52 protein-coding genes and 1 pseudogene (1 of these 53 only partly in view) are annotated in these 56,862 nt (G+C 61.9%); 24 read left to right on the top strand and 29 right to left on the bottom strand.

Going from position 1 to position 56,862, the window contains the following annotated elements:
* From DW58_RS14560 to DW58_RS14540, 5 genes are all read right to left on the bottom strand, one after another.
* Nucleotides 1-448, bottom strand: the 5' portion of a protein-coding gene (locus DW58_RS14560) for a hypothetical protein (protein WP_024550869.1). Its footprint begins 143 nt before the window's first position; 448 of the gene's 591 nt are visible here — the first part of the coding sequence; it begins with the start codon at nt 446-448; its stop codon lies off the left edge, out of view.
* Nucleotides 449-454: 6 nt separating this feature from the next.
* Nucleotides 455-1,219, bottom strand: coding sequence for a type III secretion system inner membrane ring lipoprotein SctJ (gene sctJ, locus DW58_RS14555; protein WP_029697988.1), 765 nt, complete (start codon nt 1,217-1,219; stop codon nt 455-457).
* A 5-nt stretch (nt 1,220-1,224) separates the two neighbouring features.
* Nucleotides 1,225-1,599, bottom strand: coding sequence for an EscI/YscI/HrpB family type III secretion system inner rod protein (locus DW58_RS14550; RefSeq protein ID WP_024550867.1), 375 nt, complete (start codon nt 1,597-1,599; stop codon nt 1,225-1,227).
* A 63-nt stretch (nt 1,600-1,662) separates the two neighbouring features.
* A complete protein-coding gene (locus DW58_RS14545; RefSeq protein WP_024550866.1) occupies nt 1,663-1,902 on the bottom strand; it encodes a hypothetical protein in 240 nt (79 codons plus the stop codon).
* 162 nt (nt 1,903-2,064) lie between these two features.
* Nucleotides 2,065-3,060, bottom strand: a complete 996-nt coding sequence (locus DW58_RS14540; RefSeq protein WP_024550865.1) for a sigma 54-interacting transcriptional regulator — start codon at nt 3,058-3,060, stop codon at nt 2,065-2,067.
* A gap of 446 nt (nt 3,061-3,506) precedes the next feature.
* On the opposite strand from DW58_RS14540, the gene DW58_RS14535 reads away from it, so the two are divergent.
* Nucleotides 3,507-4,250, top strand: coding sequence for a hypothetical protein (locus DW58_RS14535; RefSeq protein WP_024562644.1), 744 nt, complete (start codon nt 3,507-3,509; stop codon nt 4,248-4,250).
* A gap of 18 nt (nt 4,251-4,268) precedes the next feature.
* A complete protein-coding gene (locus DW58_RS14530) occupies nt 4,269-5,339 on the top strand; it encodes a hypothetical protein (protein ID WP_081706728.1) in 1,071 nt (356 codons plus the stop codon).
* A gap of 85 nt (nt 5,340-5,424) precedes the next feature.
* Here DW58_RS14530 and DW58_RS14525 read toward each other — a convergent pair whose 3' ends face one another.
* From DW58_RS14525 to DW58_RS14510, 3 genes are all read right to left on the bottom strand, one after another.
* Nucleotides 5,425-6,420 carry a lytic transglycosylase domain-containing protein gene (locus tag DW58_RS14525; protein WP_024550414.1) on the bottom strand — a complete coding sequence of 332 codons (996 nt, stop codon included), beginning with the start codon at nt 6,418-6,420 and terminating at the stop codon, nt 5,425-5,427.
* A 159-nt stretch (nt 6,421-6,579) separates the two neighbouring features.
* Nucleotides 6,580-7,863, bottom strand: coding sequence for an amino acid permease (locus DW58_RS14515; RefSeq protein WP_029696681.1), 1,284 nt, complete (start codon nt 7,861-7,863; stop codon nt 6,580-6,582).
* A gap of 52 nt (nt 7,864-7,915) precedes the next feature.
* Complete coding sequence (locus tag DW58_RS14510) at nt 7,916-8,818, bottom strand: LysR substrate-binding domain-containing protein (protein ID WP_024550417.1); 903 nt, start codon at nt 8,816-8,818, stop codon at nt 7,916-7,918.
* A 96-nt stretch (nt 8,819-8,914) separates the two neighbouring features.
* Here DW58_RS14510 and DW58_RS14505 point away from each other — a divergent pair, with 96 nt between their 5' ends.
* On the top strand, nt 8,915-9,775 hold the full coding sequence (locus DW58_RS14505; protein ID WP_024550418.1) for an oxidoreductase: 861 nt from the start codon (nt 8,915-8,917) through the stop codon (nt 9,773-9,775).
* Between the two features lie 32 nt (nt 9,776-9,807).
* On the opposite strand, the gene DW58_RS14500 is transcribed toward DW58_RS14505, so the two are convergent.
* From DW58_RS14500 to DW58_RS14485, 4 genes are all read right to left on the bottom strand, one after another.
* The gene (locus tag DW58_RS14500) at nt 9,808-11,109 is read right to left on the bottom strand and encodes a glycoside hydrolase family 10 protein (protein WP_029696682.1); all 1,302 of its coding nucleotides are present in this window, start codon (nt 11,107-11,109) and stop codon (nt 9,808-9,810) included.
* 14 nt (nt 11,110-11,123) lie between these two features.
* Nucleotides 11,124-11,408, bottom strand: a complete 285-nt coding sequence (locus tag DW58_RS14495) for a VF530 family protein (protein WP_024550420.1) — start codon at nt 11,406-11,408, stop codon at nt 11,124-11,126.
* Between the two features lie 401 nt (nt 11,409-11,809).
* Nucleotides 11,810-12,523, bottom strand: coding sequence for a YnfC family lipoprotein (locus DW58_RS14490; RefSeq protein WP_024550421.1), 714 nt, complete (start codon nt 12,521-12,523; stop codon nt 11,810-11,812).
* A 39-nt stretch (nt 12,524-12,562) separates the two neighbouring features.
* On the bottom strand, nt 12,563-13,156 hold the full coding sequence (locus tag DW58_RS14485; RefSeq protein ID WP_024550422.1) for a TetR/AcrR family transcriptional regulator: 594 nt from the start codon (nt 13,154-13,156) through the stop codon (nt 12,563-12,565).
* A gap of 74 nt (nt 13,157-13,230) precedes the next feature.
* Between DW58_RS14485 and bdcA the strand changes: the two genes are divergently transcribed.
* Nucleotides 13,231-13,944, top strand: a complete 714-nt coding sequence (gene bdcA, locus DW58_RS14480) for an SDR family oxidoreductase (RefSeq protein ID WP_024550423.1) — start codon at nt 13,231-13,233, stop codon at nt 13,942-13,944.
* Between the two features lie 137 nt (nt 13,945-14,081).
* Complete coding sequence (locus tag DW58_RS14475; protein ID WP_024550424.1) at nt 14,082-14,987, top strand: LysR family transcriptional regulator; 906 nt, start codon at nt 14,082-14,084, stop codon at nt 14,985-14,987.
* Here the strand turns inward: DW58_RS14475 and DW58_RS14470 are convergent.
* A complete protein-coding gene (locus tag DW58_RS14470; protein ID WP_024550425.1) occupies nt 14,963-15,451 on the bottom strand; it encodes a (R)-mandelonitrile lyase in 489 nt (162 codons plus the stop codon). The two genes, DW58_RS14475 and DW58_RS14470, sit on opposite strands and share 25 nt — an antisense overlap.
* Before the next feature lie 210 nt (nt 15,452-15,661).
* Here DW58_RS14470 and DW58_RS14465 point away from each other — a divergent pair, with 210 nt between their 5' ends.
* A complete protein-coding gene (locus tag DW58_RS14465) occupies nt 15,662-16,237 on the top strand; it encodes a flavin reductase family protein (protein WP_029593045.1) in 576 nt (191 codons plus the stop codon).
* On the opposite strand, the gene DW58_RS14460 is transcribed toward DW58_RS14465, so the two are convergent.
* The 5 genes from DW58_RS14460 to ampC all read right to left on the bottom strand — a co-directional run bounded on the left by DW58_RS14460 (nt 16,238) and on the right by ampC (nt 19,840).
* On the bottom strand, nt 16,238-17,059 hold the full coding sequence (locus tag DW58_RS14460) for an arylamine N-acetyltransferase (RefSeq protein ID WP_024550427.1): 822 nt from the start codon (nt 17,057-17,059) through the stop codon (nt 16,238-16,240).
* A gap of 75 nt (nt 17,060-17,134) precedes the next feature.
* A complete protein-coding gene (gene pptA / locus DW58_RS14455) occupies nt 17,135-17,365 on the bottom strand; it encodes a tautomerase PptA (RefSeq protein WP_024550428.1) in 231 nt (76 codons plus the stop codon).
* Nucleotides 17,366-17,415: 50 nt separating this feature from the next.
* Nucleotides 17,416-18,033, bottom strand: coding sequence for a glutathione S-transferase family protein (locus DW58_RS14450; RefSeq protein ID WP_024550429.1), 618 nt, complete (start codon nt 18,031-18,033; stop codon nt 17,416-17,418).
* A gap of 16 nt (nt 18,034-18,049) precedes the next feature.
* Nucleotides 18,050-18,613, bottom strand: a complete 564-nt coding sequence (locus DW58_RS14445) for a P-loop NTPase family protein (RefSeq protein WP_024550430.1) — start codon at nt 18,611-18,613, stop codon at nt 18,050-18,052.
* Between the two features lie 93 nt (nt 18,614-18,706).
* Nucleotides 18,707-19,840, bottom strand: a complete 1,134-nt coding sequence (gene ampC / locus DW58_RS14440) for a class C beta-lactamase (protein ID WP_024550431.1) — start codon at nt 19,838-19,840, stop codon at nt 18,707-18,709.
* Between the two features lie 280 nt (nt 19,841-20,120).
* On the opposite strand from ampC, the gene ansP reads away from it, so the two are divergent.
* Nucleotides 20,121-21,614 (top strand): L-asparagine permease, encoded by a 1,494-nt coding sequence (gene ansP, locus DW58_RS14435; protein WP_024550432.1) that lies wholly within the window; start codon nt 20,121-20,123, stop codon nt 21,612-21,614.
* Between the two features lie 62 nt (nt 21,615-21,676).
* Here ansP and yncE read toward each other — a convergent pair whose 3' ends face one another.
* The gene (gene yncE / locus DW58_RS14430) at nt 21,677-22,738 is read right to left on the bottom strand and encodes a 7-bladed beta-propeller protein YncE (protein WP_024550433.1); all 1,062 of its coding nucleotides are present in this window, start codon (nt 22,736-22,738) and stop codon (nt 21,677-21,679) included.
* Nucleotides 22,739-23,011: 273 nt separating this feature from the next.
* On the opposite strand from yncE, the gene pqqU reads away from it, so the two are divergent.
* The 3 genes from pqqU (at nt 23,012) to DW58_RS14415 (ending at nt 27,666) form a co-directional block, all read left to right on the top strand.
* Entirely contained in the window at nt 23,012-25,150 is a 2,139-nt protein-coding gene (pqqU, locus tag DW58_RS14425; RefSeq protein WP_024550434.1) for a TonB-dependent receptor PqqU, read from the top strand.
* Nucleotides 25,151-25,355: 205 nt separating this feature from the next.
* The gene (locus DW58_RS14420; RefSeq protein ID WP_024550435.1) at nt 25,356-25,793 is read left to right on the top strand and encodes a hypothetical protein; all 438 of its coding nucleotides are present in this window, start codon (nt 25,356-25,358) and stop codon (nt 25,791-25,793) included.
* 268 nt (nt 25,794-26,061) lie between these two features.
* Nucleotides 26,062-27,666: an alpha-amylase family protein gene (locus DW58_RS14415; RefSeq protein WP_024550436.1), complete on the top strand. Its 1,605-nt coding sequence runs from the start codon at nt 26,062-26,064 to the stop codon at nt 27,664-27,666.
* On the opposite strand, the gene DW58_RS14410 is transcribed toward DW58_RS14415, so the two are convergent.
* Both DW58_RS14410 and DW58_RS14405 read right to left on the bottom strand, forming a co-directional pair.
* Nucleotides 27,642-28,646: an SDR family oxidoreductase gene (locus tag DW58_RS14410; RefSeq protein WP_024550437.1), complete on the bottom strand. Its 1,005-nt coding sequence runs from the start codon at nt 28,644-28,646 to the stop codon at nt 27,642-27,644. The two genes, DW58_RS14415 and DW58_RS14410, sit on opposite strands and share 25 nt — an antisense overlap.
* A 102-nt stretch (nt 28,647-28,748) precedes the next feature.
* Entirely contained in the window at nt 28,749-30,671 is a 1,923-nt protein-coding gene (locus tag DW58_RS14405; RefSeq protein ID WP_024562645.1) for a methyl-accepting chemotaxis protein, read from the bottom strand.
* A 650-nt stretch (nt 30,672-31,321) separates the two neighbouring features.
* Between DW58_RS14405 and DW58_RS14400 the strand changes: the two are divergent.
* The 7 genes and pseudogenes from DW58_RS14400 to DW58_RS14370 form a co-directional block, all read left to right on the top strand.
* Nucleotides 31,322-31,927 (top strand): annotated as a pseudogene (locus DW58_RS14400) (ABC transporter substrate-binding protein); the annotation flags it as partial.
* Nucleotides 31,924-32,772, top strand: coding sequence for an ABC transporter permease (locus DW58_RS14395; RefSeq protein ID WP_024550176.1), 849 nt, complete (start codon nt 31,924-31,926; stop codon nt 32,770-32,772). The pseudogene DW58_RS14400 and the gene DW58_RS14395, both read left to right, overlap by 4 nt.
* Nucleotide 32,773: 1 nt before the next feature.
* The gene (locus tag DW58_RS14390) at nt 32,774-33,688 is read left to right on the top strand and encodes an ABC transporter permease (RefSeq protein ID WP_024550175.1); all 915 of its coding nucleotides are present in this window, start codon (nt 32,774-32,776) and stop codon (nt 33,686-33,688) included.
* Nucleotides 33,685-35,034, top strand: a complete 1,350-nt coding sequence (locus DW58_RS14385; protein ID WP_024550174.1) for a M20/M25/M40 family metallo-hydrolase — start codon at nt 33,685-33,687, stop codon at nt 35,032-35,034. Before DW58_RS14390 ends, DW58_RS14385 begins: the two co-directional genes overlap by 4 nt.
* A gap of 61 nt (nt 35,035-35,095) precedes the next feature.
* On the top strand, nt 35,096-36,094 hold the full coding sequence (locus tag DW58_RS14380) for a 1-aminocyclopropane-1-carboxylate deaminase/D-cysteine desulfhydrase (protein ID WP_024550173.1): 999 nt from the start codon (nt 35,096-35,098) through the stop codon (nt 36,092-36,094).
* 10 nt (nt 36,095-36,104) lie between these two features.
* Nucleotides 36,105-37,112 carry an ornithine cyclodeaminase gene (locus tag DW58_RS14375; protein ID WP_024550172.1) on the top strand — a complete coding sequence of 336 codons (1,008 nt, stop codon included), beginning with the start codon at nt 36,105-36,107 and terminating at the stop codon, nt 37,110-37,112.
* Nucleotides 37,102-37,911, top strand: a complete 810-nt coding sequence (locus tag DW58_RS14370) for a sulfurtransferase (protein ID WP_024562740.1) — start codon at nt 37,102-37,104, stop codon at nt 37,909-37,911. The genes DW58_RS14375 and DW58_RS14370 overlap by 11 nt, the downstream gene beginning before the upstream one ends.
* Nucleotides 37,912-37,981: 70 nt before the next feature.
* Here the strand turns inward: DW58_RS14370 and DW58_RS14365 are convergent, their stop codons facing one another.
* Together DW58_RS14365 and DW58_RS14360 are read right to left on the bottom strand one after the other, a co-directional pair.
* Nucleotides 37,982-39,604, bottom strand: coding sequence for a dipeptide ABC transporter ATP-binding protein (locus tag DW58_RS14365; protein ID WP_024550650.1), 1,623 nt, complete (start codon nt 39,602-39,604; stop codon nt 37,982-37,984).
* Between the two features lie 130 nt (nt 39,605-39,734).
* Nucleotides 39,735-40,766, bottom strand: coding sequence for an NADP-dependent oxidoreductase (locus DW58_RS14360; RefSeq protein ID WP_024550651.1), 1,032 nt, complete (start codon nt 40,764-40,766; stop codon nt 39,735-39,737).
* A 191-nt stretch (nt 40,767-40,957) separates the two neighbouring features.
* Here DW58_RS14360 and DW58_RS14355 point away from each other — a divergent pair, with 191 nt between their 5' ends.
* Complete coding sequence (locus tag DW58_RS14355; RefSeq protein WP_024550652.1) at nt 40,958-41,476, top strand: GNAT family N-acetyltransferase; 519 nt, start codon at nt 40,958-40,960, stop codon at nt 41,474-41,476.
* Nucleotides 41,473-41,922: a DMT family transporter gene (locus tag DW58_RS14350; protein ID WP_024550653.1), complete on the top strand. Its 450-nt coding sequence runs from the start codon at nt 41,473-41,475 to the stop codon at nt 41,920-41,922. Before DW58_RS14355 ends, DW58_RS14350 begins: the two co-directional genes overlap by 4 nt.
* Before the next feature lie 2 nt (nt 41,923-41,924).
* Here DW58_RS14350 and DW58_RS14345 read toward each other — a convergent pair whose 3' ends face one another.
* Entirely contained in the window at nt 41,925-42,158 is a 234-nt protein-coding gene (locus DW58_RS14345) for a DUF2526 family protein (RefSeq protein WP_024550654.1), read from the bottom strand.
* A 48-nt stretch (nt 42,159-42,206) separates the two neighbouring features.
* A complete protein-coding gene (locus tag DW58_RS14340; RefSeq protein ID WP_024549529.1) occupies nt 42,207-43,805 on the bottom strand; it encodes an ABC transporter substrate-binding protein in 1,599 nt (532 codons plus the stop codon).
* 301 nt (nt 43,806-44,106) lie between these two features.
* On the opposite strand from DW58_RS14340, the gene DW58_RS14335 reads away from it, so the two are divergent.
* From DW58_RS14335 to DW58_RS14320, 4 genes are all read left to right on the top strand, one after another.
* Entirely contained in the window at nt 44,107-45,507 is a 1,401-nt protein-coding gene (locus DW58_RS14335) for an SrfA family protein (protein WP_024549530.1), read from the top strand.
* 4 nt (nt 45,508-45,511) lie between these two features.
* Nucleotides 45,512-48,496: a virulence factor SrfB gene (locus DW58_RS14330; protein WP_024549531.1), complete on the top strand. Its 2,985-nt coding sequence runs from the start codon at nt 45,512-45,514 to the stop codon at nt 48,494-48,496.
* Complete coding sequence (locus tag DW58_RS14325; RefSeq protein WP_051195583.1) at nt 48,493-50,655, top strand: virulence factor SrfC family protein; 2,163 nt, start codon at nt 48,493-48,495, stop codon at nt 50,653-50,655. Before DW58_RS14330 ends, DW58_RS14325 begins: the two co-directional genes overlap by 4 nt.
* A gap of 151 nt (nt 50,656-50,806) precedes the next feature.
* Nucleotides 50,807-51,331: an anti-virulence regulator CigR family protein gene (locus DW58_RS14320; RefSeq protein WP_024549532.1), complete on the top strand. Its 525-nt coding sequence runs from the start codon at nt 50,807-50,809 to the stop codon at nt 51,329-51,331.
* A gap of 70 nt (nt 51,332-51,401) precedes the next feature.
* Here DW58_RS14320 and DW58_RS14315 read toward each other — a convergent pair whose 3' ends face one another.
* Genes DW58_RS14315 through DW58_RS14300 form a run of 4 tightly spaced genes read right to left on the bottom strand, consistent with a single transcriptional unit; the run spans nt 51,402 to nt 55,924 of the window.
* The gene (locus DW58_RS14315; RefSeq protein ID WP_024549533.1) at nt 51,402-52,526 is read right to left on the bottom strand and encodes a Gfo/Idh/MocA family protein; all 1,125 of its coding nucleotides are present in this window, start codon (nt 52,524-52,526) and stop codon (nt 51,402-51,404) included.
* The gene (locus DW58_RS14310) at nt 52,523-53,587 is read right to left on the bottom strand and encodes a sugar phosphate isomerase/epimerase family protein (RefSeq protein WP_024549534.1); all 1,065 of its coding nucleotides are present in this window, start codon (nt 53,585-53,587) and stop codon (nt 52,523-52,525) included. The genes DW58_RS14315 and DW58_RS14310 overlap by 4 nt, the downstream gene beginning before the upstream one ends.
* Nucleotides 53,584-54,687, bottom strand: a complete 1,104-nt coding sequence (locus DW58_RS14305; RefSeq protein ID WP_024549535.1) for a Gfo/Idh/MocA family oxidoreductase — start codon at nt 54,685-54,687, stop codon at nt 53,584-53,586. The genes DW58_RS14310 and DW58_RS14305 overlap by 4 nt, the downstream gene beginning before the upstream one ends.
* A complete protein-coding gene (locus tag DW58_RS14300) occupies nt 54,680-55,924 on the bottom strand; it encodes an MFS transporter (RefSeq protein ID WP_024549536.1) in 1,245 nt (414 codons plus the stop codon). The genes DW58_RS14305 and DW58_RS14300 overlap by 8 nt, the downstream gene beginning before the upstream one ends.
* Nucleotides 55,925-56,102: 178 nt before the next feature.
* Here DW58_RS14300 and DW58_RS14295 point away from each other — a divergent pair.
* Nucleotides 56,103-56,862: LacI family DNA-binding transcriptional regulator (locus DW58_RS14295; RefSeq protein WP_235810700.1), on the top strand; the 760-nt coding region annotated here is incomplete at its 3' end.

Here is a 56,862-nt window from a genome sequence, read left to right as displayed (position 1 = left end):
GCAGCCGGGGCCACAGATCCGGGTAGAGCGCCTGCAGCAGCCGCAGGCTCCCGGTGACGCCGTCGGTCTGGTAAAGCCCCTCGGGGAGCCAGCTGCCGGGACGCAGTCCTTTGGACAGCCGCCGCGCCCAGATTTTCAGCCCGGCGGGCAGGTCGGTTTCCGCGCCGCAAATTTCCGCGACCAGCGCCAGCAGATCCTGGCGCTCGGCTGCGGAGAGCGCGGTTATCGCCAGCACCAGCGGCTGGGGCGGGCAGAGCGCGGCGGCGGGAATGGCCAGCGCGCGCTCGATAGTGCGGGCGTGTTGCCGCACCAGCGCTTGCTGCGCCGCGTGGGGCAATTCCACCGGCAGCAGCGGGTGCCAGCTCGCATCCGCCTGCTGCCAGTAGCCGGACTGCCACCAGGCAAGCCACGCCAGGGCTACATCGCGGTCGATCGCCTGCGTCTCCATAGCACCTTATTTACTCTGCTGGGCGGCCTGCCGGTTGCGGGCGGCCAGCGAGCGCAGGAAGGTAAACAGCGCCCCGAGTATCAGCAGCACGCCGAGGATCGCCGCGAGGGTTTTCACCAGCGAATACTGGTCCGGCGTCACCTTAAACGGCCCAAGCTGCACGATTTCAATCCGGTCCTGGTAGGTTTTCGCCGGGACAAAAACAATCGCCAGGTCGCGATCGTCCCGCCCGCCCAGCCCCGGAATACTGGTGGCCACCAGGCGGCGGATGCGCGGCTCGATGCCGTCCGGGTCGAGATTTTCATGATATTTGATAAACACCGAGGCAGAGGCGGGCTGGACCGGCTCCCCCGGCGCGATGCGCTCCGGCAGCACCACGTGGACGCGGGCCACCACCACGCCGTCAATCTGCGCGAGGGTCGATTCCACCTCCTGGGAGAGGGCATAGATGTAGCGCGCGCGCTCCTCCAGCGGGCTGGAGATGACGCCGCTTTTCTGGAATACCTCACCAAGGTTCGTGCGTGCTTTGCGCGGCAGCCCGGCGGCGTTGAGGATGTTAACCGCCCGCTCAATGTCCTTCCCGGCCACGCTGACGCTGAACCCCTCTTTCTCGGCCTGCTTGGCGGCCGGAATGCGGTAGCGATTGAGTTCCGCCACGATATCGTTGGCGTCGTTTTCCGACAGGCCGCTGTGCAGCAGGGCATCGTCGCCGCAGCCGCTAAGCAGCAGCGTGAGTAAAAGCGCACAGAGTAGTTTCAGAGTGGCGGTCATAGCGATCACTGCAGGTTGTTGAGTTTGTCGATGGACTGAACGCCTTTGCCGATGATTTTCGCGTTCATCAGGCTTTCGATGTAGTAGTTAGAGAGCTGGGCGTTAGCCGCCGAAAAGTCCTCTACGTTTGAGGATCGCGAGGCGACGCGCAGATCGCGAAAGGCGTCTTTCTGCGCCCGCTGGCTGCCGCTGATGGACTCAGCAATGCCGCCCAGCACGCCGGGAGAGAGGGCATCCGTCGACGGCGGCGCGGCGCTGGCCGGATTAAGCTGCGCAGCAAACCAGTGAATATCGTCCTGATTGCCCGATTCCGGGTAAATCTCTACCGAGGTTTCCGGTTCGGAGGTGAGCTGCGGTGCGGAGGACTGAGAGACTTTCATAGACGGGACTCCTGCATGAGCGAGGGCGGAAGGCGCGACGCGGACGCCTTCCGCCGGACGCAATTAATACTGGATCTTAACCTGAGCGGCGGCAGAACCGGCCTGCGCGGCGCTGTCGGCGATGCCGTTGATGCGCTGGTTTTCCGCATCAAGCGCCATCTTGTCGAGCTGGTTTTTCTGCATGGTGGCCTGAATTTCCTGCGCACCGGTCATAAAGTCAACGCCGCTTGCCGCACCTGACAGCTTGGTATAGGCGGAGCCAGTATTGGTCATCAAATTAGACAGCTGAGTAATCACGGACATAGCATTTTCCTTACTCTTGAGATGGAGTGTTTTATGGGTATTGCGTTTATTAAGTGGCGAGCCGCGTGAGGGGGTTCCAGAAAAACGAAAAATTTTTTTAACGCAGGGCAGGTGAGGGGGGTCAGGCCCATCCGTTGCAGGAGGATGGGCGTGCGGGAAGCATCAGGCGTGGAGCTTGAGCAGCTTAAGGCGGTGATAGAGCGTGCGGCGGGGGATGCCGAGCTCGTGTATCACGTCATCAATACGGTTGCCGTGGCGGTGCAGGCAGTCGGTAATCAGACTGCGCTCGATGCGCCGCAGTCGATCCTTGAGCAGGCAGCGCCCCTCCTCTTTTTTAACGTCGTTACACAGCGGCGGCAGACCCAGTACGAAGCGCTCGGCAACGGCCTTCAGCTCGCGGATATTGCCCGGCCAGCTGTGCAGCAGCAGCGCCTCCTCCAGCGGCCAGGAGCGGGGCGGCAGCGCCTGGTTCAGACGCATGGCGGCTTCCTGGGTGAAGCGGCGAAACATGGGGATGATCAGTTCCGGGTGATGGCGCAGAGCGGGCGTCGAGAGCTTGATGGTATCGAGGCGGAAGAACAGATCGCGACGAAAACGCCCCTGCGCAACCAGCTCCTCAAGCGGCGCCTGGGAGGCGGCCACCACGCGCAGGTTCAGCCGAATGCTTTTGGTGCTGCCAAGGCGCTCTACGGCGCGGTTCTCCAGCACGCGCAGCAGCTTGGCCTGCACGATAAGCGGCATGCTGTCGATCTCATCGAGGAACAGCAGGCCGTCGTTGGCGGTTTCAATGTAGCCGGCACGCGAGGCGCTGGCGCCGGTAAACGCCCCGGTCATCACCCCAAACAGTTCGCTTTCGGCGAGGGTTTCCGGGATGGCGGCGCAGTTCACCGGTACCATCGGGCCGCGACAGCCCGACAGCTGGTAAAGACGGCGGGCGAGAGTGTCTTTCCCGGTGCCGGTTTCCCCCTGAATCAGCACGTCAACCTGCAAGGGTGCAATGGTGTTGAGGATCTGATGCAGATGGGAGTGAATATCGATGTGTTGCCCAGGGCCGTGCTCCGTTTCAGGGCGTCCGGTATCGGCCAGACGCAACGCGCTATCCCTGGCGTCTTCGGGGGCAGCACTGCTTCGTAGTTGAGTCTCGACAAAGCCAACCATAATGTCTTGTCTCCAGTAGCTTAACGTAAACGCATAATGCGCAAAGCGCGGCGTTCGGAAATCCCGTAGGAAGCAACCGTGTGTAGTTATGTAAATGCTGACGCAATTCATTACAAATCGATACGGGCTGTACTCTCACCCAAGCCGCCCGGAGCGGCTATCAGTCCAGGATGATTGTTGTGTAGGCGCAGGACTTCATCCTGTAGGCAAATCCCTACAACGAAAAAATCGGCCCTTGTGAAACAACGGGTTGCCACGGTTTTTTTCTGGCGTGACGGTAAAATGAAAGATTTATGGCATGACTATTAGCGGACTCAGCGCAAATAAAATGGAACTCATCAGGAACGACCGCCACTTATCAGACGAGCTGGCACCTGAAACACCGCGCCTTGCGGCAGGTGTCGCTACTTCCCTGAAACGGTTACGTTAATTCTGAGGAGCAGTCCATGAAGATTCCAGGCTTTGGTGGTGGTGCAACGAACATGGGTAAAGTCGATATGCCGCCTGCGGGCAATATGGGTAAGATCGACGGTCCTGGCGGCAAGCCGGATGCGCCAGGCGGCGTGAACGGGAAAAACGGCGGTAGTCCGTTCTCGTTTGGTAACGTGCTGAACGTCGCGGGCGGAGCCACCTCGCTGCTGCCGTTAGCCGGTCTCGGCGGCGGTAGCAGTGGCGGTGGCAACGGCTCTGGCGGCGCGCCGGGCATCGGCGGCGGTAACGGCGGTGGTAACGGCGGCGGCGGGATTGGCTCCATGCTCACCGGCGCGCTGGGCGGCGGTGGTATGGCCGGCATCGCCAAACAGCTGTTGATGATGGTCGGTCTGCAGCAGCTGTTTGGCGGCGGTAGCAGCCAGCAGGCGCAGCAGCCAACCCAGCAGAATCACGCCCCGCAGTCCTCCGGGAACAGCAACAGCGCAAATCCGCTGGAGCAGCTGATGAAAATGCTGCAGGAGATGATCCAGAAGATGTTCGGTCTGTCCGGGAAAGAGGGTGCGGGCGATAAACCGGCAGCGGGTCAGGGCGGCAACGGTGGTGGTGGTAACGGCGGCGCTCAGGGTGCAGGTCAGCAGGCAGGTGGACTGGGCGGTATGCTGCAGAACGTGCTGATGATGCTGGGTCTGCAACAGCTGCTGGGTGGTCTGGGTCAGGGCGGTCAGGGTTCCTCCTCTCAGAATCAGAACCAGCTCTAATCCAGTGAGGCTACTGCTATGGCCATAAATGTATCTGGTGGGGGAGGATTCTCCCCCGATTCGCTGACCAGCCTGAGGCCGCCCGCAACCAGCGTGCTGCCTCAGGGGTTAACCACGCCGGGGCCCACCGGCGGTCTGGCGAATCTTATTAACTACGGCGGGGGAAGCGGTACGCCGATGACCGGCGACTGGGGACTGACCGCGCCGACCACCACGCCGGACGCGCAGAGCGGTTTAACCGGCATGCTGATGCTGCTTGGTCTGAACGAGCTGGCGCAGCAGGGACAGGCGGGCGGGCTTGAGCAGCTGCTGACCGTTGACCCGACGCTGGCAGCCGATGCCGGTGGTATCAGTGAGCCGGTGCCGGAGAGCGAAAAAGATCTCAGCAAACCGATTACCGACGAGAGCCTGAAGGGCCGCCCGCCGGGAGATAACCGCAGCGCGGAAGAGATTATCGACGCCAACCCGGTGTTGAAAAATCTCGGCAATCAGAAGGACATCAAGCGTGAAGAGTTGAAGCAGCGCTTTGGTGACTGGACCGATGCCAACCCTGACCCGAAAAGCCGTGCCGACGCCGCCTACAACATGGCCTCGGTGCTCAACCACATCAAAGGGCTGAGCGGCCGGGACGGCAGCGACCGTGGCGATGTTGCCAATAACGGCAAGATCGAGGGGATCACCAAAGATGGCGATGCCCGGCACGGCAGCGAAGCGGGCGTACTGAAGGATATCGCCGAACAGGGTCTGAAGATGCTGCCGGATAACGGCAAGCTGCCGCAGACCAATGATACCCACGTACGGGCTGACGGCACCAATAAGGACAACTTCCAGTGGGGAATGGGGGAGTTCGGTAAGATCCTGTCGAACATCCCGATTCTGAAATCCGTCGCGGCACCGTTCTTCAACAATATCGGTGAAGCGCGGGATCTGGGGGAAGTCTTTACCGGCGGCCTCTCCGGCCTGGCTGAGGGCGCGATGAGCGCGGCCCGTGGCCCGGTTGGCTGGGGCATTACGGCGGTAACCGACACGGTGCAGATCGCCGTCGAGAACGGTGGTAAGGATAAAAAAGACCCGCCTGCGTTCTCCTGAACCGGCGGATGTGCCAGAGAGTCCCTGAACGCGGTCAGGGACTTTTTTTATGCCTGAAAAAGCCCCGCAGGGCTTAGAGAGAGACTCACGCTGGCAGCGTGCCGTTGCCGCTTTTAATGATATCGGCGAAGTTCATTACCTTGCCGACGTAGGTGGAATCCCCGGTGCCGGTTTTCGAAATATCCGTCAGGTCGTTAACGTTCACGTTGCCCGGCCCGGAGTTGTAGGCGCGCAGCGCCGCACCGATATCGCCATTAAAGGCGGTCATCTGCTCCTTCATGTACAGCGCTCCGGCCATGATACTGTCGCGGGCATTGGACGGATTCGCGTTCGGCCCGAGCACGTCCGAGTTGTTGCGCTGCAGCTCCGCGAAGGTGTTCTGATTCACCTGCATCACCCCCGAATCCTGCAGACCGTTGCCGCCGTTCACCGTCACGGCATCCAGCTTGCCGCGTGACTCCTGCCAGATTTGTCCAGCCAGGATCTCAGGAGGGATACCGGTGTGGTTGGCCGCTTCCATGATGGCTTTCTCGTGGGTTTGCAGGGCAGGCGGCAGATGGAGTCCTGACTCACCGGCAGAGAGCGAACCGCCCGTGGCCGATGGCGTCTGGGCACCGTAGTTCACCGGTGCGCCACCGCCCTGCGGCGTTTGCGGGGCCTGTGCTTGCGCCTGCGCCGGGGCGGCCTGCGGCATCGCCGGTGCCTGTGGCGTCTGCGGGGCACCGCCCGACGCCGCCGGGGTTTGCGACGGCATACCGCCCGCCTCGTTGCCGCCGTTCTGCTGGCCTTTCATCATCTGCTGCATCATCGACAGCGCCTGCATGATCTGCGTAATCAGCTCGGACATGAACTGCATCAGGTTGCTGTTCTGGTCCTGCGTCATGCCTGCGGTGCTGCCATTCATCAGCGAGGCGAAGTCGGTCCCGCCCGGCTGGTTATTTCCCCAGCTCACCGCCTGCGGGCCGCCGCCCGCCAGTGGCGCAAAGTTATTCTGATCCGAAGGCTTACCGCTGAGCGCACCGATATCGAACGGAAGCTGCGGCTGAACTGGCCCGGAGAGCGGGCCGGATAAAATCTGCATGACGATCCTCCTGGGTTACGAACGTGGCGCCATGCGAAACGCACGACGCATCACCGGTTTGATTTTCGGGGACGTCTTTGAGTGGTCTGCACGCGCCGGAGAGTTCCCTGCGCGCGTGGGAAAGGGGGAATTCCTCCCGCTGCGGCGGGAGGCGCAGCATCAGAAAACGATGCCGTAGAGCAGGGCGGAGACGGTCAGCACGCCGCCGAGAATCACCGTGATCGCCGTAGGGCCGCGCAGTTCCCGCAGCTGCGGTCGGGTGTAGATAAGCCAGGCGGGGATCAGGAACAGGAAGATGGCGATCAGCGGGCCGCACACCGTTTCAATCAGCGTCACCACGTTGGGGTTGAGGTAGACCACCCCGGCGGTGAGGACGAACATCCCGGCATACGCGATGCGCTTTGCGCGCGCCTCGCCACGCGGGTCGGACGCGCCCAGCGCCCCGGCGACCAGTCCGCTACAGGTTTCCGCCACCGACAGGCAGACGCCTAAGAAGGATTTGGTCATGCCGAGTATCGCAATCAGCGGGGCGATCCAGAACAGCAGATCGGCGCTGTCGCCGGCCTTCATCACCGACAGCACGTTGAGGTTCTGCGCTTTCGCCATCACAAAGGTGTCGCGCGGGATGGCGAGAATACAGCTCAGCACGAAGAAGACGATGCTGAAGAAGATAAGCACATAGGCCAGACGAATAATCAGCACCGCTTTGGTTTCACCGCCGTTGCCGCTTTCACGATACCAGGCCGCCAGCGGGGAGATCATCGGGGTGGAGCAGAACGCAAAGGTGACCAGCGGCAGAGTCAGCCAGAGGTGCTTCAGGGTCTCGCCCGGCGGCGCGGTGTTGGTGTCGCGCAGGGCATGGGTAACGTTGGAAAGCTCCCAGTCGGGGATCTGCACCAGCGCGATAGCCAGGATGGTCAGCGCAAACGGCAGGGCAAGCGCGCTCAGGGTTCGCACCACGCTGTCGCGCCCCTTGCTCAGCACCAGGAACAGCAGGCCGGGCACGATCACCGCCAGCGCGCCGCGAGGAAGCAGCGTCATCTGCAGGCGTTCGGTAAACAGATTGTCCAGGGCGTTAACCAGCGAGATGGCGAACACCAGCGTGACCGGGAAGTGCGCGACGCAGAAGTAGATCTTGATCGCCTCGCGGCCTTTCGGACCAAAAAAGGCGCCAAACATCGGCAGGTTGCGATCGGCGGTATGGCCATCGCGCATAAACAGCCGCCCAACCAGCACGTGCGGCACCATTGACAGCGGAAAGCCCAGCAACAGCAGCATAAGGAAGACCATCGGGCCGCGGGTGCCGATTTCCACCGGCAGAAACAGCGTGCCGGCACCGACCGTGGCGGCATAGACGCTCAGGATCCAGATCGCGTCTTTCAGGGACCAGCGGGGCGAGGCGGACATTACCGCCCCGGAGAGTTTTTGAGTTGTCATAGTCATACTTTTATTAACGGTAAAGATGGTGCGGGTGCTGTGAAAGCAAGGGAAATCATCAGGTCGGCTGCTGCCTGACAAAATCAATAAACGCCCGTAACGGGGCGGGAATAAGACGACGGTCGTGATAATAGAGGTAAGGGCCGCTAAAGCTGAGCCACCAGGGTTCGAGGATCGGTTCGAGCTGGCCGGCATCGAGCGCCGGGCGCAGCCACTCTTCAAACAGATAGACGATGCCGCCATCCTGAATGGCGCACGCCACCGCCAGATCCATGGCGCTGCCGACGCTCACCAGCAGCGAGCCGCCGACCTGAATGCGCAGCGTTTCGCCGTCACGGGCAAACTCCCACTCCGGCACCACGCCGCTGGCGTAGCGTCCACGAATGCAGCGGTGCTGCATCAGATCCCGGGGATGTGAAGGGCGGCCATGACGTGCCAGATAGGCGGGCGACGCGGCGGCGGCGAAACGCTGGATGCGCGGGCCGATGGGCAACGCCACCATATCCTGCTCCAGGCACTCGTCGTAGCGGATCCCCGCATCGCATTTATCGCGAAACACGTCCTGGACGTTGCTTTCAGCGACGATCTCAAGGGTGATTTCCGGATAGCGCGCGAGGAACGCCGGCACGATAGCGGGCAATACCAGCCGCGTGGCGCTGACTGGTACATTGAGCCGCAGCGTGCCGCCGGGGGTGGTGCGAAAGCTGTTCACTTCATCCAGCGCGGCGTCGATCTCGCTCATGGCGGGCACCAGGCGCTCCATCAGGGCGCGCCCGGCATCGGTGAGGGTGACGGTACGGGTGGTGCGGTTAAACAGGCGTACGCCAAGCTGCTGCTCGGCCCGGCGTACCGCATCGCTCAGACGCGACGGATTGCTGCCGGTTACCCGTGCCGCCTCGCGAAAGCCGCCGGCTTTTGCCACGGCAACGACGGCGTGAAGCAACCCAAAATCGAGATTCATTGTCTTGCAGCCCGTACAGTCTGTCTTAATTGGGACGGATAGTTACACAGTGCCGCGGGGATTACAATCAATCGACACTCACGCAGGAGACAGCTTATGAACACGATTGCACAGATGTACCGCCTCGGCGACCGCGACGTTGGACGGCTCGGCTATGGCGCCATGCAACTTGCCGGACCGGGGGTGTTCGGGCCGCCAGCCGATGAAGGGCGCGCCATCCAGGTGCTGCGGGACGCCATTGATGCCGGGGTGCGCCACATCGATACCAGCGATTTCTACGGGCCGCACACCACGAATCAGCTGATCAAAAAAGCCTTATACCCCTATCCCGATGACCTGGTCATCGTCACCAAAGTGGGTGCGCGGCGAGATGCACAGGGCGGCTGGCTCTCCGCTTTTACGCCGCAGGAGCTGACCCGCGCGGTAGAGGATAACCTGCGCCATCTGGGGCTAGAGTCGATGGAAGTGGTCAACCTGCGCAGTATGCTGGACGTGCATCACCCGGTTGAAGGTGCGCTGGAGCCGCAGCTTGAGGCGTTGATTGCGCTTAAGGAACAGGGGCTTATTCGCCACATTGGCCTGAGTAACGTCACGCCAACCCAGGTGAAAGCGGCGCTGAAGATGACGCCGGTGGCCTGCGTGCAGAATCTCTATAATCTGGCGCACCGCCAGGACGATGACCTGATCGCATGGCTTGCCAGCGAGGGCATCGCCTACGTGCCGTTCTTCCCGCTGGGTGGATTTTCACCGCTGCAGTCCGACCGCCTTAACGCGGTGGCCGAAAGCCTGAATGCCACACCAATGCAGGTGGCGCTGGCCTGGCTGCTGCAACGTTCGCCCAACATTCTGCTGATTCCCGGCACCTCATCACCGGAACATCTGCGGGAAAACCTCGCCGCGAAGGATCTGGCGCTGACTCCAGACGTGGTGGCGGAGCTGGATAAAGTCGGGGGATAAACAAGGGGGCTGCCGGTTCCCGTCACCGGCAGTCAGGATCCCCAGCGGCTCCTGAGATAATTGACGGCGTCATGAGCCTGAGGACGATTAAGATAATCTTCCCGGAACAGGATGGTGCCGCTGATGCCGGTAACCGACTCGTTTAAGTCGAGCTGTTTTTTCAGCTCCGGCACGCCGCCCTGAATGGTCCAGTCGGGCTCGATTCTTGACGCTTCACCCACTTTATAAAGCGCAACGCCAATATAGAGGCGGGTGCGGGTCGGTTTCACCACGTCGGCCCACCATTTCGCCAGCACATCATAGCGGGCAGCGGTGCGGGAGAAGGGCCAGTAAACCTGCGGGGCGATGTAATCCAGCAGGCCTTGCTGCACCCAGCGGCGGGTGTCGGCATAGGCTTCGTCATAGGCCGCGGCGCCCGAGGTATCCGACCCGGCCGGATCGTGGGAGCGGTTGCGCCACACGCCAGCCGGACTCACGCCAAATTCCACGTCAGGGTTGATCTGCTTCACGGTGCGTGAAACCTGCTCAATCAGCCGCTGGGTATTGTCCCGACGCCAGTCTGCTTTTGACGCAAACCCGGCGCCATAGCGGCTGAAGGTCTGTCGGTCATCAAGCGTCGAACCGGGCGTTTCGGTATAGAAATAGTCATCGAACTGAACCCCGTCCACCGGATAGCGCGTCACGACTTCGGCGACGATGCTGGCTATCCAGTCGCGCACCTCGGGAATGCCGGGGTCGAGCACTGCACGGTCGCTGGCAGTGCGGATCCAGTCGCGATGCAGCACGTACACGCTGGCGGGATGCTGCGAAACGGTACGGCTGAGTGCCGCAAGGGTGGCCGGTTTGGTGTTGGTGGTGACGCGATAAGGGTTAAACCAGGCGTGGACCCGCAAGCCGCGTTTGTGCGCTTCATCAAGCATAAACTGCAGCGGGTCATATCCCGGATCGTCGCCCACGCGCCCGGTCAACGTATCAGACCAGGGCAGGATTTGTGAGGGCCACAGCGCGGTACCGTCTGGCTTCACCTGAAAAAACACGGTATTAATGCCGAGGCTTTTCAGCTTATCGAGTTTATCGGTCAGGGCTTTTTGCTGCTGGCTGATGCGGTCTGCACGGCTGGCGTTAACCGAAGAAACGGGCGGCCAGTCGAGGCGAGAGACCGTTGCCAGCCAGATGCCGCGCATCGGTTCGGCGTGGCGGGGTTTTTCCGGCAGTGGATGTTTTGCCACCGGCGGCAGCGGCGTGACCAGAGAGCGGGGCGGCGTTGAAGAGCAGCCGACCAGCAACACCGCGCCGGCAATCAGCGCGCTCACTCTTTTAAGGCGTGGTGTCATCCGCATCATCGACGTCAGCTCTGTTTGTTACGACTGTTGGCCCAGGGATCGGACGTGGCGTTATCCGCGGCTGCGGGAGCGTCATCGTTCAGGGATGCAAGATAGAGCGCTTCAACTTCCGCGCGTGCCCAGGGCGTACGCCGTAAAAACTTCAGGCTCGACTTAACGCTGGGGTCATTTTTGAAACAGTTGATCCTGATACGCTGGCTTAGCTGTTCCCAGCCGTAGCGGGCAACCAGAGCGTTGACTTGCATTTCAAGCGTGACGCCGTGTAGAGGATCTGTTGAGTGGGCCGCCATTGTCATCCGTTATAGTGGCTAAGTGATGAATGCCATGAAGAGTACTCGAAAGCCGGCAAACCGGCAAATTGCAGCTGCGGGAACAGATGCGGCTGAACCCGGCGGGGACAGGATGTCAGCGTGACAGACAGCGTCAAAGGCGTATTGCCGGTATGGTGTCGAATACGAAAAGACGATGGAATGCGGAAATACACCGCGGGCATGGTTGGTCATCCAAAAGCCTTAATATTCCCGCATTATAATGTCGGTGCGCATAATGTATATTATGTTAAATAGAATATCAGGTCCGGACAGCCCACGGCTTGCCTCTACCTGCACCTGTACTCAATTCCCTGCCCTCAATCATCACCGCTTCCACAAGGCTTCTGCGCGGCCCGATATCACCCGGGCCGCGGTTCTTCTCAGTAATACTCAACGCGATGATTCGAAAACATCATCACGGGTGCGTCCTGGTAATGCTCATCGAGCGCGGTCGTCATGGCGCACAGATTTGCGTTGCCATCGGGTTGATAAGTACAGCTCTGCTTCAACCAAACGGTGGATTCGGGATTGTGGAGCACCATCTGCATATCGAGGAACTGCGGATTCCCCGCCGGATACGAGAAAACATTGTCGGTGTGATTCTGGTAATCCCGGATGCGCACCGGGAACTGACCGTGCCGGTACTCAAAGCGCTGGGCAACGTTGCCGGTCTCCCGGTTGGTCATGGTTTCCAGCAAACCGCGCGCGTTGTATGCCAGCGTGTATCTTCCGCTCTCGTTTTCCAGCTCGGTAATCTGACACGCCTGGTTAACCTTGCCGGCAATGCGCTGGCCACTGTGCGAGCGCAGCGTGCCCGCGCTGTTTTCGAGGTGAAATTCGTTGCCGTTCAGCTTGTCCACCATATTCACCTTCGTGAAACAGCCCTGACGGTCGTACCAGACTTCGGTCATGGTCTGTAATTTTCCGGTGCTGTCCCTGATCCACTGCAGGCTGTGCTTTACCGGGCCGACGCTCGGATCGTGGTTAAACAGCAGCGCGGTGTTCAGTACCGCCGGTGTGAACTGCACCGTTGAGACGGCGTGTGCGGGCAGCGCCAGACACAGCGCCGCCGAAAGCAAACAGACTGATTTCATTGTTATCCCTGTAAAAAGCCAAATCGAAAAATTGCCGCGTTATGACGGAAGCATGCTTTCCAGGACCTGCCCGCCGAGCCGCACCGTTTCCTGCAGCCGCGCAAGGCTCTGCCCTGCCCTTGCTCTGGCCGACAGCCCGGCCATCAGCGTTCCCATAAAATCCGTCACCCGCACGGCCTCCTGCGGATAGCGGCGCGCAATAAAGTGCTGAATGGCCTGTTCGGCAGCCTGATGAAAACGACAGGCCGCCTCGCGCGCCTGCGGATCGTTGCAGTGCGTGCCTTCCAGCACCATGCAGCCGGCCGCTGCCGGGTCGGCGGCGTAACGCCGTGCCGCCTCCTGCAGAATCGCGATAAGACAGGCTGCAACCGGCCGATCGTCGCGCAGCAGCTCCGCAAACGGGATGGCGCCATGCTCTGCATAGCGATCCAGTACGCGGGTATACAGGCCCAGTTTGCTGCCGAATGCCGCATAGAAACTGGGCGGATTGATGCCGAGCGCTTTGGTCAGATCGGCCACGCTGACCTCGTCATAGCCGCGGGAATGAAACAGCGGTTGCGCGATGGCAATCGCCTGTTCCGCATCAAACTTGCGCGGACGCCCTGGGGTCCGACTATTTTTTGTAGTGGTCACTACATTACTCCTTGACAGTCATCATGACCGCCACATATTGTAATCACCACTACAATATCACAAAGGGTACCAACATGACGTCATTTAACGGTAAATCAGTTCTGGTCACCGGCGGCAGCCGCGGTATTGGCGCAGCCATCGTTAAGCGCTTTGCCTTTGAAGGCGCCTCGGTCACGTTCAGCTACTCCGGTTCCCGGGAGGCGGCGGAGCAGCTGGCGAAAGAAACCGGCAGTACCGCAGTGCCGTCGGACAGCGCCGACCGTGAGGCGGTCATCAAGCTGGTGCGTGACGCCGGGCCGCTGGATATTCTGGTGGTGAACGCCGGGATTGCTCTGTTTGGCGATGCGCTGGATCAGGATGCCGATGCGGTGGATCGTCTGTTCCGCATCAACATCCATGCCCCCTACCATGCCGCGGTTGAAGCCGCCCGCCAGATGCCGGACGGCGGACGCATCATCGTTATCGGTTCAGTCAACGGCGATCGCATGCCGGTGCCGGGCATGGCGTCGTATGCGGTCAGCAAGTCCGCCCTGCAAGGGCTGGCCCGGGGATTAGCCCGCGACTTTGGGCCACGCGGTATCACGATTAACGTGGTGCAGCCCGGCCCGATCGACACCGATGCCAACCCGGAAAACGGACCGATGAGAGAGCTGATGCACAGCTTTATGGCAATCAAGCGTCACGGTCGGCCGGAAGAAGTGGCTGGCATGGTTGCCTGGCTTGCCGGTCCGGAAGCCTCGTTCGTGACCGGCGCCATGCACACGATTGACGGCGCGTTCGGTGCATAACGCGCTCTTCCCCTCCTCGTCCTGGCGCGCTGCCGGGACGACTTCCCTGCCTGTCCCGTCTCGCTAAGCGTTATGAAATCAATTCATCAATAGTCAGGCTATACTGGCGGCTTCTTGCTCCCTGCCAGAGGCTCCTGATGCTGAAAGAAAACGTTAACGATCTGATCGCGTTTTTGCTGGTCGCCGAAGAGCGCAGCTTTACGCGTGCCGCGGCGCGCCTCGGCGTCTCGCAGTCGGCGCTCAGCCACGCCATGCGCGGGCTTGAGGAGCGAATGGGGATCCGCCTGCTCACCCGAACCACGCGCAGCGTCTCGCCGACCACCGCCGGGGAGCGGCTTATCGAGCGCATCGGGCCGCACTTTGGTGAGATAGAGACTGAACTGAATCTGATGAAAGAGATGCGCGATGTGCCCGCCGGCAACATCCGCATTACCGCCGGGGAGCACGCGGTGGATTACCTGCTGTGGCCAGCGCTGGAACCCTTCCTGCGCGCCTGGCCGGATATCAACGTTGAGGTGACGGTGGATGAGGCGCTGACCGATATCGTCAGCCAGCGCTTTGATGCGGGTATCCGGCTGGGCGAACAGGTGGCAAAAGATATGATTGCCGTACCGGTCAGCCCGCCGATGCGGTTGGTGGTGGTCGGGTCGCCGGAGTACTTCTCGCGCTACCCGGTGCCGCAGGTTCCGGCCGATCTGCAACAGCACGCCTGCATCACGATGCGTCTCCCTACCCTTGGCGGGCTGTACGCCTGGGAGTTTTCACAACAGGGAAACGCGATCCGCGTGCGGGTTGAAGGCCAGCTGACAATTAACCCGCTGCGCCACCGTATCGCGGCGGCGAAAGCGGGTATTGGGCTTGTCTTCGTACCGGAAGACACGGTGGCGGCAGATATTGCGGCGGGAACGCTGGTGCCGGTGCTGGAGAGCTGGTGTGAACCGTTTTCCGGCTACTACCTTTATTATCCCAGCCGTCGCCAGCACACCACCGCGTTCTCGCTGTTTGTCGAGGCGCTCCGTTATCGTGCTCCGTCGCGGCCCTGATACTGCGCGTCGGTGACCTGCTCCATCCACGTAACCGGGCTGCCGTCGAGCGATTCGGCGATGGCGATGTGGGTCATGGCGGTGCCTGGCGTTGCGCCGTGCCAGTGTTTGACGCCGTCCGGGATCCAGACGATATCGCCGGGTCTGATTTCGCGTATCGCTTTCCCCCACTCCTGCACCCGCCCTTTCCCCTGGGTGACAATCAGCGTCTGGCCCAGTGGATGGGTGTGCCAGGCGGTGCGCGCGCCCGGCTCAAAGGTCACCGTCGCCCCGCCGGTGCGTGCCGGTTCGCTGGCCTGAAATGAACTGTCGATCCTCACCTTCCCGGTGAACCACGCTGCCGGTCCGGTCACAGAGTCCTGCGTGCCCGCAGCGATGATTTTTACCTTCTCTTCTTCCGCGCCGAGCGCAGCGGCGGGCGTCAGTACGGAAAGCATGGCGGTCATGGTTGCCAGAAGTTTCATATCTTGTCCTCGTGGTGTATGCGTCAGCAATAAGGCTACCCCTGGGGACCTGCCGCTACCAGACGGCATAATGCGAATGCTGTAATGAGTCAAACTCATTAATCCGGCCACCAGCCGCCCGCCGGGTTCCGCAAACCGCACAGAATCGATATTCATTCCTCGCCAGGCGTTGGGTACACTTTGTGGCTCAACTGCAGCAAGGACAGAATGATGAACGAGCATACTAAACCCGTTGCGCTGGATAAGGCGTACCGTCTGATTAACCACGGTCCGACCGTGCTGGTTTCCGCCCGCCACGCCGGGGTGGATAACGTGATGGCCGCGGCCTGGGCCTGTGGGCTGGATTTCTCCCCGCCCAAAGTGACGGTGGTGATCGATAAAATTGCCGCCACGCGCGGGCTTATCGAGCAGAGCGGCTATTTCGTGTTGCAGATCCCGACCGTCGAACAGGCGACGCTCACCACGCGGCTGGGCACCACGACGCTGGCCAGCGATCCGGAGAAGCTGGCGCACGCCGGGGTTGAGCTGTTTGAGATGGAGGGCGTGAACCTGCCGTTAGTGGCGGGCTGTTCGGCGTGGCTGGTGTGCCGGCTGATCCCGGAGCCGCGCAACCAGCAGGCTTACGATCTGTTTATCGGCGAAGTCACCCATGCCTGGGCGGACAGCCGCGCGTTTCGCGACGGGCACTGGCAGTTTGAAACCGCTGCGCCAGAATTGCGCAGCATTCATCACGTGGCGGGTGGTCACTACTACGCCATTGGCGACGCTATCGCGACCCACCCCTGATCAGGCAAAGCGCCCCAGTTTGTGCAGCGTGGCTGGGGTAAGCCCGTGCTGGGGATGGGTCAGGCCCAGCAAAAACTCCGTCTCCAGCACTTCCGTCAGCCGATCCGGGGTAAGATCTTCTTCGTGAATCGTGACACCGTCACGTCCATAGTGGGTAAAGCGGAAGTTATTCAGCGTCACCTTCCCGCCGTCAGGCAGATGGCGCGACATCAGGATATGCTGGCGAAAATGCGAGTCGGGCCAGTGGGCGATAAAGTGATTTGCCATCAGGAAATCCGCCGCGTACTGATCTTCGGTATCAAAGCGATAGAGCGGCTGCCAGACGTTGTTCTGGAACAGGTTCAGAATAAAATCGTCGTGATCCGCATCGAGGCGGTAGATCCCGGACGGGGTAATCACCTCCTCGCCGGGCAGAAAGCGCATCGGCTGAGGCAGCGTCTGACTGCCGAAGCCCACGTCCACCAGCCACTCCTCCCCATGTACCGCCACACACAGCAGGCGATGGGTGCGGGGCGGCACCTGGTCTGGTCGGGCAATCAGCACCCTCGCCGCCAGGCTACGCACGTTAAAACGCAGCTCGCGCAGCACCCGCTCCAGCAGGCCGTTCTGTTCAAAGCAGTAGCCGCCGCGTCGGGCGGTCACCAGTTTTTCAAATACCGCCCCGTCGTCGAGGTGGATCTCACGATCGAGCAGCACATCGAGATTTTCAAAGGCAATGCTGGCGATATGGTGAGCCTGTAAGGTACCGAGCGTTTCGACATCTGCCTGCGGCGTGCCTTCATAGCCGATACGGGCAAAATAGTCTTCAAGCGAGAAAGCCATTCCCCCTCCTGTTCGGGTTAATGAGTAGCGCATGCGCCGGAAAAAGCGCCAGGCGTATGCGGCCTGGCAGCAGGGTTACATCTCGTAACCGGGTTTTTTGATCAGCGATTCAATCTGGGGCGCGATTTCGGTATCCCAGACGCGGGATTTCCAGGCATCGGGCTCGACTTCATGCAGCGCAACCGACACTGAACTCTCTTTACTGCCGAGATGGCGAACGATCGCCGCGGTAATGTCTTCGGCCAGCGCCTCTTTTTCCGCTTCGCTCAGGCTGCGCGGGAAACACTGAATATCAATATGCGGCATGGTGCTCTCCTTGTTGGGGTGCCCGTTTCTCCGGACAAGCGGTCAGGGCGCTATAGAATCTGGTTGGCGCGCAGCACCGTCTGAAGCTCGGGCAGACCGCACACCGCATCGGCGATAGCGTTCAGCTTTGGGGTGTGTTGCGCAAACCAGGCTTCGCGCGGCGACCAGCGGCGCATTACCGGAAGATAACAGTCCAGCAGCGAGATGTCGTTACCAAACATCCACGGGGTGCCCTCTACCTGCTCCTCCAGCCAGCGATAGAGCGTCTCGCGATAGCGCGCCGTGCTCTCCCGTAGCTGGGCTGGCGCACCGGCTGCCCAGCGCTCCGGATAGTCGGCATAGGTAAAGGTGGGATAGACGTTGGCGACCATCCACACCAGCAGACGCAGAAAGCGATGACGCTGGGGGGAACCGGGTGCCGGGGCGAACTGCGGATGGCTGTCGAGCAGCATTAGTGCGATAGCGGCGGTTTCGGTCATCACCTGGCCGTCATCCAGTACCAGGGTCGGTACCTGACACAGGGGATTCACCTTCTCAAGCAGGTCGTGGCTCGGCCCGGCTTTGTCAAAACCGTCGACGTTAATAAAGTTATACCGGACCCCGGTCAGGGTCAGCATCAGCTCGCTTATCGTTGAGCCATACCCCGGCACACCGTAGACGTGAATCATCCATTTTCTCCCCAGGTTATTGCTTAAGTGTAGAGCACCCTGCCGGAGACGTTAAAGAACGCAGGTAGTTACGCGCTTCCGCGGGGCTGCGCAGATGCACAAAGTGAAGGTGGGAAAACAGCGGATTGGTCATGTCCGCCTGGTAACGGCGTCGGTTGCTGCCCCAGGTTTTGATGGTCCACCAGACAATGGACTCCCGGCTGAAGAAAGACTGCCGGAGGCTCTCCCGGCTGCCGGTACCGGGCCACAGCTCCTGCTGCGACACGGAACGCGCGAACGCCCGCTTTAACGCCTGGTACAGGGTGCGGCCGAAACCGTAGTCGAGCCAGATAATGGTATCCACCTCGCGCCACTTCACCTCGCGGGTGCGGTTATAGTTGCCGTCCAGCACCCAGCCGTCGGGCGCGGCGCGCAGCGTCTCGGCAATGCGCGTCATGAACGCCGCATCCGGGGTGCCCTGCCAGTTGGCGCGCCAGTAAAGCCTGTCCAGCTCGATATAAGGTACGCCGAGGGTATCCGCCAGACGGCGGGCGAAGGTGCTTTTTCCGCTGCCGCTGGTGCCAACCACGTTGATTTTCATCCTTATCTCCTTATCTGGCGGGCTAAGATGCCACCGGGCGGGCATGATGATAAAAAACAGGGCCGTTATCCAGCCCCGCGTCGCCGGTCAGGGTTATTTCTCGTCGATCCCCTGAACGATATCCCACGCTGCTTTTACCCGCGCGTCGTTGGGATACCACTTGTTCGCCAGCAGGATCACCGCGATGTTGCGGGAAGGAATAAACACCGCATAGCTGGAGAACCCGTTGGTGGAGCCGGTTTTATTGTACCAGGCCGCTGCGGGCGCCTGCGGATTTGTCACCGGCTGTGCGGCAACGCCTTTCATGATGCGCGCGCTGTCGTTACCGGCCAGCAGCGTCGCCTCGTCAACCGGCAGCGGGTAGAACTCCCACATCAGCGCCTGGGTAAACTCCCCCGCGCGCACGTAGCCGGTATGGGTCTTCTGCACCGCTTCACGCCAGGGGCCGTTGGTCAGGTGCTGCCCGAGATTGATCTCCAGATAGCGAATCAGATCGCCGCTGGACGATTTCAACCCGTAGGACTCGGCATCCAGCGGGCCAGGCGTGACGCGCACCGGCTTATCCTCTTTGTTGTAGCCCTGAGCGTAATCCGGCATGGCCACGGGCGGCACGGTAATAAAGCTGTGGTGCAATCCGAGCGCCGGCAGCATCTGGTTTTCCATTGCGCTGCTGAACGGCTGATTCAGGGCGTGCGCGGTTATCATCCCCAGCAGGCCAATCCCGAGGTTGGAGTAGACGCGGGTCGTACCCGGCGGTGACGGCGGTTGCCAGGCTTTGTACCACGCCATCAGCTGCGGCGTGGCGGTGACGTCGTCCGGCACAAACAGCGGCGTGCCGGCGGTGTGGGTGGCGAGCTGCAGCAGCGTGACGCGATCGAACGCGCTACCGCTCAGCGCCGGCAGATAGCGGCTTGCCGGATCGGTGAAACTGAGCTTCCCCTCGTCCGCCGCATACTGCGCCAGCGTGGCGGTAAAGGTTTTACTCAGGGAGCCAATCTCAAACAGCGTGCGCTGCGTCACCGGCTGTTTGCTGGTTTTCGAGGCCACGCCGTAGTTATAGAACTGCGCCTTGCCGTTGACCGAGACTGCCACCGCCATGCCGGGTACCTGCCACTGCGTCATCAGGGGTTCGATCACCTTATCCATCGCCGCCTGAGACGGCACCTCCGCCCCGGCATGCAGGGTGTAAAACATCAGGCTGAATGCGGTTAACACGCTCTTTTTCATTAGGATTCCTTTGCGTTTAAGCAGAAAAGACTGCCATACCCTGTCTGCGCTGGCTACATCTGTTGACATAACCGCGAGCAGGCTCACTTCTTCGCCGCTTATGCTTTGCGCCGTCAGATTTTTGCAGGTAGGATGCTGCGCCATGTTGTGCTTCATCGTAAAGCGCAACGCACAAAAAACGTGCACGTTCCGCCCTTTTCCTGACGGCTAAGCAATCGTTTGGGTCGGGCGGTTGAGCCACCGGCTCATTAAGATTAAAGACAGGATTACAGGAAAACAGATGAAAACCACTGAAAAAAATGCGGCGGAGCAGCGTGCTGCGAAACGCCGCTGGTTGAACTCCCATGAGGAGGGATACCACAAGGCGATGGGTAATCGCCAGGTGCAGATGATCGCCATCGGCGGCGCAATCGGAACCGGTCTGTTCCTCGGTGCCGGGGCGCGTCTGCAGATCGCCGGACCTTCCCTGGCGCTGGTCTACCTGGTGTGCGGTGTTTTCTCCTTCTTCATCCTGCGCGCGCTGGGTGAGCTGGTGTTGCACCGCCCCTCAAGCGGCAGCTTTGTCTCCTACGCCCGTGAGTTCCTCGGTGAAAAGGCAGCCTACGTCGCGGGCTGGATGTACTTCGTTAACTGGGCGATGACCGGCATCGTCGATATCACCGCCGTTGCGCTCTATATGCACTACTGGGGCACCTTCGGGGATGTTCCCCAGTGGGTATTTGCCCTTGGCGCGCTGGCTATCGTCGGCACCATGAACATGATCGGCGTGAAATGGTTCGCCGAGATGGAGTTCTGGTTCGCGCTGATTAAGGTGCTGGCGATCGTGACGTTCCTGGTGGTAGGCACCGTGTTTCTTGGCACCGGTAAACCGCTCGACGGCAACGCTACCGGTTTCCATCTGATCACCGACAACGGCGGCTTCTTCCCCCACGGGCTGATGGCCGCGCTGGTGCTGGTTCAGGGGGTGGTGTTCGCCTTCGCCTCTATTGAGCTGGTCGGAACCGCAGCCGGGGAGTGTAAAGATCCGCAGACCATGGTGCCGAAGGCAATCAACAGCGTGATCTGGCGTATCGGCCTGTTCTACGTTGGCTCCGTGGCGCTGCTGGTGCTGCTCCTGCCGTGGAATGCCTATCAGGCGGGCCAGAGCCCGTTCGTTACTTTCTTCTCGAAGCTGGGCGTGCCCTATATCGGCGACATCATGAATATGGTGGTGCTGACCGCGGCGCTCTCCAGCCTGAACTCCGGCCTCTACTCGACCGGGCGTATTCTGCGTTCCATGTCGATGGGCGGTTCGGCGCCGAAGTTCATGTCAAAAATGAGCAAGCAGCAGGTGCCATGGGCCGGGATCGTCGCCACCCTGTGCGTCTACGTGATTGGCGTGTTTCTCAACTATCTGGTGCCCTCCCAGGTGTTTGAGATCGTGCTGAACGTGGCCTCGCTCGGCATCATCGCCTCCTGGGGCTTTATCGTGGTGTGTCAGATGCGTCTGCGCAAAGCGATTAAAGAAGGGAAAGCCGATGACGTGGCGTTCAAACTGCCGGGCGCGCCCTACACTTCCTGGCTGACGCTGCTGTTCCTGGTCAGCGTGCTGGTGCTGATGGCCTTCGACTACCCGAACGGCACCTTCACTATTGCCTCTATTCCGGTGATTGCCGTGCTGCTGGTGCTCGGCTGGTTCGGGGTGCGCAAGCGCGTGAATGAGATCCACAGCCTGGCGCATGACGATCGTCATGGCAACGCGCCGTCGCAGCTGGCGGACGACACCTCGCGTTAATACTTAGCGTAAGCCATAAAAAATGCCGGGCATGCCCGGCATTGTTGTTTCTGGCGTCTGACTTACAGCGCGATGCGTATAACGTCGTCCGGAGACGTGGCCGGGTTCTGACGAGATGATGCCTGTTTAACGCTGACGTACAGCGTCTGCCCATCGGCGGAGAGCGCCAGGCTGTTCGGGTGCACCGGCGTTTTAATGGTTTTGGTCACCTTGTTGGTCTTCGCATCGATAATGCTAACCTCGCCCGCCTGACGATGGGTCACGTAAACTTCATTGCGCACCGGGTTAAACAGCACGGCCAGCGATTCCGGCGCGTCAATCTGGGCGGCAACCTCGCCTTTCTTCAGATCGACCACCAGCACCTTCGGCTGTTTTGAGTCGGTCACGTAGGCGCGCTGGTTAGCGGTGTCGAGACTCAGGTTAATGAAGAAGTGCTCCTTCCCGTCGTCCAGCAGCTTTTTACGGCTCAGGATACGGTTGGTGGTGGTATCCACCACGATCAGCTCTCCGTCAGCATTCGCGGTGTAGAGTCGCTTACCGGCGGCGTCCAGCGCCAGCGCGGTGCTGCGCGCCCCGGTATCGGCGATCGTCGTTTTCAGGGTCATGCTGTTCCCGTCCACCACCCAGATCACGCTCTCTTTCCCGACGCCGGTGACGTAAACGGTGTTGGTGGCCTCATCCACCGCCAGCTGGCGGGGCTGGAACGGCTTGACGGTCTCGCTGCGCGGACGAGGATCCAGCACCACGCGCCCTTTTACGTCGCTGGTTCTGGCATCGAGGGCGGTCACCATGCCGTCCACGCTGTTTCCGAACCACAGGGTATTGGTTTTGGTATTGATGACGGCGCCAAACGGTTTGATATCGTTATGAATGCGCTGGGTGACGTCCAGCGTGGTGGGATCGAGGCGATACACCACGCCGCCTTTATCCAGCGAACGGCTCTGGGAGGTGGCAACGAACAGCGCGTTTTCGCTCTGGCTGTAAGCCATCTCATAGGCCCCCATTCCCACCGGTTTACGCAGCATCTCCTGCGCGGCCTGGGTGGAAAAGGCGGTAGCGAACAGCATGGCGCTCAGCAGCACTGACTGACGAACGCGGGGCATGGACAGATGACGAAACTTCATAACTACTCCCTTTGTAACGAAATAAACTCTTCTGCATCACATTGAACCGGCGGGAGATTTCAGGTCGTGGCCTGTTCCCTTTGTTTGCGGATGAGAATAGTAATCATTATTCAGTTAAAAGGGGAGTGTTTTACCCGCCGGGCGTTAACAATTTTTTCCACTACACTTCTTTGGTTAACCTAATGTGCGCTTAATGTTTTCATAAGTTTACAAAACCTTTAACATGGCGCGTTTTTTCTGGTTCGGTATGAACCCCTTAACCTGGTTGATTTCATGAATATCTCATTCGTCAGAAAGGTTCCTCTTTCTGTATGGCTCTTGCCTGCCATCTTTTCGCCCTGCTTTCTGAGCGCCGCTGCGGCCGCCCAGACCGGCCCCACTAATGAACAAACCATGGTGGTTACCGCCACGCCGGGCGGCATCTCTGAGCTGGATACCCCTGCTGCGGTCAGCGTTGTTAACGGCGACGACATGCGCCACGCCGCCCCGCGCGTAAACCTCTCGGAAAGCCTCGGCGCGGTCCCTGGCCTGCAGGTGCAGAACCGTCAGAACTACGCCCAGGATCTGCAACTCTCGATCCGCGGCTTCGGGTCGCGTTCCACCTTCGGCGTGCGCGGCCTGCGTCTTTACGTCGACGGTATCCCAGCCACCATGCCGGACGGCCAGGGGCAGACCTCCAATATTGATATCAACAGCGTGGAGAACATTGACGTGCTGCGCGGCCCCTTCTCGGCGCTGTACGGTAACGCCTCCGGCGGTGTGTTGAACGTCACCACCGAAACCGGTCGTCAGCCGCCCACCGTTGAAGCAAGCAGCTGGTACGGCAGCTACGGCAGCTGGCGTTACGGCCTGAAGGCTACCGGCGCGGTCGGAGACGGCACCCAGGCGGGCGACGTCGATTACGCGGTCTCTACCACCCGCTTCACCACCCATGGCTATCGCGACCACAGCGGCGCGCGTAAAAATCTGGCGAACGCCAAACTCGGCGTGCGTCTTGATGACGCCAGCAAGCTGACCCTGCTGTTGAACAGCGTGGATATCAAAGCGGACGATCCGGGCGGACTGACTAAAGACGAATGGCGGGCCGACCCGCGCCAGTCCCCGCGTGCTGAACAGTACAACACCCGCAAAACCATCAAGCAGACCCAGGCCGGCCTGCGCTATGAGCGCGCCCTGACGGCGAACGATGATTTGAGCCTGATGGCGTACGCCGGTGAGCGTGAAACCACCCAGTACCAGTCGATCCCCATCGCCCCACAGCTGCGTCCGACCCATGCCGGCGGCGTGATTTCGCTTAGCCGTCACTATCAGGGCGTGGACACCCGCTGGACCCACCGTGACGAGTGGCTTGTGCCGGTGACCTTCACCACCGGGATCAACTACGAGAACATGAGCGAGAACCGCAAAGGCTACGAGAACTTCGTCTACCGGAACGGCGTGCCGCAGTTCGGTGAGAAAGGTAACCTGCGCCGCAACGAGCGCAACCTGATGTGGAACGTGGACCCGTACCTGCAAACCAGCTGGCAGCTGACCGATAAGCTCTCGCTGGATGCCGGGGTGCGCTACAGTTCGATCTGGTTTGACTCCAACGACAAGTACATCACGCCACAGAACGGGAACGACAGCGGCGATGCCAGCTACCACAAGTGGCTGCCGGCAGGCTCGCTGAAGTATGCGGTGACCGATGCCTGGAACGTCTATCTGGCGGCGGGTCGCGGCTTTGAAACCCCGACCATCAACGAGCTCTCCTACCGCTCCGACGGTCAGCGCGGCCTGAACTTCGATCTGAAACCCTCCACCAGCGATACCGTGGAGATCGGCAGCAAAACCCGCATCGGCAACGGCCTGTTCACCGCGGCGCTGTTCCAGACCGATACCGATAACGAGATCGTGGCCGACAGCAGCTCCGGCGGCCGTACCAGCTACAAGAACGCTGGCAAAACCCGTCGTCAGGGCGTCGAGCTGGGTCTCGATCAGCAGTTCGCCGACGCGTGGCGCCTGAAAATGGCGTGGACCTATATCGACGCCACCTACCGCAGCAACGTGTGCGGCGCCACCGACTGCAACGGCAACCGCATGCCGGGCATCGCCCGTAACATGGGCTTCGCCTCGCTGGGCTGGGAACCGGAACAGGGCTGGTACGCCGGCGGCGACGTGCGCTATCTGAGCGACATCATGGCCGACGACGAAAACACCGCCAAAGCCCCGACCTGGACGGTAGTCGGCCTGAACACCGGTTACAAATGGCAGATCGGCCAGGGGTCAGTGGATCTCTTTACCCGCGTTGATAACCTGTTTGACCGGGAATACGCCGGATCGGTTATCGTCAACGAAAGCAACGGGCGCTACTTCGAACCGGCCCCGGGACGCAACTACAGCGTCGGCCTCTCGTTCGGCTACAGCTTCGAGTAATCTTCTCCCTCAGGGGCAACGTCGTTGCCCCTTTTATCTCTCTGCGTCCTTGTTTTTCATTCCGCGTGCTACGCCGTAAATCCAGAATCCTGACACTAATCCTGATTATGTAAATCCGCGTAGTCTCTTCGCTGGATACCACTACCGAACCGGGTCAGGCCAGTCAGGGATGTATTATTCTGCCATTACAAATCAGGAAGAAAATATGGGACAGCAACGATCGCGACTTGCGCGTGGAGTAATGATGGCAACAGGCGCCCTTTTATTTTCCGCAGCTATCAAGGCCGGTGAAATAAACAGTGGGCCGGACTGCTCGGCGATTACGGACTGGCCTGCACAAATCACGCAGGTACGGCTCAACGAGTCAGGGGTCGCGTTTCCTGCCTCCACTAAAATAACGTCGACGCTGGTTGCCTCGATGAAGATGAATGAAAAACAGCGGCGCGACCTGCAGCGTGCGAGGATCCTGGATAAGCAGACGCTTGCCATGGTTGGGGCGCTCTACCGGCAGGTCTACCGCATCACTCTTCTTCCCCCCGACAGTAAAGCGCACATCTTCATTACCACGACCCTGGCAAGCGACGAGGAGTGCTCTGTTGCACTGCTCTCCATCGCTGAAATCGCACAAGAACTGACAAATTAATCCTCTGTTACGGGGCGTCGAGCGCCCCTTCACCTCCCCGCATACCCAACACCCTCCGCCAGCGGCTGGCAATTCGCATAGCGCAGCGAGCGGAAACTGACGGGTTGAATCGACAGCGCTATCCTGCTCAATGCGCATCACGCTCAGCTGGACGGTCTGACACGCGCTGCCCGACGCGGGCAAAAATCGTAGCGCACTACCTTCTTCGGCAGGCAATTCCCTCGCTCCGCCTATACTAAAGGTTATTTGTTGAGCAAAGGAGCGAACGATGGGGCAAGTCTGGCATCAGAATGCAGTGATTTATCAGGTCGATCCGGGGCGTTTTTTCGATACCAATGCTGACGGCAACGGCGACTTACGTGGCGTGGTGGAGAAGCTTGACTACATCGCTTCGCTGGGGGCAACCACCCTGTGGCTCAACCCGTTTTACGTCTCGCCGGGGCGGGACAACGGCTATGACGTGGTGGATCACCTGGCGGTCGATCCGCGCAGCGGCAGCGAGGACGACATCCGCTGGCTGCTGGAGGAGACCAGAAAGCGCGGTATGCGGGTGATCGTGGAACTGGTGGCCCAGCATACCTCCGACCAGGCCTACTGGTTCCAGGAGGCGCGCAAAACCCCGCAGTCGCCGTTCCGCGATTTCTATATCTGGTCCGATACCCCGGAACCCAATGAACCCGCGCCGATGTTCCCCACCATCGAGCCGAGCATCTGGCGCTGGGACGAAGAGGCTGGCCAGTACTACCGCCATCTGTTTTATCACCATGAGCCCGATCTGAATCTCAGCAACCCGCTGGTCGTGGCCGAAGTCGATCGTATTCTGCTGTACTGGGCCGACATGGGCGTGGCGGGCTTTCGCATCGACGCCGCCTCGCACATGGTGGAACAGGCCGGTGCCGGGCAGAAAGAGACCGGCTATGCCCTGTTCGACCGCTTCCACGACCTGCTGATGCCGCGCAACCCCGACACCATTTTGCTGGGCGAGGTGGACGTCAGCGTCGAAGAGATGAAGCACTACTTTGATGAAGGCGAACGCCTGACCACGCTGCTCAACTTCTGGATCAACAAAAACATCTTCCTGGCAATGGCCCGCGAAGACGCCTCGCCGCTGTGTAAAGCCCTTGAAGAGTTGCCGGTGCCGCCGGAGCGCTGCGGTTACTGCTTCTGGCTGCGTAACCATGATGAGCTGGACATGGAGGATCTCGACCCCAAGGACTACGCGTTCGTGATGGACAAATACGCCCCGGATGAAGAGATGCGCATCTACGGGCGCGGTATCCGCCGCCGCCTGGCGCCAATGCTCGACGGCGACGAGCGGCATCTGGCGATGGCGCACGCCCTGCTGTTCTCCCTGCCGGGAACGCCGGTTATCCGCTACGGGGATGAGATTGGTATGGGGGACGACCTGAGGCAGCCCGAGCGCGAGTCGGTGCGCACGCCGATGCAGTGGGATGACACGCCGGGCGCCGGTTTCTCCAGCGCCGACCCGCAGCAGTTTATCTCGCCGATTATCGACAGCGGAAAGTATGGCTATCAGCACATCAACGTCGCTGAACAGCAGGCGCGCAGCGGCTCGCTGCTGCAGCGCATCCGCGAGCTGGTCCACGTCTGGCGCGAGCTGCCGGAAATCCACTACCACTGCTTCACGCATGTGACACTGTCACATAAAAGTGTCTATGCGGTGCGGTATCGGGATGAGAATGCGGCGACGCTGATGTTTATTAACCTCTCGTCGCAGCCGGTGGAGTTTGGCTGCGACGAGGCAGAAGGTCTGGCGGGTGCGCAGGAGGTGCTGGCGGATGACAACTATGACGCCCCCGGCACCCACCTGCGCCTGAACGGCTACGGCTACCGCTGGCTGCGCTTGAGATAGCGCACCAGCCCACCGAGCAACAGGCCGGTTACCGCTACCGCCGCGACGCCGACCACGCCCGAGTCGACGGCCACGGCTTTACGCAGCGCCTGATTATCAAACCGTCCGTGGGCGCGATGCCCGGTGGTTAACGGACGGTAGAGATAGTCTTCACGTTTAGGCGGCTCGCTTTCGTCGGCAAGCTGCCCTTCCCAGGTCTGCCGCGCCAGCCAGCGGTCGAGCACGCCGGGGAAAAACATATTCCCGACAATCGACATCACGGTATTTTTACCGATCCACAGCTCGCGCGGCGGACGGCGTGCAATCGCCACGTCGAAGATCGCCCGCGCCGCCACTTCCGGCTGGTAGATGGGCGCAATGGGCTGCATGCGCTGCGGAAACTTGTTGCGCGCCCAGTTGAACTGAGTGGTGTTGACCGCCGGAAGCTGCACCATCGACACCCGAATGCGGCTTTTTTGATGCAGCAGTTCGCAGCGCAGGGAGTCGGTGAAGCCACGAATCGCCGCTTTCGCGCCGCAGTAGGCAGACTGGAGGGGAATGGAGCGCCAGGCCAGCGCCGAGCCAACCTGCACAATGGTGCCGCTGTCGCGCTTCTGCATCTGCCGCAGCGCGGCGCGGGTGCCGTTGACGGTCCCCAGATAGGTCACGTCGGTGACGCGCTGAAACTCATCGGCGCTCAGCTCATCAACCGGCCCGAGGACGGTGGTCATCGCGCAGTTTACCCAAATGCCGATAGGCCCCAGTTCGCTCTCGATGCGCTGGGCCGCCTCATCCAGCGCCCGGGCATCGGCCACGTCAGCACTGATACCCAGCACCATCCCGCCGTAATCCTGTAGCTCCCGCACCGTCTGGCGCAGGCCCTCGTCGCCCCTGGCAATGACAGCGACATCATATCCTGAGGCGGCGAAGTGAGTTGCCGTAGAACGCCCGACTCCTGAGGTACCGCCGGTAATGACCGCGACAAACGCATTAGTTTCCATATCCTTGCCCCGCTCTTGTTGTGTGATCAAAGCGTAGTACAGGGCGAGAGAGAAAGCGGAGCGCGGCCCCGTTTTAAGCGGGACCGCGTGGGTGGCAGGCAATCAGAATGTGGTCCAGCTCTCCTCATCCACCGCCTGACGACGGGCTGCCGGCGGTGCGGAACGTTCAACCGGTGGCGCAGAAGCCGTGCGCGCGCCGTGCTCCAGGCGGAAGTTCGACACCAGCCGCTCCAGCAGGCTGGCCTGCTCTTCAAGCGAGGTAGCGGACGAGGAGGACGCCATCACCAGCGAGGCATTCTGCTGCGTGGTGGTGTCGAGTTCGCCGACGGCGCGGGCAATCTGCTCGATGCCGCGGCTCTGCTCTTCGGAGGCCGACGAGATCTCATCCATGATGTCGTTAACCCGGGTTACCGAGCTCACCACCTGGTCCATGGTCTCCCCGGCGCGGGCCACCAGATCGCTCCCGGTCTGGATGCGCGATACCGACTCGCTGATCAGCTGCTCGATATCCTTCGCCGCCTGGGAGCTGCGCTGCGACAGGCTGCGTACTTCGCTGGCAACCACCGCAAAGCCGCGGCCCTGCTCACCGGCGCGCGCCGCTTCTACCGCCGCGTTAAGCGCCAGAATGTTGGTCTGGAACGCAATGCTGTTGATCACCGCCGTGATGTCGGCAATTTTCTTCGAGCTGGCGGAGATATCGCCCATGGTTTTCACCACGTCGCGCACCACCACACCGCCCTGCGCTGCCGTACTGGACGCCTCGGCCGAAATTTTGCTGGCGTGACGCGCGTTGTCAGCGTTGTTTTTCACCGTCGCGGTCAGTTGCTCCATGCTGGCGGCGGTCTGCACCACTGCCGCCGCCTGCTGCTCGGTACGCGACGAGAGATCGCTGTTGCCGGTAGCAATGGTGGTGGCCGCGCGCGAAACGCTGGAGACGCTGGTGCGCACATCGCCGATCATGCCGCGCAGCCGGTCGTTCATCCGGCTCATCGCCGCGGTCAGTTTGCCCAGCTCGTCATCCCGGTCGACCTCAATGCGCGAACTGAGATCGCCGCTGGCGATACGCTCGGCCAGCGCCAGGTTGTGCAGGACCGGCCGGGTAATCTGCCGGGTGATATACACCGACACCAGAATGCCGATCAGAATGGCGATGGCACCGATGATCAGGGTGATGTTCGCCGACCCGTAGGCAAGCTCATCGTTGTACGCTTTCACCAGGCCGATGATCTCTTTGAGCGAGGCGCTGCTCTTGTCGCCCGCAACCTTCACCCCGTCCTCCGCCGCTTTCAGCCCGAGAAACGCGGTGTAGTAGTCGTTGCTCAGGGTGCGCACCTTGCCGGTGTCCTGCCACAGGGCTTGCATCGGCGTCTGCAGCTCAGGCGGAAGCTGGCTGTTAAGCGCGGTCCAGGCGGATTCAGTGGTGCGGTAATGCTGCTCAAGCGCCTGCTGCGCCGTCTCGCTGACGCTGTAGCGCAGCGCGTAGGCGTAATCGCGCACGTTGCTGATGGCAAACAGCAGGTCATAAACCTCGTAAGAGAGAGTGGAGTCAGCCAACGGCGTGCGGATAAGCGCGGTATAGCGTGCGGTTTGATCCTGCGCGGCCAGTTCGTCCAGCGAGGCGCGAATAGCGGCCAGCTTGCCGGTGGCAGCCTGCATCCCACTAATGCCGGTCTGGAAAGCCTGTAAATGGCCGGACAGATCGTTGAGGATGGCCGCTTCGCGGTCGGACCAGGTTAACGCGTTGGCTTCGCTGGTCAGCGCCGAGGCGTGGGTCACATAGCGGGCCATGGTGTCGCCGGCTTTGTCATCCCCGTAAAAGTACTTAAGGCGGTTAATTTTCGCCTGGAACACTTCAATGTTGATGTTGTAGATAAGATTGGTTTTTTGATAGATGTCGCGGATCTCTTTGAAACGCGCCACGCTCAGCACGGTGGCGACAGCAACCAGCAGCAGCACTACCCCAAACCCAATTGATAGTTTTCTCGCAATCCTTACGTTCCGTAAGCGGGCCAACAGACCACTCATCCCGTACCCCCAGTATCATTATGATTATTATCGGGTTGAAAAATCACCCAATCTGGTTATCGGATGAGCAGCGGGTTTGTTTAGCGCAGGGTGTCAAAGTGTGGCCGGGATCAAAAAAATGGCCTTTACCCGACGGCCTTGTGAAAAGCCGGCGGGATAAAGGCCACTGCGTAATGTTGCACAGCTCGTTCCAGTACTGCAGACGCGTGTCGCGCCGCCTGCGGTTACCGTGCGCGATACCACGCAGGGTCGATATTGCCATAGTCAATGCCATACAGATATCCGGTGGGAATGAACGCTTCCAGCAGCAGCTGGCTGTCGCTGGGTCTACCGGGCATGACCAGGGCCTGACAACGGCGTAAAATCCTTATCCTTGCTCGCGCTATGCTACGTCGTAGTGTCATCTCGTCGCCTCCCGGTGGTTTACTGTTGCGGTGTGCTCAGTAAACCGCGGAAAAGGCGCGATGGGAAATAAACCTTTCAGCAAACCTTAGCGAAAAAATCGCTTATTCGTCGGCGCTGAAATGCTGGCGGATAAGAATTACCGCACCATCATCAATAGATTTATGAATAGATTTGATACAGGCCGGAATATCCTTTCGTTCAAGCGCTGCCAGCAGATCTTCATAATTATGATGACCGTGAATCATCTGCTGCACGGCTTTGGCACCCCGACCGGCACCATGGCGCGTCCTGCGGACTTTGGCTACCTGAACGTCCCGGCACCGAAGCAGGATATCGCCCAGGCGAAGGCGCTGCTGAAAGAGGCCGGTTACCCGGATGGCTTCACCCTGAAATTCCAGGCGCCGCGTCGCTATATCGCCAGCGCGGAAGTGGCACAGGCCATCGTGCAGGATCTGGCGGCCATCGGCGTGAAAGCCCAGCTGGAAGTGCCGGAGTGGTCGGTTTACACCCAGCAGGTGGCCTCTGGCAAACAGGCTGAGATGTATATGCTGGCCTGGGGTTCCACCCAGACCCTGGATGCTGACGCCGCGCTCTATCCGATCCTGCACTCAGGCGAACCCTACTCGACGGTAAGCAACCCGGCGCTGGACACATTGCTGAACGAGAGCCGCTCCACCGTTGATGCCGCGAAACGTGAGGCGGTCCTGAAAAATATTCAGCAAGTGGTGGAGAAAGAGCAGCCGCTGATCCCGCTGTATCAGGAAGATTCGCTCTACGCTAACAGTGACAACGTCACGTTTTCTGGCCGCGCTGATGCACGTATTCCGCTGTTCGACCTGAGGGTGAAATGATTTTTACTGGCCGTAAACTTACGCGCCCTGCCTGTCGCCGCTTCCACGGCGACGGTGTGGTCGGCGGTTTACTGATTGCACTGGTGGTTATCGGGGCGTTGCTGGCGCCCTGGTTACCGTTACCCGATCCGCTGACCAACAACCTGGTGGCGATGTTTCAGCCGCCCGGCAGCGACGGGCATCTGCTTGGCACCGATCAGCTGGGCCGCGATCTGCTGGCGCGCATCCTGTCCGGCGCGCGGCTGTCACTGATGGTAGTGCTGATTGCCGCCGCCATTGCCGCGGTCATCGGTACCCTGCTCGGCATGCTGGCGGGCTATCTCGGCGGCTGGGTGGACGCGCTGATTATGCGTCTGATGGATATTCAACTCGCGGTGCCGTTTATTCTGTTGATCCTGCTGGTGATGGCGCTGTTTGGCACCACGCTCAGCAACATCATTGTGATTATGGGCGTGACCAGCTGGGCCATTTATGCCCGCGTGGCGCGCGCCAAAACCCTGGAAATTCGTGAGCTGGAGTATATCGAGGCGGTTAAGGCGATGGGCTTCTCCACGCCGCGCATCCTGCTGCGCCACGTGCTGCCGAACCTCGCCACCCCGCTGGTGGTGCTGCTGACCCTCGATATTCCCCGGCTTATCGTGCTGGAGGCCTCCATCGGCTTTCTCGGCATGGGGATTCAGCCCCCGACGCCAACGCTTGGTAATCTTATCGGCGAAGGCCGCTCCTACATGCTGCTGGCGCAGTGGCTGGTGTTCTGGCCGGGGGTGGTGATTGCCATGCTGGTGATCGGCTGTAACCTGCTCGGCGACCATCTGCTGCGTAAAACCCACACGAGGCTCGACTGATATGGCGCGCTATCTACTTTCCCGCCTCGGTCAGTCGGTGCTGGTGCTGTTCGGCGTCTCGCTGCTTATCTTCTTTAGCCTGCACCTGACCGGTGACCCGGCGGCAATCATGATGCCGCCCGGCTCCAGCCAGCAGGAGATCGACACCTTCCGGCACAGCATGGGCTTTGACCAGCCGCTGCTGTGGCAGTACGGCCAGTATCTCGGCAACCTGCTGCAGGGCGATATGGGGCAGTCGCTGCGCTATGACCAGCCCGTGACCCGGCTGATTGGCGAGCGGGTGCCCGCGACCCTGCTGCTGGCGGTTACCGCCCTGGGCTGGAGCACCGCCGCAGGGCTGCTGCTGGGGCTGGTAAGCGCCGTATGGCGCAACAGCGTCTGGGATCTGCTGGCCCGTCTGCTTGCCTTCAGCGGCCAGGCGATACCGGTGTTCTGGCTCGGGCTGCTGATGATCCTGTTCTTCAGCCTCCAGCTGCGCATGCTGCCCTCCAGCGGCTACGGTGACGCCGCGCACCTCATCATGCCGGCGATAAGCCTCGGCGCCTACTACATGAGCGCCATCGCCCGTCTGGTGCGCGCCAGCCTGATTGACGTCTTGCATCAGGACTATATCCGCACCGCCCAGGCCAAGGGGCTGAGCGCCTGGCGGATCCTGATCCGTCACGGCCTGCGCAATGCGCTTATTCCGGTGGTCACCGTGCAGGGGATGTACTTTGCCTCGCTGCTCGGCGGCGCGCTGGTCACCGAAATCATCTTCGCCTGGCCGGGCATCGGGCGCCTGGCGGTGCAGGCGATACAGAATCGTGACTTCCCGCTGGTGCAGGCCATCGTGCTGCTGGCAGCGGTAGTATTTGTGGTGGTGAATCTGGTGATTGATTTGTTGTATGTCGTATTGAACCCGAGGATCAGGTTATGACCGGGCTGCCGCACAGCATCCAGGCTGACACCCTCGATCTGCTTGAGGCGCTGACGCCGTTTCGCAGCGTGGCGGGGAATCCTGATGAGCAGCGGCAGCTGGCCGCCTGGCTGGAAGCCTGGCTGGTGACGGAGCTTGACGCCACCGTCGTGCTGCCGGTGGCTGACCAGCCGGAGGCGCACGGCCCGCCGCTGGTGCACGTGCGCATTGATATTGATGCCCCGGCCACCGTGGTGCTCTACAACATGTATGACGTGATGCCCGCCAGCGATGACGGGTGGGACGTTCCCCCCTTCAGCGGCGGCCTGCGCCACTGGCCCGATAAGGGCGAGGTCTATATCGCCCGCGGGGCCGAGAACAATAAAGGTCCGCTGGCCGGCATGCTGATGGCGGTGCGCGATCTGTGGCTGACCGGGCGGCTGACCACCAACATCGACATTCTGCTGGAAGGCGAAGAGGAGATCGGCAGCGGTAACCTGCGGCGCTATCTGGCGCAGCAGCCTTGCCCCATCGAGCCTGCCGAGGCCGTGCTCTTCCCGTCGCTGTGCGAGTACGGCGGCGGCGCACCGCGCGTTTATCTCGGCTTTACCGGCATGACCACCGGGCGGCTGACGGTGAAGGGCGGCAGCTGGGGCGGCCCTCATGCCGCTATCCATGCCAGCAACGCCGCCTGGATCGCCAACCCCGCCTGGCGTCTGGTGGAGGCGCTGAATGCTATCGCCCCGGCCCACGCCAACGGCGTGCTGCACACCCAGCCGATTGCCGGCGAAGCGGCGGATCTGCTGGATGACCTGGCGCCCCAGTTCAGCATTCGCGATGAGCTGATGATGCGCCGCAGCGAGCGGCTGACCATCGACGCCGCCCCGTGGGACGCCCTCGCGCACCTGCTGGGCAGCGCGGTGCTGACCATCCCGGAAATCTACTCCTCGCCTCAGGGCGGGCGCGGCATTATTCCGCCCGAAGCCTGCGCCGAACTGGCGCTGCGCACCCCGCCGGGTATCGATCACCGTGCGCTGCTGGACACCCTGAGCCAGCGGCTGGCTGACCCGTCGCTGGCCGGGGCGCAGCTCAGCGTGGACGACAGCTATCCCGGCTACCGCTTCAGCATTGACGACAGCGGCGTGCTGGAGCTTCTCAACAGCTATCACCAGCAGGGCGCGCGGCCGCAGATCTGGCCCTGGGCACCGGGCTGCGCCCCGGCCTACGCCTTTGCCCCGGTCGCCCCCGCCTTTTTGATTGGCGGCCTGGGGTATGGCGGCAACGCGCACGGTATCAATGAATTTGTCACCCTGCGCGGGCTGGCACGTTTTCAGCAGTCGCTCAGCGACTGGCTGCTGGGATTTTAGTTATCACAGGCCGCCGGACGGCGCGCCTCATCAGGGATCTGACCAGGAACGGGAAAATGAAATGAAAAATGTGAATGACTTTGAACGCGTATCACTGGGGTTTTTTCCCACGCCGCTGGAATCGTTACCGGGTCTGAGTAATGAGCTGGGGATTGCCCTGCAGATCAAACGGGATGACTACACCGGTTTTGGCGGCGGCGGCAATAAAGTGCGCAAGCTGGAGTACCTGATGGCCGAGGCGTGCCGCAACGGCGTCAACGTGGTGATCACCACCGGCGGGCACCAGTCCAATCACGCCCGCATGGTGGCGGCTGCGGCGCGCAAGTTCAACATGCGCCCGGTGCTGGTGCTGCGCGGTAATCCGCCCGCCAGCTATCAGGGCAACCTGCTGCTCGACCGGCTGTTTGGCGCGGAGCTGGAGTTCCTCGACCCGGATGACTATTTCACCCTGATTGACGGCGCGATGCAGGCCCATGCCGACCGGGCGCAAGCGCGCGGCGAAAAGCCGATGATTATTCCGCTGGGCGGCGCCACCCCGCTGGGGGCGCTCGGGTACGTGCGGGCGGTGGAGGAGATGGACGCCCAGCGTAAAGCGCTCGGCCTGCCGGACCCGGACGTGCTGGTTGCACCAACCGGTTCCGGCGGCACCCTGGCCGGACTCTACGTCGGCGCGCGCCGCTACTGGCCCAACACCCGCATCGTCGGCATCAGCGTCAGCGCGAAAGCGCCGTGGTTCCAGGAGCGTATCTCGCGCATGGCCCAGGAGTGCGCCGACCTGCTGCAGTGGCCGCAGCGCTGGCAGCCGGAGGATATCTGGATTGAAGACGACTACGTTGGCCAGGCCTACGGCATTCCGTCCGAAGGCGGTATCGAGGCGATCTACCGCGCCGCACAGGCGGAAGGCGTCCTGCTCGACCCGGTTTACACCGGCAAGGCGATGCACGGGCTGATTTCGCTGGTCGAGAAGCAGCAAATCGCCCCGGACAGCAGCGTCATCTTTATTCACTGCGGCGGCTCGCCGGCGCTCTATCCCTTTGCCAGTCAGATTCTGGAGCACTGATATGCCGATGCTGCGCTACCTCAATCAGCACCAGGTGGCAACCCTTGGCGGGCTGGATCCCCGCCAGGCGTTGCAGGACGTCACGGACACGGTGCGTCTGCTGCGCGAGGGCGCCGCACAGATGCCCGCCGAAACCCATGTCGATCTCGCCACCCCGCGCGGCAAAGTGTATGCCCTGCCCGCCCGGGTCGGCGGGCGCTTCAATGCCACCGGCGTTAAGTGGACTGCGCACCGTCCCGACATCGACGACGATCTGCCCCAGGCGATGGCCATGACGCTGGTTAACCGCGCCGACAACGGTCTGCCGATCGGCCTGGTGGAGAGCGGCGGTCTGACGGCGGTACGCACCGCGGCGGTCTCGGCGCTGGTGCTGCGCCGCGCCGCACCGCGTCCGGTGAAGCGTGTGCTGCTGGCCGGTGCCGGGGTGCAGGCGCGTGCCCACTGCGAGATGCTGCGCGTGCATTTTCCCGATCTGGCGCAGCTCTGGTGCTGGAACCGCACGCCGGACAATCTGGACGCCATGCTGGCGAGCCTCGACCCGCTGCCGTTCCCGGTCACTCAGGTTGCAACGCTGGAGGAGGCCCAGGCGCTGGAGTATGACGCGCTAATCGCCTGCACCAGCGCCGCCGAACCCTGGATCACCCCGGCATTTTTCCATCCCGGATCGCTGGTGATGCAGATTGGCTATCACGAAGCCGACTTCGCCACCATCGGGCTGGCGGATGAGGTGGTGGTGGATGCCTGGGGCGATTTCTGCCACGTCAGCGCCAAGAGCCTGTTTCAGCTGTTCCGAAGCGGCGGATTTAACGCCGACGCGGTGAGCGCCGACCTGACCCAGCTGGTCACCGACCAGTGGCGCGCCCCGGCCGATGCACGGGTCTATTTCAGCTCGTTTGGCCTGAACGTGTTTGATATTGCGCTGGCCGCCCGAGTGTTGCAGAGCGCTGAGGCGCAGCATTTCGGCACCCTGCTACCGTTTGGCAACGCTGCGGAACCGGGAGGTGCGAATGCTGATTGACGCCGCCGAACTGCGCGCCCGCCTTGCCGCAGGGGAACGCTTTACCCTGCTGGATGCGCGTGACAGCGACGCCTGGCGCACCGCGACCCTGCCGGACGCCCACGCCTTTAACGTCTACGACTATTTCATCCCCGACTCCACCGAGCAGGAGATCGCCGCCATGGCGGGCGTGTTTGAACGCGCCTGGCAGTCGCTGGGCACCGACTCGGCAACGCCGGTGTGGTTTGAAGAGGAAACCGGGATGCGCTCCCCGCGCGGCGCCTGGTTTCACTGGCTCATCGGACGCGACGACGCGCTGATCCTCAACGGCGGCGTGCGCGCCTGGCAGGACGCGGGCGGCGAACTGCGGCCCGGCCGCGGCGAACATACCCTGCTGGCGCCCCAGCCCGGCTCAGAAAACGCGGTGCGTTTTCAACGTGAACGGGTCGCCAGCCGCGAGGAGGTGCTGCGCGCCGACGGGGAACGCACCGTCATTCTCGACGCGAGGCGCGCCTCGGAACATGACGGGAGCTTCGTACACGACTGCTGCGCCCGGGCCGGGCGTATCCCCGGCTCGCGGCTGCTGTTCTGGGAGGAGGTGATCGCTGACGGGAAGTTTCGCCCGGCGGCGGAGATCCGCGCCGCGGCGCACAAGGCAGGGTTTTCGCCGCATCAGCGCATCATCACCTACTGCCACCGCGGCGCGCGCGCCGCAACGGTCTATGCCGCGCTGAAGCATGCCGGATTTCGCGATCTGGCGGTTTACGTGGGTTCGTGGCACGAATGGTCAGAGCACCAAGAACTGCCGGTCGCACCCTGAGCAGATTTGACCCTGTTACCTCGGGTGCGTGGCCTCGACCCACGCACCCCTTCTGTTTAATGCGCTGCCGTCACCCTGCCCGCATCTGCAACGCCTGTTCGATATCCGGCGCGCTCTGCAGCAGTTCCCGGGTATAGCGGTGCGCAGGCTGCTCCAGCACCTGCTGCGTCTCCCCGGCTTCGACAATCTCTCCCCGGTACATCACCACCACCCGGTCGCAAACCTGGCGTACCGCGCTCAGGTCGTGGCTGATAAACAGTACCGTCAGGCCCAGCTTGTCGCGCAGGTCGGCGAGCAGCGCCAGCACCTGGCCACGCACCGAGAGATCCAGGGCGGACACGGCTTCGTCTGCTACCAGCAATTCCGGCTCCAGCGCCAGCGCGCGGGCAATGGCGATGCGCTGACGCTGTCCACCTGAGAACGCCGCCGGACGACGCGCGGCGTGCGTCGGGCTAAGGCCCACCAGCGTTAACAGCTCGCTGACCCGGGCCGGAATCTCCGCGGCCGGGCGCAGTTTGTGCACCCGCAGCGGCTCGGCAATCTGCTCGCCCACGGTCATTTTGGGATCGAGGCTGGCAAAGGGGTCCTGGAAAATAATCTGCGCCCGACGGCGCATCTGCTGCTGCTGTTCCCGGCTGGCCTTCACCAGGTTGATGCCATCAAACAGGATCTCGCCGCTGTCGGCCGGAATCAGCCCGATGGCCGTCCGCCCGAGGGTGGTTTTACCGGAGCCGGATTCGCCAATCAGCCCTACTATTTCTCCGCGCCCGATGGCCAGCGTGGTGGGTTGCAGGACCGGATGACGATGCGGCGGGAAAAACGGTAGCCGGTGCGGCTGCGGGTAGCTTTTGGTCACGCCTGCCAGCGAGATCAGCGGCGCGTCGGGTAGTGCCGCGGTGCGACGATGGTTTTCCGGCCTGGAGGCGGCGATAAGCTTTTGAGTATAGGGATCGGCGGGATGCGAGAGCAGTATGGGCACGGCGCCCTGCTCGACAATGCGGCCGTTGTGCATCACCGCCGCGCGGTCGGCGTAGCGCGCCACCACCCCGAGATCGTGGGTGATGAGCAGTACGCCCATCTGCATTTCGCGCTGCAACGCCTGTAACAGGGCGAGGATCTGCGCCTGAATGGTGACGTCCAGCGCGGTGGTCGGCTCGTCGGCGATCAGCAGCGCCGGTTTACAGCTGATGGCGCTGGCAATCATCACCCGCTGGCGCATGCCGCCGGAGAGCTGGTGAATATACTGCCCCGCCCGCTGGGCCGGGTTAACGATCCCGACCTTGTCCAGCAGCTCAACGGCCTGCTGGTTTGCCGCTTTCCACGACAGCCCCTCATGACGTACCAGCACTTCGGCAATCTGCTCACCCACCGTCAGCACCGGGTTCATGCTGCTCATCGGCTCCTGAAAGATCATCGCAATCTGGCTGCCGCGTACCCCGGCCGGGTAGCGCTGGCCCGGTGCGGCCACAACCTCGCCGTTGAAGCGAATAACGCCGCCCTGGTGCTGTACTCCTTCGGGCAGCAGGCCCAGCACCGAGAGCGAGCTGAGGGTTTTGCCGGAGCCGGATTCGCCGACCAGCGCGACGATCTCCCCGCGTTCAACGTGAAAATCGATGCCCTTCACCAGCGGCGAGCCGCCGACGGTGGCGAGAGTCAGATCGGTTACCTGGAGTAAAGAGGTGTCTGAATTCACTGGCGTTTCCCGTTATGAGCCGATTTTTGAGGATATCGGCTGGTGGGCATGGGGACAAGACGTTATTCAGTCGATTTTATGATGGGTTATGCCATTTTACACGGGCGACGGCGCACCGCCGCCCGTCAGGTTACGCGTCGTCGGCGACGCGAATCACCACTTTACCGAAGTTTTTACCTTCCAGCAGGCCGATCAGGGTATCGGGCGCCTGTTCAAGGCCGTCCACCATCTGCTCGCGATAGTGAATTTTGCCCGCTTTCACCCAGCCCGACATCTCGTTAAAGAACTCATCGAAGCGGTCGCCGTAGTCCTGATTGATGATGAACCCCTGCATGCGCAGGCGCTTTTTCAGCATGGTGCCCATCAGGAGCGGCAGGCGATCCGGCCCGTCCGGCAGGCCGGTGCTGTTATACCCCGCCACCAGACCGCAGATCGGTACGCGCGCGGCGGTGTTAAGCAGCGGCAGCACCGCGTCGAACACCTTGCCACCAACGTTTTCGTAGTAAACGTCGATCCCCTTCGGACAGGCCTGCTTGAGCTGCTCTGCGAAATCCTCGGCGCGGTGATCGATACAGGCATCAAAGCCCAGGGTTTCCACGGCGTGACGGCATTTCTCTGCCCCGCCGGCGATCCCCACTACGCGGCAGCCTTTGATTTTACCAATCTGCCCCACCGTGGCGCCGACCGGGCCGGTCGCGGCGGCCACCACCAGGGTTTCGCCCTCTTTCGGCTGGCCGATGTCGGTCAGCCCCATGTACGCCGTAAAGCCCGGCATCCCCAGCACGCCCAGGGTCCAGGAGGGTTGTTCCGGATTTTTGCCGAGGTTGGTCAGGCCGGTGCCGTCCGACAGCGCATAGTCCTGCCAGCCGCTGTAGCCCAGCACCCAGTCACCCTCTTCATAGCCGTCGAGCTTTGAGGCTTCAACCCGGCTCACGGTGCCACCCACCATCACGTCCCCCAGTTCTACCGGTGCAGAGTAGGACGGTTCATCGCTCATACGTCCGCGCATGTAGGGGTCGAGCGACAGAAACACCGTGCGCAGCAGCACCTGGCCGTCGGAAGGCGTGGGAATCTCCGCGGTATCGAAACGGAAATTGTCCGCGGTCGGCGCGCCGTGCGGTCGGGATTCCAGTAGCCAGCGGCGGTTTTGTTGCTGTTTCATCAGGCGTTCTCCTCTGTTGATGATGTCCTTTAATACTAGACGCCATCACCGCCCCCGGTGTGGGATGCGGCGGGATATGCCATAAATGGTGAAAAATCCTCATTTTCCGCCGGTTAAAAAAATTGACAGAACCTCGAGCTGCGGGCGTACTATCGGGTACCGCTAACTGCAACAATCTCCGAGGCTTACCGATGATCGTTCGTCATGCCAGCGAGCAGGACTGCTCCGCTATCGCCACCATCTATAACCACGCCGTCGTGCATACCGCCGCTATCTGGAATGACAAAACCGTCGATGCCGAAAACCGCGTTGAGTGGCTCGCCCTGCGTCGTAATGCTGGCTACCCGGTGCTGGTGATGGAGGATGACGGTGCCGTGGTGGGCTACGCCTCGTTTGGCGACTGGCGCGCGTTCGACGGCTTTCGTCACACGGTCGAGCACTCGGTCTATGTACACCCCGACCATCAGGGTAAAGGCATTGGCCGCCAACTGATGGTGAAGCTAATCGACGAGGCGCGGGCCATCGGCAAGCATGTGATGGTGGCCGGGATCGAAACCCAGAACGTGGCGTCCATCGCCCTGCACCAGTCGCTGGGCTTTGCCATTACCGCGCAGATGCCTCAGGTGGGCACCAAATTTGGCCGCTGGCTGGATCTCACCTTTATGCAGCGCCAGCTTGACGATCGCAGCGAGCCGGATGCGCTGGGATGAATCAGTCGCTGAGCCTGCTGTTTCTTATCTGCGCCGGAATGGGGCTGGTTATCCAGAATACCCTGATGGTTCGCATCACCCAGACTTCATCCACCATTCTCATCGCCATGCTGCTCAACTCGCTGGTAGGGATCGTGCTGTTTATCGGGATTCTGCTGATTAAAAACGGCATGTCCGGGGTGAACGAACTGGTGTCGACGGTGAAGTGGTGGACGCTGATCCCCGGTCTGCTGGGGTCGTTTTTTGTGTTCGCCAGCATCAACGGCTATCAGCATGTCGGGGCGGCAACCACTATTGCGGTACTGGTGGCAAGCCAGCTGATCGGCGGGCTGGTGTTTGATATGGTGCGCAGCCACGGGGTGCCCTGGCGGGCGCTGGTGGGGCCGCTATGCGGCGCGGTGCTGCTGGTGATTGGCGCCTGGCTGGTCGCAAGACGCCAGTTTTAACGCTACAGAATGACGCCGCCGCTGGTGAGATGCTCGCGGCGCGCCTCGGCCTCTTCGCGATGATGGCGACCGTGCTGGGCAATCGCTACCCGCAGGCGCTGCTGCTGCTGGTAACGCTCCTCGCGACTCAGCGCCGCATCGTCGCTTAACGCAATCAGCAACTCATTCATCGGGGCAATCACACCCCCGGCGATGGTTGCGTCCACCCGTTCAATGATCTCGTCCAGATGTGCCATTTTACCTCCAGAAACGCTGCGCCATCGCCGCGGCAATGGCGCGCTCCGTTAATCAAGCTTCGCTTTTGAGAAATCGCTGCCCATCAGGCTGACGCTGTAGCCGGTGACGTTGCTGCGCGTCGCGTAGAAGGTTTTGCCGTTGGCCAGCGTGACCCACGGCGCCTGCTGGTAGAAAATCTCCTGCGCCTGAGTGTAGAGCGCGGCGCGTTTTGCCGGGTCGCTTATCAGCAGCGCTTTCTTCACCAGATCGTCATAGCCTTTGTCACACCAGCGCGCGACGTTAGACCCGCTCTTCACGCTGTCGCAGCTCAGCAGCACGTCCGCGAAGTTATCCGGGTCGCCGTTGTCCGACATCCAGCCAAACAGCGCGGTGCTGTGCTCGCCCTTGCGCATACCGGAGAGGTATTCGCCCCACTCATAGCTGACGATGTTGGCCTTAACGCCGACCTTCGCCCAGTCGCTCTGGATCATCTCAGCGATGCGCCGTGAGTTCGGATTATACGGGCGCTGCACCGGCATTGACCAGATATCGGTGGTGAAGCCCTTCTCCAGCCCGGCCTGTTTCAGCAGCGCTTTGGCTTTCTCCGGATCGTAGTCATAGTCTTTCAGGTTCGCGTCATAGCCGAGCATTTTTGGCGGCAGCGGCGATTTTGCCACGGTGCCGGACCCCATAAAGACCGCGTTAACGATCGCTTTTTTATCCACCGCGTAGTTCAGCGCCTGACGGACCAGCAGCTGATCAAAGGGTTTTTTCTCGGTATTAAACGCCAGATAGCCGACGTTGAGCGCATCCACGCTGTGCAGCGTCAGGTCTTTGTTGTTTTTGATAACCGGGAACTGCACCGGTGCCGGGGCCGGAATGATCTGGCACTCGTTGGTTTGCAGCTTCGCCAGACGCGTCTGCACGTTCGGCGTGATGGAGAAGATCAGGTGCTTTGTCGGCACCTCACCGTCCCAGTAGTTGGGGTTGGCAACGTAGCGGATCAGCGAGTCGACCTTATACTGCTGCAGCGCATACGGACCGGTCCCGATCGGCCAGTTATCAACGTTTTCCGGCGTGCCTTTTTTCAGCATCGCATCGGCATATTCCGCCGAGAGAATGGAGGCGAAATCCATGCCCCAGTCGGCAAGGAAGGCGGCGTTCGGTTCGTTCAGCACAAACTGCACGTGGCGATCGTCAATCTTCTTCATCTCTTTAATCAGCGAATCCAGACCGACGTCGTGGAAATATTCATACTGGCCGCCGGACACCTTGTGGTACGGGTGATTAGGGTCTTTCTGACGCATCACCGAGAAAATAACGTCATCGGCATTAAAGTCGCGGGTCGGTTTAAAGAATTTATTGCTGGTGAACTTCACCCCTTCACGCAGGGTGAAGGTGTAGGTTTTGCCGTCCGGAGAGATCTCCCATTCGGTCGCCAGGGACGGCACCGGGGTATTTTTCACCGGATCGAAATTGATTAAGCGGTTATACAGCACCTGAGAACTGGCCACGAACGACGGGCCAGAGCTGGCGATCTGGGGGTTAAACGACTCGGGCGATGCCTCGGAGCAGTAAATAAGGGTGTCATTTCCCGCCGCGAGGGCGGCGCTTGCCGGTAACAGCGCGCTTAACAGCACGCCGAGAAGTGTCTTAGACGTAGACATCAGTACATCCTTTTGTCTTAAATTATTTTCGGGGACGATCTCAGCATAGCTGCCTTCCGCGCGCAAATAACCAAATCCTCTCATGTTATTCATTTCCGTCTGAATTTGTACATTTGCTCACCGCGGCGCGCGTTAATGTGCGTCGGATAATTTCGGTTAAGTAATTTTTATAAAGGTCAAGAAAATTCCTGGAGATCTATAGCGGGAGAATTCGGCTTTTTTTGCACGTTCTCCACCGTTTACTTGTCTGGCAGGTCGATACAGTAGATGGGTGAAAGTGGCACAACGGCAGGATCTAAACGTGGCAAAAATACTCTTACGCAGCGGCTCGCTGGATGACTATCAGGCAGTGGGCGAGAACGGCCAGTCGGTGTTCGACTCGGCGCTGCAAATTCGCGAGACGCTGCGTCTTCGCAAGCAACAGGCGCTGGTTGACTGTCTGGCAATCCCGCAGATTAACGATGACGGCGACCGGGTTGACTGGTATGCCCCCTTCCCCGGCAGCGTGCGCGGCTGGGCTGCGGCCGACAGCGATACCCGCGAACGGGCGCTGAAAAGCCTGGAGAAAACCATCGCCGGGGCGCTGACCCTCAGCAAGCGCTGCATGCAGTCCGATAAAGCAGCACAGGTGCGTTTCGGCGCGCTGCTGGCGAAAGCGCTTCAGTTCCCGGGCAGCAACCATGTCTATCTGGTGGATGACCGCGCGGTGATCACCTTCTGGGGCTTCGTCAATCTGAACGAAGGCGTGGCCGACGACGTGCTGGCCTGCCTTGCCATCGAAGAACCTGAAGAGCCGGCGATCCTGGCTGAACCGGAGCCTGTTGCCCCGGAGCCGGTGACGATTACCCTGAGCGAACCGGATGCCCCGCTGCTGGCCCCTGCGCCGCCGCCGATCCCTGTGCCCTCTCCCGTGCCGGCTGCAGCGCCTTCCGTCGGCGAGCCGCTGGTCTACACCCCGTATCCGGTTAACCCGGCCCCTGCCGCCGCACCGCAGCCCGCGGTGACGCCAGCGCCTCAGCCTGCCCCTGCGGCCCGTAAGAAAAGCGTACCGCTGTGGGCGCTGCCGGTGGCCGCCGTTGTGGTCGCTGCCGTGGCGGTGCCTGCCGTGTGGGTGGCGATGAAGCCCGCGCCAACGGCGGTGGCCGCCGTCGAGCCTGCGCCGGTCGCCCCGGTGGCGATTGCGCCAGCCCCGGTAAAAGAAGCACCGGCGCTGACCGCCAGCCTGCCGCTGCATCCGGCGAAGTTTACCCCGGCCGTCGCGCCGGTGGTGGAAGCCCCGCCAGCCCCGGCGGCCCCGGTGGTTATCGAGCCACCGCCGAAAGATGCGCTGGTGATGGATGCCGACCAGGTCCGTAACGGATCCACCAAATTCCTCAACGGCAACTGGCGTGTGGACGTCGATTTCCGCGATCCGGTGAGCGGCAAAGTGCCGGCGCTGCGCTATCAGGTCACCAACAACAAGGGCCAGACCACCGTCACCCTGCGCGGCAAAGTGACCTGTAAAGCCGAGGTGTTCTCCGGCCTGCACAGCGACGGTACCCTGATGATTAAAACCCGCGGCGCGGCACGCTGCAGCGACGGCGCGCGCTATAACGTGCCGGAAATCGCCTGCAAAGCCACCGAGAACAACGCGGCGCAGTGCACCGGTCAGTACGACGAGAAAACCGTGGTTCCTGTGACATTCAAAAAAGTGAGTGCCTGATCCTATGCTGGCAAACCTGTGCGATTACAAACAGAGCGTGACCCTGATTGAAAACAGCGGGGTTCAGTTCCTTGATTTTGGTTTAACGCCGCTGGAGCAGCCCCACGCCGGGCGCTTCGTGCGTAAAACCGCCAACGGCCCGCTGCTGCGCCTTGATTACGATATCAGCGCCGGGAAATACACCCTGCCCGCGGCGCGCGGCGGCGCGGCCGAAGTGGTGAAGCCGGAGAGCAAAGTGGCGCTGGAGCAGTCGCTCGCGCTGCTGAACGGCGTCTGGCTGCCGGTGCCGTTCCTGCGCTTTAACCCACCGCGCACCTTCGTGGAAGGCCCGGACAACTGGGCGCGCGTGCAGATCCGCAAGCTGGCCCGCCCGGATCAGGCGGGCAACACGCACCGCGTGACGCTGGCGCTGGACACCCGTCTGGTAGACGCAGACGGCCCGGCGCTGCTGGCGCCGTCCCAGAACGACGTGCGCAACGGCACCCGGTTTACCCTCGCCTGGCGCGACGATGAAGTCGGCGATTTCCTCGATCAAACCTGGGTGGACGGCTGGCTGCGTGAAGCTTTTACCCAGTATGTGGGCCAGGATGACACCCGCAACGAGCGCGATATCACCCTGGCGCTGAAAGGCTTTGAGTACCAGGCGCACTGGCTCAACCTGCTGGCGCTGCTCGGTGAGCAGATTAACGTGCCGGAGGTGAAAATTGTCACCGCCACGCTGAACACCCCGCCGGTGCCGGTCGACCTGATCCTCGACGTTGGCAACACTCACACCTGTGGCGTCATTATTGAAGATCACGGCGATGCCAACGATGGCCTGCGTCAGACCATGGAACTCCAGGTCCGCTCCCTGAGCGAGCCGCAGTTCCTCAATGAGCCGATGTTTACCAGCCGCCTGGAGTTTGCCGAAGCGCGCTTTGGCAAGCAGCACTTCTCGGTGGAGAGCGGACGCGATGACGCCTTCGTCTGGCCGTCCATCGTGCGCGTGGGCGATGAAGCCCGCAAGCTGGCGATGCAGCGCCCCGGCACCGAGGGCTACAGCGGCCTCTCCAGCCCGCGCCGCTACCTGTGGGATGAAACCCCGGCCACCCAGGGCTGGCGTTTCAGCCAGCTCAACGTCAAAACCGCCCACGAGCCGCTGGCGACCGCGTTTCCGCTGATGAACCTGATGAACGACGACGGCCAGCCGCTCTACAATCTGCCGCTCGACGAGCGCCTGCCGGTGTTCTCCCCGCAGTACAGCCGCAGCTCGCTGATGACCCACATGCTGTGCGAACTGCTCTCCCAGGCGCTGTGCCAGATCAACAGCGTCGGCAACCGCCTGCGCATGGGGTTCCCGGCCTCGCCGCGCCAGCTGCGCACCCTGATCCTTACCCTGCCTTCGGCGATGCCGAAAGAGGAGCGGGAGATTTTCCGCCGCCGTATGCAGGAGGCGATTGCGCTGGTGTGGAAAGCCCACGGCTGGCACCCGCAGGACGATGACTTCTCCGACGACTGGTCACGCGGCCAGAGCAGCGTGCCGGCACCGACGGTGCAGATGGAGTGGGACGAAGCCAGCTGTGGTCAGCTGGTGTGGCTCTACAACGAAGCAATGGTGCACTATCACGGCCAGACCGAGCAGTTCTTCGCGGCCCTCGCCCGACCGGACCGCGCCAGTGACGCACCGGGTAGCGCGAGCCGCGAGCTGCGCATCGCCTCGCTGGATATCGGCGGTGGCACTACCGATATGGCGATTACCCACTATCGGCTGGACGACGGCAGCGGCAGCAACGTCAAAATCACCCCGTCGCTGCTGTTCCGCGAAGGGTTTAAGGTAGCCGGGGACGACATCCTGCTGGACGTGATCCAGCGCTGCGTACTGCCTGCCCTTCAGGAGTCGCTGCAAAAAGCGGGCGTCGGCGATGCGCCAACCCTGATGGCGTCGCTGTTTGGCGACTCCGGGCGCATGGACACCCAGGCGATCCTGCGCCAGCAAACCACGCTCCAGCTGTTGATGCCGATTGGTCATGCAATTCTCGCCGGTTGGGAAGAGAGCGATCCGGCGGATCCGCTGGCGGGCCTGCACGCCCTCACCGGTGACCTGCTTACCCAGTCGCCGACCCGCAATGTGATTCACTACCTGGAGCAGGCGATCCAGCACGCGCTGCCGGCCGACGCCCCGGCGTTCGATATTCTGGCGGTGCCGCTGCAGGTTAACTTCAGCGAACTGACCGCCGCGATGCTTGAGGGGCAGTTCAGCATCAGCGCCCCGCTGCACGCCCTGTGTGAGGTGATCTCCCACTATCGCTGCGACGTGCTGTTGGTGACCGGGCGTCCGGGCTGCCTGCCGGGCATTCAGGGACTGGTGCGCCATCTGCAGCCGGTGCCGGTGAGCCGCATCGTCTGGCTGGACAACTATTCGGTTCATGAATGGTATCCGTTCAGCACTCACGGCCGGGTCGGCAACCCCAAATCCACCGCCGCGGTCGGCGCGATGCTGTGCAGCCTGGCGCTGGATCTGCGTCTGCCGCGCTTCAATTTTAAGGCCGCCGATATCGGCGCCTACTCGACGGTGCGCTACCTTGGCGTGCTGGACGACACCAGCAATACCCTGCGCGATGAGAATATCTGGTACCGCGACATCGACCTCGATAAGCCGGGGGAGAAGCTCGATACCCGCATTCAGTTCCCGCTGCGCGGCAGCGTGACGCTGGGCTTCCGTCAGCTCGACAACGCCCGCTGGCCCGCCACGCCGCTCTACAGCCTGTCGATTAACGCGCCGGAACTGGCGAAAACCATCGCCGGCGACGGCGTACTCAACGTGCGCCTGCAGCTGGCGGGCGGGAGTAAAACCCAGGGGCCGGTGTCGTTCACCCTCGCCGACGCCTGGCTTCAGGACGGCACCCGCGTGCCCGCTGAACACCTGACCTTTAAACTGAACACTCTGGCCGGCCGCCGCAGCAGCCGTAGCCACTACTGGATCGACAGCGGGAGCGTGTACCTGAAATGAGTATTGTCACCCCAGAGCAGACAAAACTGAACGCCTTGATGACGTGGGTCCAGACGGCCCGCACCACCTCCCCGCTGCTGGACGATGAAGCCGACGCCCTGCTGGCAAACCTGAACGCGGCCAGCGCCCATTTTCGCGCCATCGCGCGGGCGCAGCAGCGCCCGCCGGTGCTGGGGCTGTATGGTCATTCCCACGAGGGTAAAGCGCATCTGCTGCGCAGCCTGGTCGGCAGCGCCGACGGGCGCATTGTGGTCAACCTTGGCGATAAGCCGGTGGACTACCTGAACCAGATCAACCCCGGTCACCGCCCGCTGTCGCTGGCGCTGCGCTTTGTGCCGCGCCCTGCCGGGTTTACCGACGGCTATCCGCTCACGCTGCGCCTGTTCAGCGAGGCCGATCTGGTGCAACTGCTGATGCTGCACTATCACGCCCGCTCTGGCGCCCGCGCGCCAGAGCGTCTCGCCGTCGAGCAGCACATTCAGCGCCTGCGTGATATGAGCCAGCCCCAGACCCTGCCGGGCAGCCGTCCCGACGAGATCATGCAGATCGCTCGCCACTGGCAGACGCTGGTGCCTGCCAGCGAGCGTCACCTGGACGACGCCCACTGGCAGCAGCTGGCGGAGATCGTACCGACGCTGGATCTGGCCGGTCGCGCGCTGGCGTGGTCGCTGTTCTGGGGTGAGCAGCGTGAGCTGACCCAGCACTGGCTGGAGCTGGCCGAAGCTCTGCAGCGTCTGGGCCACGCCGGGGAAGTCTTTGCCCCGCAGAGTCTGCTTATCGACAATTTCTCCCTGCCGGTGGACGGTTTCCTGACGGAAAGCGAGCTGCGCGAAGACGACAACGCCGACGTGCTGGTGCGTCCGGTTGAGCAAGGCGAAGCCGGTCCGGCGGTGAACCTGGCGCTGAGCGTGCTCAACCGCCTGTGTGCCGAACTGGTGCTGCCGGTGCCGCAGCAGGCGCTGGATGACGTCGAGGTGGTGGATATCCCCGGCTTCTGCCTGATTGACGGCGTTGACATGGCCCTGACCCGCCGCCGCTTTTTACTGGAGTGGTACCGCAAGCAGCTTCAGCCCGATGTGCTGCTGATCTGCAACGCCGCGCCTTCGCGCGCGGCGATCCCGGCGCTCTCTCGCCAGCTGTGGCACTGGGTGGAGACCACCCAGCCCGCCAAAGAGGACGCGCTGCCCGGCCTGGTGTGGGCCATCACCCCGCACGACGCGCGCTTTAGCGACGGGGAGCACCTTGATGAGGCGATTCAGCGTCTGCTCGGTAAGCCGGGCCAGCGCTGGGGGACGTTACAGGCGCTTGACGGGCGCAATCTGCAACGCCTCACCGAGTGGCTCGGCCAGGCGCTGGACGCCACCCATCACGCCGGCCGCCTGGCGGGCCTGCGTCGCGCGGGAGACAGCCGCCTGGCGCAGCTTTTCAGCCGCTTCAACGTGGAGACCCAGGCTAACAGCGACGCGGCGAAAGCCGAGGCCGAGCAGACCGTGCGCGGTTTACAGCGCATCGCCGCCCGCCACGGAGAGCTGCTCGAAGGGCTGCTGCCCGCCAGACTGGTGCAGCAGCTGCCCCAGCCGGAAGCCCCGGTAATCACCGCCGCGCCGCGCACGCCGTTTGATCTGAACGTCGATCTGTTTGCCGCCCCGCAGATGCAGGAGGAAGGCCAGCAGGCTGCCCCCTCCCACGGTAACGCGCTGCACAAGGCCTGGGTAAACCATGTCCGCCACTGGACGCGTCGCGCCGACGTGGCAACCCACTTTGGCCTGACGGACGAGGCGTTGCAGCATCTGGGGGATATTCTGGTGGTGACCAGCTACCGGCTCGATCTGGCGGCCGCTCTCGATGAGGCGATGCACACCGCCGCACGCGGCCAGGCCCGGCTTGGCGACTTCCTGACCTGGCTTGGGTATGACGCTGTCGCGCCCGCCAGCCGCCCGGCGAGCCGCGTCCAGCCCGGCGCGACCATCTTCGCCCCCGCCCCGGCACAGCATGGACGTCTGACGAAGCTCGGCGAACAGCCCGCCCACGCGGCGACGCAGTTTGTCTATGACTGGCTGGTTGCGCTCTATACCCGCGCGGTGGAGAACATCGGCTATCAGCATCCGCTCGACATCAACGATAAGCAGCGCGATACCCTGCGAAAACTGCTCGGCTGAGCGCCGCTGAGGTGAGCATCCATCCCGGCCCTGGCGTCGGGATTTTTTTTGCGACTAACCCGTGAGAAATCACAATCCAGGAATAAGGGATATAGTCACGCCATGTCATTATGGTGAAATAGCGCTGAGGCAACCCTGTTAAGGAAATAGTATGAAAACGCGTCGGTTAACTCTCACAGCACTCCTGCTGGCAAGCTGCGTTGCCATGGTCGCCACACCGGTACTGGCTAACAACGGCAATGGCAATGGCAATGGCAATGGCAATGGCAACGGACATGGTAATAGCGGTAACCATGGCAACAGCGGCAATAACGGCAACAAATCGGATAAGGGTGATAAAGGAAAGTCGTCCCAGCACACCAACGGCGCTGGCCACGGTAAAAACTACGGGAAACCGGACCACGTCGATCGCGACATCAGCTACGATCGCGCGCGCCAGCTGGCGGTAAACTACGGCATTACCGGGTATAAACCCTTGCCGCCGGGGATCGCCAAAAATCTGGCGCGCGGCAAACCGCTTCCTCCGGGAATCGCGAAGAAGGCCGTGCCCGCATCAATGTTAAGCGAATTGCCCTACTATCCGGGCTATGAGTGGCAGGCGGTGGGGCAAGACCTGGTGCTGATTGCACTCAGTACGGCCCTGGTGACCGCCGTCATCAATAACGTATTTGATTAAGCAGCACCTCCATCAGACGCAAAAAACCGGGCCCTGCCCGGTTTTTTTATCGGTTCTGCCCGCACTTCCTCTACGCCCACGTCACCCAGGTGCCGCCCTGTGCACTGCTCTCGCGCAGCCGCGCGATAAACTGCATGCCGGCGATGCCATCGGCGATACCGGGCAACAGCGGCATCGGCTTACCCTGAATAAGATCCGCCGCCTCGCGATAAATCTGCGCGAAGCCTTCCAGATAACCTTCGGGATGCCCCGCCGGGGTGCGGCACTGCTGAGCGACGGCCGCTGACATTCCGTGGCCGTTGCGGGTCACCGTAAACGCCGGCGCGTCGTGCGGCAGAAGCGTCAGCTGGTTGGGCTGCTGCTGGCAAAACGTCAGGCTTGCCCGGGTTCCGACGATATGCAGCCGCAGATCGTTCTCATGCCCGGTTGCCACCTGGCTTGCCCACAGCCGCCCGCGCGCCCCGCTGGCATAGCGCATCTCGGCGAACACCTCGTCATCAAGCTGTCTGCCCGCGACGCGGGTCAGCAGCTCACCGCGCACGGCCTCCGGCGACATCCCGGTAACAAACGCCGCCAGTTGCCAGGCGTGGGTACCGATATCCCCCGCCGCCCCGGCACCGGCGCGCAGCGGGTCGGCGCGCCACCGGGCCTGTTTGTTATCCCCCAGCTCGGCGCGCTCGTTGAGCCAGCCCTGAAGATAGGTCACCTCAATGCTGCGGATCTCCCCCAGTTCACCTGCGGCGACACGGCGTTGCGCTTCGCGCACCATCGGCAGCGCACTGTAGTTGTGGGTCAGCACAAAATGGCAGCCGCTGCGCGCCACGTCCTCTGCCAGCATCTGGCCTTCCGGCAGGCTCAGACCCAGCGGTTTATCGCAGATGACATGAATCCCCTGGGCAAGAAACACCCGCGCTACCGGCACATGAAGGTGATTGGGGGTGACGATGGCAACCACGTCGATGCCGTCGTCACGCCCGGCTTCACGCTCCGCCATCACCTCCCAGCGCGTATAGCAGCGATCCGCGGCAACGTGCAGCGCGTCGCCGCTGCGGGTCGCCACCTCCGGGTTCGAGGAGAACGCCCCGGCAACCAGGTCATAACGGTCGTCAAGCCGCGCCGCGATACGGTGCACCGCGCCGATGAACGCCCCTTCACCGCCGCCCACCATTCCCAGCCGCAGACGCCGCGTACTCATGGGCGATCCTCCAGCCCGAGCATGGCGCGGATAGCGGCCCGGTCGCTGTCCCGGGCGGCGAAATCGTCAAACGCGTGGTCCGCGACCTGAATAATATGCCGGGCAATAAAGGGCGCGCCCTCCTGCGCCCCGGCCTCGGCGGATTTCAGGCAGCACTCCCATTCAAGCGTGGCCCAGCCGGGGTAATCGTATTGCGCCAGCCGGCTGAAGATGCCGGTGAAGTCGATCTGCCCGTCACCCGGCGAGCGAAAGCGCCCGGGACGATCCTGCCAGGCCTGGTAGCCGCCATACACGCCGCTCTGGGCCGAAAGCTGGAACTCCGCGTCCTTGACGTGAAACGCCCGGATGCGCGGATGCCAGCTGTCGATGAACCCCAGGTAGTCCATGTGCTGGAGCAGCATATGGCTGGGATCGTAGAGGATGCAGGCCCGCGGGTGGTTGCCGGTCAGGGCCAGAAAACGTGCGAAGGTCGCGCCGTCATGCAGATCTTCGCCGGGGTGCAGCTCATAGCAGAGATCGACCCCGGCCTCGTCAAAGGCGTTCAGGACAGGCCGCCAGCGGCGGGCCAGCTCGGCGAACGCCTCCTCAATCAGCAGGGCGTTGCGCGGCGGCCAGGGGTAGAAATAGGGCCACGCCAGCGCGCCGGAAAAGGTCGCGTGGGCGCTCAGACCAAGACGGCGCGACGCCACCGCGGCCTGCCTGAGTGTGTCGGTCGCCCACTGCTGACGCCCGCGTGGGTCCTGAGCAAACTGCGCCGGGCCGAACCCGGCAAACGCCTGTTCGTAGGCCGGGTGCACCGCCACCAGTTGCCCCTGTAAATGGGTGGACAGCTCGCTGATTGCCAGCCCGTGTCCGGCCAGCATGCCGGTGACGTCATCGCAGTAGGTCTGGCTGGCTGCCGCCTTTTCCAGATCGAAGATATGCGGCAGATGGGTCGGGATCTGCACGCCCTTATACCCCAGCCCCGCCGCCCACGCCGCCAGGGCGGGCAGGCTATTAAACGGCGGCTGATCGCCGATGAACTGTGAGAGAAAAATAGACGGGCCGCGTAAGGTTTTCATCCGTTCACCTCATGATGATTATCGCCGTTGAGCCAGACGGTACGCTGCTCGCGCACCGCACGATCCGCTGCCAGCACCACCGCCAGGCTGTCGATGGCCTGCTGCTGATGGGTCAGCAGGTTGATATCCTCGAGGATAGCCCGGGCGAAGTACGCTTGCTGGCGAACGCAAAGCGCGTCGTGGTCGGGTTCGTCTTCATTGGTAATCCACTCATCCTGCTGAGCGAAGCAGCCCTGGTCATCCAGCGTCGCCGGGTGGACGCGCAGCGATTCGGTGCGGGTGTGGGCCTCGACGTTAGCCGACTGCCCTTCTCCGCCTGCTTCCCGCGCCACGATGGAGACGCTGCCGCGCGGGCCGATGACATCCTTAATGAAAAACGCGGTCTGGCTCATCATCGGCCCCCAGCCCGCCTCGTACCAGCCAACGGACCCGTCGCTGAACCGCACCTGCAGCTGGCCATAGTTGTACTGCCCGGTGCCGATCTCGTCGCTCAGCCGCGCGCCGATGGCGCTGACGCTCAGCGGCTCTGCCTGCGTCATCTGGCACATGACATCCAGGTAGTGCACGCCGCAGTCGACGATGGGCGACAGAGAGCGCATCAGCTGGCGGTGGGTCTGCCAGGCGCTGCCATCGCTCTGCTGGTTAAGGTTCATGCGCATCACCAGCGGTTTGCCGAGGGTCTGAGCCCGCGCGATAAACTGCTGCCACGCCGGGTGGTGGCGCAGAATGTAGCCCACCATCAGCTTCTTCCCCGCCAGCTGGGCAGTGGCAACCAGCCGTTTTGCCCCGGTGACCGTCGTGGCGAGGGGCTTCTCAATAAACACATGGCAGCCCGCCGCCAGCGCAGTGAGCGCCAGCGTTTCATGGCTGTCCGGCCAGGTGGCGATGCACACCGCGTCCGGCTGCGTCTCGGCAATGGCGGTTTTCAGCTCGTCAAAAAGGGGAACCGGCGTGGCGAGCGCGGCGTTGAGGCGCTGTTTCGACTCGCCGCGCGCCACGAGTCCGCACAGCGCGAAGTCATCGAGCTGCTGATAGGCCAGGGCGTGGGAGCGTCCCATGTTGCCGCAGCCAACCACCAGTACGCGTAACGGTTCAGTCACGTTTTGGCTCCTCGCGGTAGTTGAAGGTAAAGAAGAACAGCGCCGCGATAGCCAGGGCAGCGACAGCCGGCATCCACCAGAAACTCTGCCACTGGGCCAGCGCCTGCGCGCCCTCGGCGGTGACCGAGCGGTTAAACACCGCCCCGCTTATCTGCGAGCCAATCAGCATGCCGAGCCCGTAGGTGAACAGCACCAGCAGGCTTTGCGCCTGGCCTTTCACTTTGTTGCCCGCCACTTTGTCGGTATAAATAAAGCCAATCACGAAGAAGAAGTCGTAGCACACCCCGTGCAGGATGATGCCGATGTAGACCATCCAGCGCGTCTCTTCAGTGATGCCGAGGGCAAACATGGCGTAGCGCAGGAACCAGGCCAGCATCCCGATGAGCAGCATCAGCTTGATGCCGAGGCGGCGGAAGAAGAACGGAATCAGCAGCATAAACAGCAGCTCTGACATCTGGCCCAGCGACATCACCCCGCTGACGTTCTCAAACTCGACCGCTGAGATAAACGGCGCGGCGTAGGCGTAGTAAGCCGCCAGCGGAATAGAGATCAGGGTGGCGCAGATGATGAACACCATAAAGTGGCGCTGTTTCAGCAGCGCGAAGGCATCCGCGCACAGCAGATCGCGCATCGACAGCGGCTTACCGCGATCCGGGGCCGGCGTATGCGGCAGCGTAAAGCTGTAGATGCCCAGCACCAGCGAGGCGATCGCCGCGAGGGTAAAGATGGCGGTGCTGTCCGATAACCCCGTGGCGCCCACGATAAGCCCGGCGACGATCCAGCCGATGGTGCCGAAGGCGCGCACCACCGGGAACCCCTTCTCGCTGTTGGCAAGGCTGTGGAACGCCACGTTATTGCTGAGGGCGATGGTCGGCATGTAGCAGAGCATATAGGCAAAAATCACCCACAGCAGGCCGCTTTGCCCGCTTTCGAACAGCCCTGGCATCCACCAGAGCAGCGCCGCGCCGACCAGATGCAGAATGCCAAGCACTTTCTGCGAGGCGAAGAAGCGGTCAACCAGCATTCCCAGCAAAAACGGCGACAGGATGGAGGCAATCGGACCGGTCGAGTACGCGTCCCCTATTAGCGCGCTCAGGCCGTATTTTCCCATCACGATCCCGAGGGTGACATACCACGCCCCCCAGACGAAAAACTCCAGAAACATCATCAGCGAAAGGCGCGGGATCACCCATTTCGGGCTGGCGATCTGCGCCGGTGATACGGTGTGAGAAGACATGGCATCCTCCGGCTGGGTAGTGGCGTGGCGTGTGTTATTCTTGTAATCGATTACATGCTCTTTCGGATCAAAATGTAATCGATTGCAATGCGCTTCACCAATGCATCTGCTTTTTATTTGCTACTATCGATGCAATTTGCAAGGCGCTTCACAATTCACTTCAGGCGGAACAGATCCCATGTCTATTGAGAAAGTGGCACGGGTCGCGGGGGTCTCCACCGCGACGGTATCGAGAGTGCTCAACGGTAATCCAGGGGTTAAGCCTGATACCCGCGACAAAGTGCTGGCCGCGATCGCCGCTTGCGACTGGCAGCCTAACCTGCTGGCGCGGCAGCTGCGCACCTCGCGCAGTCGGATGCTGCTGGTGCTGGTCTCCAGCATCACCAACCCCTTCTGCGCGGGCGTGGTACGCGGCATCGAGGAAGAGGCGGAAAAACAGGGGTATCACATTCTGCTGTGCAACTCGGAATCGCGCCTGAACCGCGAATCGGCCTACCTGCAACTGCTGAGCGGCAAGGTGGTGGACGGGGTGATCACCATGGATGCCATCAGCTGTTTGCCGGGCCTGACAACGCTTATCGGCAACGCGCCCTGGGTGCAGTGCGGAGAAGGTAACACCGGGTACAACGCCTCATCGGTGACGATTGATAACCATAGCGCGGCGGAAAGCGCCATCAACTACCTTTCCGGTAAGGGCTATCAGCGGATCGCGATGATCAGCGGCGACCTGCGCTATCTCTACTCCCAGCAGCGAGAAGCGGGCTATCGCGCGGCGCGTGAAGGCGCATGGCAGGCGGTGGTTCGCGCCGAGGGGCTGGAGTATCAGGCGGGTTATCTGGCGATGGCGACGCTGTTTGCCGCCGAGGAGAAACCGGATGCGGTGTTCGCCATCTCCGACTCGCTGGCGGGCGGCGCCCTGCACTATGCCCACGAACAGG

It is taken from the genome of Siccibacter turicensis LMG 23730 (assembly GCF_000463155.2).
GTDB classification, from domain to species: domain Bacteria; phylum Pseudomonadota; class Gammaproteobacteria; order Enterobacterales; family Enterobacteriaceae; genus Siccibacter; species Siccibacter turicensis.
The sequence above is the reverse complement of the archived record's forward strand: the minus strand, read 5'-3'. Positions and strand labels throughout refer to the sequence as shown.

Excerpts from the sequence above, each read along its gene's own strand:
- sctJ (WP_029697988.1), bottom strand. The coding sequence starts at position 1,219 with ATGACCGCCACTCTGAAACTACTCTGTGCGCTTTTACTCACGCTGCTG.
- DW58_RS14550 (WP_024550867.1), bottom strand. The coding sequence starts at position 1,599 with ATGAAAGTCTCTCAGTCCTCCGCACCGCAGCTCACCTCCGAACCGGAA.
- DW58_RS14545 (WP_024550866.1), bottom strand. The coding sequence starts at position 1,902 with ATGTCCGTGATTACTCAGCTGTCTAATTTGATGACCAATACTGGCTCC.
- DW58_RS14540 (WP_024550865.1), bottom strand. The coding sequence starts at position 3,060 with ATGGTTGGCTTTGTCGAGACTCAACTACGAAGCAGTGCTGCCCCCGAA.
- DW58_RS14535 (WP_024562644.1), top strand. The coding sequence starts at position 3,507 with ATGAAGATTCCAGGCTTTGGTGGTGGTGCAACGAACATGGGTAAAGTC.
- DW58_RS14530 (WP_081706728.1), top strand. The coding sequence starts at position 4,269 with ATGGCCATAAATGTATCTGGTGGGGGAGGATTCTCCCCCGATTCGCTG.
- DW58_RS14525 (WP_024550414.1), bottom strand. The coding sequence starts at position 6,420 with ATGCAGATTTTATCCGGCCCGCTCTCCGGGCCAGTTCAGCCGCAGCTT.
- DW58_RS14515 (WP_029696681.1), bottom strand. The coding sequence starts at position 7,863 with ATGACTATGACAACTCAAAAACTCTCCGGGGCGGTAATGTCCGCCTCG.
- DW58_RS14510 (WP_024550417.1), bottom strand. The coding sequence starts at position 8,818 with ATGAATCTCGATTTTGGGTTGCTTCACGCCGTCGTTGCCGTGGCAAAA.
- DW58_RS14505 (WP_024550418.1), top strand. The coding sequence starts at position 8,915 with ATGAACACGATTGCACAGATGTACCGCCTCGGCGACCGCGACGTTGGA.
- DW58_RS14500 (WP_029696682.1), bottom strand. The coding sequence starts at position 11,109 with ATGACACCACGCCTTAAAAGAGTGAGCGCGCTGATTGCCGGCGCGGTG.
- DW58_RS14495 (WP_024550420.1), bottom strand. The coding sequence starts at position 11,408 with ATGGCGGCCCACTCAACAGATCCTCTACACGGCGTCACGCTTGAAATG.
- DW58_RS14490 (WP_024550421.1), bottom strand. The coding sequence starts at position 12,523 with ATGAAATCAGTCTGTTTGCTTTCGGCGGCGCTGTGTCTGGCGCTGCCC.
- bdcA (WP_024550423.1), top strand. The coding sequence starts at position 13,231 with ATGACGTCATTTAACGGTAAATCAGTTCTGGTCACCGGCGGCAGCCGC.
- DW58_RS14475 (WP_024550424.1), top strand. The coding sequence starts at position 14,082 with ATGCTGAAAGAAAACGTTAACGATCTGATCGCGTTTTTGCTGGTCGCC.
- DW58_RS14470 (WP_024550425.1), bottom strand. The coding sequence starts at position 15,451 with ATGAAACTTCTGGCAACCATGACCGCCATGCTTTCCGTACTGACGCCC.
- DW58_RS14465 (WP_029593045.1), top strand. The coding sequence starts at position 15,662 with ATGAACGAGCATACTAAACCCGTTGCGCTGGATAAGGCGTACCGTCTG.
- DW58_RS14460 (WP_024550427.1), bottom strand. The coding sequence starts at position 17,059 with ATGGCTTTCTCGCTTGAAGACTATTTTGCCCGTATCGGCTATGAAGGC.
- pptA (WP_024550428.1), bottom strand. The coding sequence starts at position 17,365 with ATGCCGCATATTGATATTCAGTGTTTCCCGCGCAGCCTGAGCGAAGCG.
- DW58_RS14450 (WP_024550429.1), bottom strand. The coding sequence starts at position 18,033 with ATGATTCACGTCTACGGTGTGCCGGGGTATGGCTCAACGATAAGCGAG.
- DW58_RS14445 (WP_024550430.1), bottom strand. The coding sequence starts at position 18,613 with ATGAAAATCAACGTGGTTGGCACCAGCGGCAGCGGAAAAAGCACCTTC.
- ampC (WP_024550431.1), bottom strand. The coding sequence starts at position 19,840 with ATGAAAAAGAGCGTGTTAACCGCATTCAGCCTGATGTTTTACACCCTG.
- ansP (WP_024550432.1), top strand. The coding sequence starts at position 20,121 with ATGAAAACCACTGAAAAAAATGCGGCGGAGCAGCGTGCTGCGAAACGC.
- yncE (WP_024550433.1), bottom strand. The coding sequence starts at position 22,738 with ATGAAGTTTCGTCATCTGTCCATGCCCCGCGTTCGTCAGTCAGTGCTG.
- pqqU (WP_024550434.1), top strand. The coding sequence starts at position 23,012 with ATGAATATCTCATTCGTCAGAAAGGTTCCTCTTTCTGTATGGCTCTTG.
- DW58_RS14420 (WP_024550435.1), top strand. The coding sequence starts at position 25,356 with ATGGGACAGCAACGATCGCGACTTGCGCGTGGAGTAATGATGGCAACA.
- DW58_RS14415 (WP_024550436.1), top strand. The coding sequence starts at position 26,062 with ATGGGGCAAGTCTGGCATCAGAATGCAGTGATTTATCAGGTCGATCCG.
- DW58_RS14410 (WP_024550437.1), bottom strand. The coding sequence starts at position 28,646 with ATGGAAACTAATGCGTTTGTCGCGGTCATTACCGGCGGTACCTCAGGA.
- DW58_RS14405 (WP_024562645.1), bottom strand. The coding sequence starts at position 30,671 with ATGAGTGGTCTGTTGGCCCGCTTACGGAACGTAAGGATTGCGAGAAAA.
- DW58_RS14395 (WP_024550176.1), top strand. The coding sequence starts at position 31,924 with ATGATTTTTACTGGCCGTAAACTTACGCGCCCTGCCTGTCGCCGCTTC.
- DW58_RS14390 (WP_024550175.1), top strand. The coding sequence starts at position 32,774 with ATGGCGCGCTATCTACTTTCCCGCCTCGGTCAGTCGGTGCTGGTGCTG.
- DW58_RS14385 (WP_024550174.1), top strand. The coding sequence starts at position 33,685 with ATGACCGGGCTGCCGCACAGCATCCAGGCTGACACCCTCGATCTGCTT.
- DW58_RS14380 (WP_024550173.1), top strand. The coding sequence starts at position 35,096 with ATGAAAAATGTGAATGACTTTGAACGCGTATCACTGGGGTTTTTTCCC.
- DW58_RS14370 (WP_024562740.1), top strand. The coding sequence starts at position 37,102 with ATGCTGATTGACGCCGCCGAACTGCGCGCCCGCCTTGCCGCAGGGGAA.
- DW58_RS14360 (WP_024550651.1), bottom strand. The coding sequence starts at position 40,766 with ATGAAACAGCAACAAAACCGCCGCTGGCTACTGGAATCCCGACCGCAC.
- DW58_RS14355 (WP_024550652.1), top strand. The coding sequence starts at position 40,958 with ATGATCGTTCGTCATGCCAGCGAGCAGGACTGCTCCGCTATCGCCACC.
- DW58_RS14350 (WP_024550653.1), top strand. The coding sequence starts at position 41,473 with ATGAATCAGTCGCTGAGCCTGCTGTTTCTTATCTGCGCCGGAATGGGG.
- DW58_RS14345 (WP_024550654.1), bottom strand. The coding sequence starts at position 42,158 with ATGGCACATCTGGACGAGATCATTGAACGGGTGGACGCAACCATCGCC.
- DW58_RS14340 (WP_024549529.1), bottom strand. The coding sequence starts at position 43,805 with ATGTCTACGTCTAAGACACTTCTCGGCGTGCTGTTAAGCGCGCTGTTA.
- DW58_RS14330 (WP_024549531.1), top strand. The coding sequence starts at position 45,512 with ATGCTGGCAAACCTGTGCGATTACAAACAGAGCGTGACCCTGATTGAA.
- DW58_RS14325 (WP_051195583.1), top strand. The coding sequence starts at position 48,493 with ATGAGTATTGTCACCCCAGAGCAGACAAAACTGAACGCCTTGATGACG.
- DW58_RS14320 (WP_024549532.1), top strand. The coding sequence starts at position 50,807 with ATGAAAACGCGTCGGTTAACTCTCACAGCACTCCTGCTGGCAAGCTGC.
- DW58_RS14315 (WP_024549533.1), bottom strand. The coding sequence starts at position 52,526 with ATGAGTACGCGGCGTCTGCGGCTGGGAATGGTGGGCGGCGGTGAAGGG.
- DW58_RS14310 (WP_024549534.1), bottom strand. The coding sequence starts at position 53,587 with ATGAAAACCTTACGCGGCCCGTCTATTTTTCTCTCACAGTTCATCGGC.
- DW58_RS14300 (WP_024549536.1), bottom strand. The coding sequence starts at position 55,924 with ATGTCTTCTCACACCGTATCACCGGCGCAGATCGCCAGCCCGAAATGG.